Origin of the sequence: Pseudomonas duriflava, assembly GCF_007830155.1 — a bacterium.
In the GTDB taxonomy this organism is placed as follows: domain Bacteria; phylum Pseudomonadota; class Gammaproteobacteria; order Pseudomonadales; family Pseudomonadaceae; genus Chryseomonas; species Chryseomonas duriflava.
On sequence record NZ_VLKY01000001.1, the window covers coordinates 115344 to 173014 of the forward strand.

Below are 57671 nucleotides of genomic sequence, written 5' to 3' on the forward strand. Positions count from 1 at the left end.
TATGTGCGCAGTGATCGGCAGCAATCCTCTGAATTAAATACATTGCTGTCACCCCTTAAGCAGATTGCCGATACATTGGCCGTTTTGGGTTTTGGGCAACCACGGCGCGTTATTCTTGATCAGATTGATGAAGTCTCTGCACTAGCGGTTGGAGCACGACCGAGTACTGATGCTGCGCTCATGGATATTGCGGGCGCACTTTTATATGTCGAAGCCACATTGGCGGGTATGACTGGCATCGTTGAGTCGAGCGAGGAAGAGGAAGATCACCTTCCGACTACCGACGTGGCTCAGGTGCACCAGCTAGTCATCAGGGAAGCGCGCAGTGGGCTCGAGCAGACCAAAGACGCCATTATCGAATTCATCGCATCTCAATGGAATCATGAGCATTTGCAATCTGTGCCGCAATTACTGACACAGGTGCGTGGCGGTCTGGGCATGATTCCTCTTGCAAGGGCAGCTGGGCTGGTGGAGGCCTGTAATCGCTATGTACAGCAGGAGCTGCTTGATCGTCAGGCTGTACCGGACTGGCAGAGCCTGGATACATTGGCTGATGCAATTACCAGCGTTGAGTACTACCTAGAGCGTCTTACGGATGATTCTAGTACGCAGCAAGACATGATTCTGGATGTGGCCGAAGAAAGCATGGTATCGCTTGGCTACCCCTTGATATCGGTAGGCGGTGTAGACGTCGTCGAGCCAGTCAAGATGCCTGTGACTGCACCTGAGTACTCGAAAGAGGTCCGGCATACCCTAGAGTCGGAGCGGGATCTACGCATTGGAGAAGCGCCGCTTGCTACTGTAGATGAATTCGAAAAGCCGGAACTGCTGGAGCCGATGGCCAAGGCAGACGTTACAGATAATGTCGAAGAGGCATTGCCGGCAGAAACGGCTTTCGAAAGTCAGAATATTGTTACTGACGAGACTTCTGAAGATTCAGGCGAGTTTTCGGTAGAAGAATTAGTAGATACAGCTGAGCAGCAGGCGATCAAACCTGATGAGCTGTCGATATCTAACGATATAGAGTCTATTTTTCTCAAAGATAACTCCGAAGCGGCAAAAACTGACCAACCTGAAGAATATGTAAGTGAAGTAGAGTCTCAAGGCGAGCCTGAAGAGTCGGAGAGCCTTGTAGCGCCTGCGCCTTTAACATTGCCTACGAGTGAAGAGGCAATGGGGCTGGCTCAGGTGATGGCTTCTCCCGTAGCGCCAATCAATCCGCCTGCTAAGAACGCGCCGCCTAGCCTGTTACCGCCTCCTGCAGATGAAGAGCCCGTCGAAGAAGATCTTCGAGAAGTTTTTATCGAGGAGGCTGAAGAAGTTCTCGATGCACTGACAACCTATATTCCCCGGTGGGAAGAAAATACAGCTGATAAGGAAGCGCTAAGTGAGAGTCGCAGGGCATTCCATACGCTGAAAGGCAGCGGCCGTATGGTGCGCGCCTTGGTCATTGGCGAGCTGTCATGGGCTATTGAAAACCTTCTTAATCGCATCATTGATCGTACGGTAGAGTCCTCTCCAGACGCAATTTATGTTGTAAGTGAAGTAGTAAAGCTTCTACCGCAATTGATTGATGAATATGCAAACCATCAACAGCGTCAGCGCAATGATGTTGATTATCTAGCCGCAGCTGCACATGCATTAGCATTAGGATTGCCAATTGCTGAGCAGGAAGAAGTAGAAGTTGAAGCTGGAAGTGACGCGGCTTCTCATGAAGAGCTTGTGCTCCAGACTGAGGAAATGGCGAAGCCTCAGGTTGAGCAACCTGACGTGGATGCTATTGGTACCGGGGAGTCGCTTGAAGAGCCATCCCTTGAGCTCAAGCCGGATAGCCTAGAGCTGCACCAGGACACTATCGATCCTTTATTACTGGATATCTTCTGTAACGAAGCGGAAACCCATCTTGCTACAGTTTCGGAGTATTTAAATCAGTCCGAACTATCGTCGCTACCGGTTACAGATAATCTCCTACGAGCCCTGCATACCCTTAAGGGTAGTGCACATATGGCCGGAATTGCACCGATTGCAGACATGGCGGCTCTGCTTGAACGTGTAGTCAAAGAATATAAATCCAGCCATACGCCCTTTGAGACCTCTGAGCGAGATGTGCTGGCCGATGCTGCCAATTCGATCAGGGGTGGGCTAAATCAGTTGGCTAGTGGGCGAGTTGATATCGACCTGGTCGATAATGACGAGTTGTTAGCTCGCCTGGATGCTCTCCTTGACGATCGTGTCGTTCCCTTGGCGTCTGATGCGACTCCTCAATCAGGTAGCCGTTATGACCGGCAGCGTTTGCTCGACTTCCTTATGGAAGGCATGGATATCCTTTTGCATGGAGATGAATTGCTAGAGTCCTGGCAACAGGACGAGGGCGATGACGCTACACATGCTGCCTCGCTGGCTTCAGACTTTACTCTTTTTACCGATAGAGCGGCGGATGTAGGGCTGGTAGATGTTGAAGCATTAGGATCGGCTCTTTGCGAGGTTTACCAAGCCATTATTAGCGGAGCGTTACCCAATCGGGAACAGTTCTTCGATGAGGTCCTGGCTTCGCAGGAGGCCTTGGTCAGTATGCTCAATCAGTTGGCTGTGGGTTTGCGAGCCACAGCTCAGCCTGAGCGTATCGCTGCCTTACAAAATGTGCTCTTTGATATAGAAGCTATTGATGTTCAAGACGAACACTTAGAAGCAGAAGCAGAAGCAGAAGCAGAAGCAGAAGCAGAAGCAGAAGCAGAAGAGATTGAGCTAACCACTGTCGATATCACTCTAGAACCTAGGGAGCACATTGACGCGCCAGAGACTCTGCCAGAGCCAGGAGTTGAAGAAGGCGTAGACAAAGCTCTCGAAAATCCAGAGTGGGCGCTCATTGAAGAACCAGAGAACACTGTTAGTGTGCCCTCGTTGGAATCTACTGATACCACGGCAGCTGCTGGCTTTTCTTGGGAAGAAGACGATTTCGATAATGAAATGGTCGCTATTTTTCTAGAAGAAGCCGTTGATCTTCTGGATAGTGCAGGCTTGGCACTAGAGCGGTGGTATGATGATCCTTCCAACCCTAACTATCTTTGGACGTTGCAGCGCGACCTGCATACCCTGAAAGGGGGCGCCAGGATGGCTGATATAGAGCCAATCAGCAACCTGGCTCATGAGCTCGAGACGCTTTATGAAGGATTGGTCGATGGTCGTTACTCAGCCACTCCTGAGCTCAGACCTTTGCTTCAGCGCTGCCACGATCGTATCGCTCAGCAACTCGATCAGCTCCGACGTCACGAAATGCTGGCGTCTCCTGATGACCTGATCGCAGAGATACAGTCCTATCGACAAGTCCCTTCCTCTAGAAGCGAAGGTAGTCTTGTCGAAGCTCCCTCCCTTAATGTCAGTGCAGCGGAAGATGAGGCTTATGGAGCCGATGCGGAGCTGATCCACATCTTCCTTGAGGAAGGGGATGATATTCTTGAGAGTACTTCAGCTTCGCTCGTGCGTTGGCAGGCTGATACTCAGAACAGTTTTGAACTAGAGGCTTTGCAGCGTGACTTGCATACCCTGAAAGGGGGGGCTCGCATGGCTGAAATAGAGCCTGTGAGCAGTCTGGCGCATGAACTTGAGTTTCTTTATGAAAGCTTGAGCGCTGGCCATTTAAGGGCTAGTGATGAGCTTTTCGCCTTACTGCATCGAAGCCATGATTGCCTGGCTGAAATGTTAGCTGCTGTTAGAGAGCAGCGGCCAGCGCCTAATGGTATCGAGCATATAGATGCTATCCGACGTTTCCGCTCCGATGCCCAGGGACAGCTGGAGCGCCCGGCCAGCGTAAGTTTGATACCGGCGCAAACGCTAGTTGATAGCGATGAAGAAGATGAAATCCTCGATATTTTCATTGAGGAGGCAGAGGACCTGCTGGACAGCATGGAGCAGGCGCTACAACAGTGGATGCAGTCAGAGAATGCTGAGGAAGCCGTTGATGAGTTACTGCGCTGCTTGCATACCTTGAAAGGGGGGGCGCGCTTAGCAGGTCAGCTTTCGCTAGGGAACGATGCTCACTTGCTGGAGCAAGAGCTAGGTGAGGCCAATCCGCTTAATGGTGTAGTAACAGCAGAGCGTGCAGCTGAACTTAAAGCTCGTGCCCAGTCGGGTGTGGCTGATCTTGCTACTGAAGTAACGGCTTTGCGGGCACGTCGTCAGCAGCTTGCTTCAGATTCGCTTGCTGTTATGGCGGTCGATGAGCTCGAGCCCGAAGAAATGTTGGCACCGGTCATGGCCGCCACGGCTCAGCAGGATGTCGAAGAAGTTCGCATACTGCCGTTCGTACAGCGTGCCCAAGAAGCTGCACGTCGTGAAGGTAATCGACGCGCACCTCAGGAGTTGGTGCGGGTTCCTGCCGATCTGCTCGAGGGCCTAGTCAATCTGGCGGGTGAGACTTCCATTTTCCGCGGGCGTGTTGAGCAGCAGGTCAGTGACATCAGTACAACACTGGGCGAAATGGAGGCAACGATCGAGCGGGTGCGAGATCAGCTGCGCCGACTTGATATGGAAACCCAGGCCGAGATTCTGAGCCGCCATCAGGGAGAAAGCGAGCGGGCAGGCTACGAAGAATTCGATCCGTTGGAAATGGACCGCTACTCACAATTACAACAGCTGTCCCGCTCGTTGTTTGAGTCTGCTTCTGACTTGTTAGATCTTAAAAACACGCTGGCTTTACGTAATCGCGATGCAGAGACGCTTTTGCTGCAGCAGGCGCGCGTGAATACTGAATTGCAGGAAGGCTTGATGCAAACACGCATGGTGCCATTCGATCGAATGGTGCCGCGTCTGCGTCGTGTGGTTCGACAAGTTGCCAGCGAACTGGGTAAGCAGGTCGACTTCGAGATCGATAACCCAGAGGGGGAGCTGGACCGTAACGTTCTTGAGCGCATCGTGGCTCCGCTTGAGCATATGCTTCGCAACGCTGTCGATCATGGTATTGAGACTGGAGAGGCACGTAAGGCTGTCGGAAAGCCAGAGGTAGGGCAGATCAAATTAACGTTGGGGCGCGAAGGCGGCGATATTCTGTTGACTTTGGCTGACGACGGTCGAGGCATTGATCTGCCTGCTGTCAGACGCAAGGCGATTGAGCGTGGACTACTGGATCCCCAAAGCGAGATGTCCGATCAGGACGTTATGCAGTTTATTTTGGAATCGGGTTTCTCTACGGCATCACAGGTGACTCAGATCTCAGGGCGTGGCGTAGGCATGGACGTTGTCCATTCTGAGGTCAAGCAGTTGGGCGGTAGCATGAGTATTCAGTCGGTGCCGGGTGAGGGAACACGGTTTTCGATCCGTCTGCCTTTTACCGTATCGGTCAACCGGGCTTTGATGGTGTATTCGGGTGAAGATCTGTATGCCGTACCGCTCAATACTATTGAAGGTATTGTTCGGGTATCTGCGACCGAGCTGGAAGCCTATTACCAGTCAGGTGCAGGTGCTTTTCAGTACGCCGGACAGACCTATGAGCTGAAATACTTGGGGGAATTGCTAGACAATGGACAGCGCCCCAAATTGAGCAATCAGCCGTTGCCGCTGCCGGTTATTCTGGTGCGCTCGAATGAGCATGCCGTAGCCATACAGATTGACACCTTGGCCGGCTCTCGAGAAATCGTGGTGAAAAGCCTTGGGCCTCAGTTTACAGGGGTATCTGGTATTTCCGGGGCGACTATTCTAGGGGATGGCCGGGTCGTCGTGATTCTCGACTTGCTGGCCCTGATTCGTAGTCATTACACGCGGCAGACCACTAGTACTTCGCCGTCTACTATCGCTCTTGAGCGTGCCGTCGAGCATGAAGCCGTACGACCTACATATGTCATGGTGGTGGACGACTCGGTTACGGTACGTAAAGTGACGAGCCGTCTGCTCGAGCGACATGGGATGGACGTGGTTACCGCCAAGGATGGGGTTGACGCCATTGCCCTGTTGCAAGAGCGTCGCCCTGATATCCTCCTGCTCGATATCGAAATGCCACGTATGGATGGCTTCGAAGTGGCCTCGCTGGTCCGTCACGATGAGCACCTCAAGGAGTTGCCTATCATTATGATTACGTCGCGTACCGGTGAAAAACACCGTGACCGCGCACGTGCTATTGGCGTGAACCATTATCTAGGTAAGCCGTATCAGGAAAACGAGCTTCTTACCCGCATCCATGAGTTGGTGAAGGATCATGACTGAGAAATCAGCAGTGCGGGTTGCAATTCTGGCCGACACTTCGCTGCAACGTTACGTGTTACAGCAGGTGCTAGCAGGAAACGGCTACCAGGTCGTGTTCAACAGTGATCCTGCTCGGCTTAGTACAGAGATGCTGCGAGCCTGTAATACTGACTTATGGCTGGTCGATCTAGCGGAGTCGGAGGATTCCGACTTACTGGATGATCTGCTGGAGAATACATCGACCCCTGTTCTATTTGGAGAAGGGCAGGCGCCAGAGTTCAACTCGGAGCTTTTTCCCCGCTGGGAGCGGCGATTAGTGACGAAGCTGAAACACTTGGTCGGTGATACTACTGAAGCCGTAGGCCCTAGTTTACAAGCTTTGCTGGCAGATACTAGCCGCCCGGAACGGCTCAGTGTGCCTGAAGGCTTGGCAAAAGCCTCCCTTCAAGGTGAGCCGGCTAAAGAGGTTTGGCTATTGGCTGCCTCCATGGGTGGACCTGATGCAGTGAAGGCATTTCTCGATGTTTTGCCGGGAAGTTTGCCGATTGGTTTTCTGTACGCTCAACACATCGACGCTAACTTCGAAGCCACTTTGCCAATGGCAGTAGGGCGTCACAGTCAATGGCAAGTACAAGTCGCTCAGCCAGGCGATCATCTACGTTGCGGTGAGGTCATTGTCGTACCTACTCAGCATGAGCTGGGCTTCGAGCAAGATGCTCGAATTCGCATCACTGACCGACGCTGGCCTGAGCCTTATACGCCCTCAATTGATCAAATGATGCTCAACCTGGCGCAGCACTTTGGTTCTCGTTGCGGCGTGATCGTCTTCAGCGGAATGGGGAGCGATGGAAGCGCCTCGGCTGCCTATATGCGCCGCCGCGGCGGATCCATCTGGACGCAAAACGCAGCCAGTTGCAGTTGCGCCAGCATGCCAGAAAGCATCCGTGAAGCGGGACTTTCAACCTTTACGGCCGATCCGCGAGGCTTGGCCGAGGCCTTGGTCGCTCGTCTGGCCAAGCAATACGCTCACTGAAGGAAGCAATTATGAGCCAAGTGCCTGCCGCGCCCTCTACCGAAGCCCTTACCGGCCTTCTGCTTTCGCTGACTGATCGAACTTTGTTGCTGCCTAATGTGGCGGTAGCTGAGTTGGTGCCCTATCGCCCAGTACCCAAGCTCTCAGGCATGCCGGACTGGTGCCTGGGGCAGGTAGGGTGGCGTGACCTGCGTCTGCCGCTGCTCAGTTTTGAAGCTGCATCTGGGGCGACGCTGCAATTCGATCGCAGCAGTACGACAGCTCGTGTCGCGATCATCAATGCGCTGGGCGGCCGCGAGCATGTTCGCTTTCTCGCCTTGCTCGTTCAAGGAATACCACGATCCATGCGGGTTACGCCTGAATTACAGGCTGCCGATGTACCGTTGGCTCCCTTAGAGTTGGCCGCTGTTCAGCATGAGGAGAGCATTGTGAAAATTCCAGATCTGGTTGCGCTGGAAGAGATGCTTGGGACACTGGGTATTCTTTAAGGCCTATCGCTTAGTCGAGCGTTAAAAGTCACCCCACATCTGCTGGGCTACAGATAGCGCCACAACAGGGGCCGTCTCGGTACGCAACACGCGGGGGCCGAGGCGAGCTGCCTGGAAGCCTTTTGACAAGGCATGGCTAACCTCAGTCTCGCTTAACCCACCCTCTGGTCCGATCAAGAAAGCCAAAGAGTCAGGTGCTGGATGGCGTGTCAGCGGCTCGGCTACAGGGTGTAGGACGAGTTTCAGCGAGGCATCACTCTTGTCTAGCCAGTCTGCCAGCAAGACGGGTGGATGAATAAGAGGGATTACCGAGCGACCACACTGCTCACAGGCGCTAATGGCAACCTGGCGCCAGTGGGCCAAGCGCTTATCGGCACGTTCGTCCTTCAGGCGCACCTCACACCGTTCGGTCAAAAGCGGTGTGATTTCACTAACGCCGAGTTCTGTAGCCTTTTGAATGGCCCAGTCCATACGCTCGCCCCGTGACAAGCCCTGACCCAGATGGACGCGCAGGCGGGACTCTTCAAGACCATTGATCTGCTTTTCCAGCTCGACCCGCACTGTCTTCTTTCCTATCTCTGCAACTACACCGATAAACTCCTGACCGGAGCCGTTGAACAGTTGAACGGCATCGCCAGAACTCAGACGTAATACTCGTCCTAGATAATGGGCTTGAGCCTCAGGCAATAGATGTTGGCCAAGCGAGAGCGGAAGATCGACGAAAAAACGTGATAGGCGCATGGATATGATTCAGATCGGGATTGAAAAATGCAGGAAGCAGGCCGTCGCGATGAGTTTTCCTTGCCGATTGAAACCCGGCAAGGAGGAGCTTTAGCGAAGGGCAACCAGGGGTAAGGTCTCGAAGCGGACACCGGCTAAGCCATGACTAATCAGCGAGCGGATGTTGGCATGATCCGTTCCTTCCGGCGTGGCAATAACACTGCGATAGTGTTCGCCAAAGGCTAGCAGAGCTTCTTGGGTATTAAAGTTTTCCAGCAACGCCAGACCTAGGGTTTTGCAAGAGCCTTCGTTCTGGCCTTCCGCATTTTCTACCGAGCCATTCACAAAGGCTCTGGGCGTGTACTGATAGTGCTCGGCAATAAAGGCCAGCGTATCGGCAAACATATGCTCACCGCTATTGAGCTGCCGACGAAAACTTTCCAACGTATTCATGGTTTTGCATTCTCCTTGAAAGCGGCTGCCTGTTCAGGTGTCGCTTCCTTTTGATAACGGCTTTTCCATTCTGCGTAAGGCATTCCATAGATCGCCTCTCGTGCATCGTCCAAGCTTATATCGACACCTTTTTCGTCTGCCGCAGCCTTGTACCATTTGGACAGACAGTTGCGGCAAAAGCCTGACAAGTTCATCAAGTCGATGTTTTGTACGTCGGTCCGCTTGCGCAGATGCTCGACGAGAGTGCGGAAGGCGGCAGCCTCAAGCTCGATACGCTCTTGTTCAGTCATGGAAAGTCCTTCTGGAATAAGAGATTATGCCAGGAATCTACTTAAGCATTCCTGGCGTGACGAAGGTGGCGACCACCATTGACGGTAACGGTACTACCTGTGGTGTAGCTAGAGGCTAACAGATAAAGCACTGCCTCAATGATTGGTTCGGCGCCCGGTTCGTAAGGCAGCAGGGCCTTTTTCAGCGTAGCCTGCTGGTACGTTACTGTGCTGTCTTCCTTGAACAGGAGAAGACCCGGTGCGATGGTGTTGACCCGCACACTCGGCGCAAGCTTTTCAGCAAAAGACAGCGTCAAGTTACTTAATCCCGCCTTGGTTGCGGTATAGGCGATATGGTTACGGCTTCCGCGCAAGGCGCTGTCATCGCTTATATGAATAATATCGGCGCGCGGCGCTTTAAGTAGAAGAGGCGTTAAGGCCTGATTCAAATGGTAGGGTGCCTCGAGATGCACTTGATACATAAGCCTCAGGTGTTCAAGGGAGTCATCCAGCCAGCGTGAAGCGTTATGGATGATGCCTCGGATAGATAAAGCATGAGTAAGCAGGTAATCAATCAAGCGTTCCCGATCTTCAGGGCAGCTCAGGTCTGCCTGAAACGTCTGGACTTGTTCAAGTTCGGCCAGTTCTCCTGGCTGTTCCCGGTAGACGGCCAATACCTCATAACCCTGGCGACTCAGGGCTTTGGTCAAGGCTAGGCCAACACGCTTGTTGGCACCGGTCACGATCAGCGGTACTGACAGCGAATCAGTCATGGCATGAAACTCCGACAACCAGGTGGGCGGCCTACCCAGTCGATAGGGTAGACAACATACGATTATCGCAGACCCATGCCACGGAACAACCTCAAGATTGCCGACTGATTACAGCCCGAAGGGGGCGGCGTGCCGCCGAAGGGTTCGGGGCTTGGTTAAGCCAGCCCGATAACAGGCGAGTAACCAAAGGAATAAACAGGCAAACCATGATGGGCGTCAGGATTAAGGTACTTACCAGAACCCGTGGTAAGAGCGTTAAGCTACTCAACGATGCGCCAAACAAGGCATTGAACAACAGGGATATGGGAAAGAAGGCTAGCCAAACGGCTATGCTTTGTTTCCAGCGAGGAGGTGTGCCTCGCGAGGTGGCGAACCAGGTATCGAGTCCTTGGGCACGGTGCTCATGAGGTTGCTCGAATAAGCCTTGTCCGCGTTCGAGCCAGCGTTGCCGTGTACTGGAGTGCTCCCACTCATCCAGAGTATGCTCATCGGTAAAGCGGAAAATGATCTGGACTTCATTATCGCCCGGAGGCGGGGAGAGCACGCCAGATCCTAGATAGCCAGGATAGTGTGTTGCCAGACGTTCGCCTTCATGCAGCCAAGTGAGAAAGTCATCATAACGGCCTTCGGCAACGCGACGGGCCACCATCAATGTGACGGGATGAGTCATAGATTCGCTCCAACCTTCAACGGCCCGGATAGGGCAGTCAATCCAAGCAATGCGGGATAAGCACTGCGCTCGAAAACGGAGCCCTTGATGAGGATTCCAATGGCCTAGCTATAAGGCCAGGTAAGGATACGCAAGGTTCACACCAAACGCTCATGTTGATGATGAGAGACTTATAAGCGTTTGTGTTTCACTGAGCGGATCATGAGTCTGTTTAAGGCATAATCGAGCGGTTTGAAGAGCAGAGGTGTTTATGAGAGTCGCAATACTATGTGGCACGGTCTATGGTACGGCGGAGGAGGTCGCTCACCATGTCCAGGATCGTTTGAGGGCCGAGGGGCATGTGGTCTGGCTTGATCCACGCGGAACCTTGGACGCGCTTATGTCGTTTGACCCTGAGATTCTTCTTGCAGTGTCGTCGACCACTGGTATGGGCGAGCTGCCTGATAATATACAGCCTCTCTATTATGCTCTTCGTGACCGTTTGCCTGATTGGCGAGGGCGGTTGGGCGCAGTGCTTGGTTTGGGTGACTCAAGCTACGGAGATACCTACTGCGGTGGAGGGATGCACTTTCAGGAGTTGTTTACCGAGCTAGGCCTGCAGATACTGCTGCCTATGCTGCGACTGGATGCCAGTGAGACCGTAACCCCTGATACCGACGCCGATCCGTGGCTAGATGACTTGATAGCAGCACTCACGAATCGATAGGTCATGTACTTCCGATTTCAACGGCTACCCTGCTTCTGCTGCTGACAGACCAGATTAGCCGTTGGCAGTAGGTAGAGGCCGATGAAGTTTGGTCTTTTAGGCGGGCGCGCCGGGTTCCGTTTGTTGCCAGACTGCTCGGGTATATAACAGGTGTGGCCAGAACTAACACTGATTTTTGGGCTGCTCTAGAAGGCCGAATCATAATTGATGGATTCGTTCTTGAAGATACTTCCCGACCCGCCCAATTTTTATCGTCCATACGACTGCTAAAGCTAAAGCAAAATTTTCAGCTGCCTACAATTCGCTTTTGAGATAGTAGGGGCGGGCGTATCCTTGTGTTAGCTAGTTTTTTCGAGTGGTTTATGATTCCCCGTTATATACGCTTGCTAATCGAATTGGCCGTCTTGCTGGGTATCTGGTGGTTAGGCGGCTGGTTGGCTCGCTATTTTGAGTTGCCTATTCCGGCAGGTGTGCTTGGGCTGGGTATTCTGCTGCTGCTTTTGATCTGTCGGGTCGTTCGTCCTGAATGGCTGGCCAGCGGTGCGCGTCTTATAATTGGCGAGATACTGTTGTTCTTTATTCCTGCATTGATGAGCTTGCTTGACTATGGCCCGCTGGTTCGCGAGGAAGGTATTCGTATCTTGCTCGCCGTCTGTTTCAGCACGCTACTGGTTATGATCAGCACAGCGCTCACTGTGGAATGGATGTTTCGTAGGCGGAGCCGGCACGATGTTTGATGGGGCTGCTCTCTTTTGGCTAGTAGTCACTTTGGGCGGTTATGTGCTGAGTCGCATGATCTACAGGCGCATCAAATGGTATGCCCTGGCCCCCATTGTTTTCGTTCCCACTATTTTGTATCTGATTGCCATTCCAACGGGTACGAGCTATGGCGAATATTCTCGCTACACCGGCTGGTTGATCACGTTACTAGGGCCAGCTACGGTTGCCTTTGCTATTCCGATCTGGCAACAGCGTCGTTTGTTGGTGCGTTATTGGCGGGCTTTATTGGCTGGCATGATTGTTGGCAGTCTAGTGTCCGTTGGCAGCTCATGGCTGCTGGCCTATCTGCTGTCCCTAGACGCGACCATTACTTTGTCTTTGCTGCCTCGCTCGATCACGACGCCATTTGCCATGCCTATGTCGGGGGATATAGGCGGCGTACCGGAGCTGACTGCGGCTTTTGTCCTGATTACGGGTGTTTTTGGCTCAATCGCAGGCAGTCTTCTCATCAGGATTTTGCCGCTGCGCTCCGCTTTGGCGCGAGGCGCGATGTTTGGTGTCGGGGCGCATGGCGCCGGGACGAGCCGTGCCTATGAAGTGGGTATCGAAGAAGGGACTGTTGCCGGTCTCACGATGGTTTTGACCGGTCTTCTCAACTTGCTTGGCACGCATGTATTGTTATGGCTGATTTAGAAGGGTGCTTCCCTGCACCTTGGTCATTCGTACCGACGCTATACCTTGAAGTGCGATACTAGAGTGTTCAATTCGACAGCCAGGCGAGATAGTTCTTGGCTGGCTACTGTTGTTTCACGGGCGCCGTCTGAGCTCTGCGTTGAGAGGTCACGGATATTGACCAGGTTCCGGTCGACTTCACGGGCAACCTGCGCCTGCTCCTCAGCCGCGCTGGCAATAACGAGGTTGCGCTCGTTGATCTCGGCAATGGCCTGAGTAATCTGGCTGAGTGCTTCGCCAGCGCGTTGAGCGATATCCAGGGTCGTGCTGGCACGGGTACAGCTGGCATCCATGGAGCCAACAGCCTGCTCCGTACCACTCTGGATGCCCATGATCATCTGCTCGATTTCGCGTGTGGACTCTTGGGTACGATGTGCTAGTGCCCGAACTTCATCGGCCACGACGGCAAATCCTCGACCTGCTTCACCGGCACGCGCTGCTTCGATGGCCGCATTCAGGGCGAGCAGGTTGGTTTGGTCGGCGAGGCCGCGAATCACATCCAGTACTTTTCCAATATCGCGAGACTGACTGGCTAGATCGCCTACCAGATGGGCTGTCGTTTGCACTTCATGGCTCATTTGCTCAATGGACGATACTGTTTCCAGTACACGTTCCTGACCCTCACGAGCTGACGTCGCGGAGCTTTTTGAGGCTTCCGACGTAGTAATCGCATTATGCGCTACTTGCTCGACTGCCGAACTCATCTGATTAACCGCCGTAGCTGCCATTTGGATTTCATCGTTCTGGCGATGCAAGCCTTGGGCGCTGTCATTTGTAATGCTGCTCAACTCTTCCGAGGCCGCTGCAAGCTGGTTAGACGAGTTAGCAATACGTTCGAGTGTCTGACGCAGTTTTTCCTGCATGGTCCGCATGGCTAAAAGCAAGCGTGCGGGTTCGTCACGGCCTGCAACGTGAATCTGTTGCGTTAGATCGCCTTGGGCAATCTCTTCCGCTGCCGCTAGTGCCTGGTCGATAGGACGAACGATACTACGAGTCAATACCCAGGCCAGTAGGACGGTAAGAAGGACTGCCAGTATGATCATCACAATGGTAGTTATAATGGTAGCGGAGTAGCGTTGTGCAGCGTCCTGGTTGGCCTGGGTGGTTACAGCGGTATTCAACTCGACGAGTTGAAGGAGGACCTTGTTAATGGCATCTGAATTTTGCAATAGATCATCATTCAGAATAGTCCGAAGGCTTTCCAGCTGCTCGTCTGTAGACAACTGCACCATCTTTGTTTTGAGCTGAAGGAACTGAGCCCACAATGTTGAGTAGCCGTTATAAAGGCTGCGCTCCTGCTCACTGGAGATCAGCTTTTCATAACGTGCCCGGGCAGCTTCTACTTGAGCGCTACGCTTTTCAAAAAGCGCTATCGTTTTTGACAGGTTTTCCGGCTCACGATTGAGCAGCAGGCGGTAGGACAGAACTCGCAGACGAACCGTCAGCGTGGTGATTTCATCAAGACTCGTAACGCTGGGAAGAATGTTCTCCTCAAAGTGCACACTGCGTTGACGGATTTCTTTCATTTGAACAATGGAAAAGATCCCAAAGAGTGTTGTAAGTAAGGCAATCGTAAGAAAGCCAAGAAATGCGCGAGGCGCAATGTTCATGTTTCGTAACGTCATGGAGGGCTCCTGATACTGCAATCGAACATCAAGTGCAGTTATATCGGCCCGTAGAGACATTAATTGAACATAAGAAGTAAGAGAGGGATAAGCGGCCCTACTTAATACCTAAGTCTTAGTGAAGCAACCGTGTTAGCCCTCCCAGTTCGGCCAGACGTTGTGTCAGCTCCAGTTGTTCGTTGGGGTCATTGCTTAACAGAAGGGCGCGCTCAATGTCATAACGCTGGGCTTGCGGACAATCCAGTTGGCCATAAAGATCAGCCCGTGCAAGATGATCCGATACCATAGGGGGCCCTAGTTCTAAAACGCGTTGGGCATCCTTCAAAGCTGCCAAGAGTTGGCCATCATGATGATGCAGCTGGCGCAAGTTGCGGGAAAGCCGTTGTAGCAACTCATAAGGCAACGCCACACGAAAATGTGAGGCATTCAACTCGACTTGAGGGCCAAATTGGTGGGCAAGAAGCATCTTGCAATCCGGAGAATATAGGCGCCTTCCGCTCGTAGGATCCAGAAGATGATCAGCCCCGGGGACACGTAAAAGAAAGTGTCCTGGAAAATTGATACCTGAAAGGGGAATGTCCAGCCGGAAAGCTAGCTCCAATGCAATAAGTGCTAACGATAGTGGCTGGCCTCGACGGCGAACCAAGACCTGGTGCAACAGTGCTGCGTGTGGCTTGAGAGGCCATTCATCGGCATGAAAGCCTAACTCGACTAACTGCCTGAGAAGCTGCTGGGCCTGTTCAACAGGCGAGCTTCGCTCATTCACGGCAGCTCGGATCGACGGAATTAAGTCAGCTAATAAGCGCTGTGCCGTTTCCGGTTGAAAGGTGAGGTCATGTTCAGCAGCTATCCAGAGTGCTGCTTCGAATACAGCCGGCGGTTCGCGTCGTAAGCAATCCAGACAGGCTTGGCGTGGTAGTTCCATCGCTTTCTCCCAGACCTATGCCGGCTCGGCATTCGATAAGCGTAATCATAGTTATTCTTGGCGAAAGGGCTCAAGGCAAGCCCAACGTTCAATTGTCATTTATACCAGTTGGACTGCTGTCAGGCTGATCTGTCACCACGCATGAAAAACTGCTGAGCCCTCCGGTAGTAATGCAAATACCAGTCGGGAGGGCAGTGTAAGACATTGGCCTGACGACATCTGAATAATTGATGCCGGTTAGCCTTTAGGGTAATGGGTGTGCTGACTGGAAACTTTACTTGCCCAAGGGGGCAAAGAGCGCTTCGATATCAGCCTCTGTCATTCGCCAGTCGCCGCCGTGCTCGTCAAGAATACCTGCTGCCAGACGCGCTTTTTCGTTCTGCAACTGCTGGATTTTCTCTTCCAGAGTACCTCGCGCAATGAGCTTATAGACAAAGACAGGCTTATCTTGACCGATCCGGTAGGCCCGGTCGGTAGCTTGATTTTCGGCGGCCGGATTCCACCATGGATCAAAGTGAATAACGGTATCAGCCGCGGTAAGGTTGAGGCCTGTCCCTCCTGCTTTCAGACTCAACAGAAAGACTGGAACTTCGCCGCTCTGAAAGCGTTCGACCGGGGCACGGCGATCCTGTGTTTCGCCAGTCAGGGTCACATACGGCACGCTACGGGTGTCCAACTCCTGCTGGATCAGGGCCAGCATTGATGTGAATTGCGAAAACAGCAGTACGCGACTGCCGTTGGCCAAAAGCCCATCAAGCAAGTCCATAAGCCCAGCCAGCTTGCCAGAGGGTTTGGGTGTCTGTATGTCAGCTTGTACTAAGCGGATATCGCAGCAGATCTGACGCAGCCGGAGCAGGGCATCAAGTACGATTAACTGGCTACGGGCCAATCCCTTGTGGGCGATCTCCGTGCGGACTTTTTCATCTAGCGCTAACCGAACCGTTTCATAAAGATCGCGTTGCGAGGGAGTCAGGTCTACAAGTTGGATAATTTCTGTCTTGGGTGGCAGTTCACGCGCTACCCGCTGTTTGGTCCGCCGGAGAATGAACGGCTTAATGCGTGCCTTCAAGTGGCTGAGCCGCTGTTGATCGCCCTGCTTTTCAATAGGGGTCTGGTAGTCATGTTTGAAGCGCTTCGCATCACCTAGCCAGCCAGGCATTAGGAAGTGAAACTGAGACCAGAGTTCACCTAAGTGGTTTTCCAATGGGGTTCCTGTCAGACACAGGCGATGTCGCGTCTGAATGTTTCGGGCTGCTTGCGCCGCCTTGGTGGCTGCGTTTTTAATGGACTGCGCTTCATCTAGGACGAGCAGGTGAAAGGCAAACGCGGCGAGTTGCTCTGCATCCCGTGGAAGCAGCGCATAGGTCGTCAGCACAATATCGTGTTCAGTAATCTGCTCGAAGAGCGCACGACGTTGTGTACCTTGCAAGGCCAGGACTTTAAGCGTGGGCGTAAAGCGAGCGGCTTCATCCTGCCAGTTGGGAATGAGACTGGTAGGCATCACGATCAAGGCCGGAGCGGACAGACGACCGGCCTGTTTCTCAATCAAAATGTGAGCCAGCGTTTGTAATGTCTTGCCTAGCCCCATATCGTCAGCCAGGATGCCGCCTACTTCCAGCTCACGTAGCGCCTGCATCCAGGCCAGACCGTCGCGCTGATAGGGTCTCAATTCCGCATGCAGTTCTGCCGGTACCGTAACAGGCGTCGCCGCGTAATGACGCAGGCGTTGTGCGAAGTGGCGAAGTTGCTCGCCGCCTTGCCACGTTAGCGGGAGTGCATCATCCAGTTCGGCCAAGCGAGAGGCATCAAGCGGTGACAGACGCAGCTGCTTGGTATCGCTCGGCAGCGCTTGGCCGTAGAGCTCAACAAGTGTGTTGAGGATTGGCTTCAGCCTACCTAGAGGTAGAGCTACACGTGTAGCTCGGCCCTGTTTGCGAACCTTAGGATTCTCCAGGCGCAGCAGCAGGCGTTCTTCATCGGATCGGCGTGCTAGTGCATCGGGCTCGAATAAGTGGGGATCGCGACGGATCAATTCAATCAGGATAGGCAGCAGGCTGATTCGACGACCTTCAACCAATATGCCTACTTCAAGATCGAACCATTGATGATCAATGGCTTCTTCGATCTCTCCGTACCATCCCTCCACCTCACTGAGTTCGAAAATAAATTCAGGACGTATATCGATCTGCCAGCCCTGATGACGCAAGCGGGGCACTACGTCCTGAACAAAGTGCAACCAGCTGGAGTCATCAGGCATTTCCAACATTTCGCCGGCTTCTTCGGCCAGTGCTGCGCTACGGCGTGTGGCGACGCGTAAACCAGCTTCTTGCAAGGTCCGGCGAAAATGTTGTTCAGCCTCGCCATGGCGAATCAAAGGTTGGGCAGGCTTCTGACCGAATGATGTGCGGCCAGGTAAAGGTTTACCGAATACTCGCTGGCTACCATACACAAAGGCCAAGGCGGCCCGATGGCGTGTAATCGGCCGCATACGGGCTGTCTGACGGTCATAGTCGACCTGGACATGACTTCCCAGGGTCAACACCGGAACGGGCGGTTTGATCTGCTGAACGGTACCTTCTGATGCTTCTCGCCGGGGAGGCGGGTCGCCTGCACGTTGACGCCGCTCCAGCTCGAAGAGAACGGCCGCGCTATGCTTACAGTTGCGACCAGCGCCACAGGTACAGCGGCTGTCGACTTGCCAGCTCTTTTGGCCCGCTTTCAAGGTCAATGACTGGCGGTAGACCAATCCCGAAGGACTACTGCATTGAGCGTAGATCAATCCATCCGCTGCTGAGCGGACCGTGGCAAGTCCCTCGAGGGCATACCGACGCCCCCGCTCGAGGTTACGCTCGGTGAAAGAGCCTTTCCAATCTTGCCAATGGAGATGGTCAAACCGTAAGCGCATAAGAAGCCTGTAACGCAGAGTGCAAAACAGGAGATTGTGCCACAGCTAGCCGGGTTCCCTGCATTCATTTGGAGCAGGCTTTCGGCTAGAGGCTATTTTGTAGGCGGGCAAGCGCTATCCGTTTATAAAAAGCGCCTATATTGTATGAAGAGATATCTTCCGCTTGTACAAATAAACGTGGGGGGCTGGTTATCTTACAGTATTAATCGGCCCATGCCTGTGGGTTAACCAGATCACGGGGACGGGTTCCGTTAAGGACCGCTGTCAGGTTGGCTACCGCTCTTTCTGCCATCGCATAACGTGTTTCGTGAGTAGCCGAGCCGATATGCGGTAGGGTCACTATATTTTTAAGTGAGAAGAGGGGGGAGGCTTCCAGGGGTTCCCGTTCGAACACATCTAGACCCGCTCCACGGATACGCTCGTTGCATAGGGCATCGTATAGAGCCGCCTCGTCTATCAAGGGACCACGGCCGATATTGATCAGAATGCCACTGGGCTGCATGAGCTGCAGTTCGTATGCACCAATCATGTGATAAGTCGATTCGTTCAATGGGGCAACCAAGCAAACAAAGTCAGAACTCTGTAATAGCGTTTTGAGATCGCAAAACGCTGCGTCCAATTCTTTTTCAAGATCTGGCTTGGGGCTGTTGGCCGTATAAAGAATATTCATATCGAACCCAAAACGGCCGCGTTTGGCAAGGGCAGCGCCAATCCGGCCCATACCTATAATGCCTAGAGTCTTGCCATACACATCGGTACCAAACTGTGCCTCGCCAATGCTCTGGTGCCACTGCCCCGCTTTAACATAGGCATCCAATTCTGGAAGGCGACGAGCCGCGCTCATAAGCAAGGCGAAGCCTAGATCTGCTGTCGTTTGGGTCAAGACATCAGGCGTATTGGTCAACATGATGCCGCGCTCGGTCAGATAGTCGACTTCGTAACTGTCGTAGCCGACCGAAACACTAGAGATCACTTCAAGGTTTTGTGCCTCTGCCAACTGCTCTCGTCCTAACCTCTTACTAGCCCCGATCAAACCGTGCGCTTCAGGGAGGGCACGTTTGAGCTGACTATCGAAGTCGCCTTGAGGATCGATTACCGTAACGTTGTAGGTCTCGCTTAGCTGCTGTACGAGTGCAGCAGGCAAGCGATTAAAGACGACAATATTCTTTCTCACGGATGATCCTCATAGTCATGGCTCTTACTTTCAGACTAGCCCAGCCGCTGCGAAACTGGGGCGGATTGGGTAATCCTGTAGGAACGTTGCAAGTGACTCAGGTGTAGGCTGCTCATTAAAGGCCAGACCCAGAGCTTCCTGATGTATTCCAGTAGACGTTAGCCAGAGGCAATCAATATCGGCTGATACAGCTCCCGGTACGTCAGTTACCAGCGAGTCGCCAATGAATAGAATTTTCTGAGCACTTCGCTGAGCAAGTTCGTGCCGTGCGCAATGGAATGCGTAAGGCTCTGGCTTGCCATACCAACGTACAGCTCCTCCTTGAGCGGCAAAGTAATCAGCTAGTTTTCCCGCGGCGTAGTAGGTAAGTCCGCCCGATACAACAGTCCTGTCTGGGTTGGCACATAGAAAGGGCAGGTGAGTGTAGGCCGCAAGCGGGGCCTGACGTGCCGCCAGTTCATCCTGAGGAAAGCTGCCTACGCCTAGAATAAGGGAAGCTTCGGCGATATCGTTCGTAAAGCGTTTGCGGATGCCTTCAGGCCAACCGACTTGGCCCTCGCCGGGTCCAGTAAGGTAGATACCGCCTTCTGTTAGACCAAGCTCTTGGGTCAACGCATCGATGGCAAGTTGGCCAGACGTAGTAATGCCAGCAAAGTGCTCGGCAGATATGCCTAGCTCAACAAGATGGTGTGTCATGGACAACGCGTCTCGGGATGCGTTACTCAGAAACCAAACGGGTTTCTTTTCAGCCGCGCGCCGAGACAACCAGTCATTAGCGCCTGGGAAAGCATCATAACCGTCGATCAGAACGCCCCAGAGATCAAGGATAAACCCATCATAAGCGCTACAAAGATCGTCCAGCTCTGCAGGAGTGATAAGGCGTGGTAGGGAGGAAGAAGCATTCATGGGAAATCCTGGTCTATTGACTGAGCGCTCCAGAGTGTTCCATGAGTTGAATACTTTAGCGAGCCCTCGGTTGGTTAGTGCCATAAAGCAAGACACCGGCCTAAGCCGGTGTCTTTTGAATATCGAAAGTCCTGAGAGGTCTTGTTTTTATTAGCTCTCCTGACTTCTTCGTATTAGCGCGCTATGGCTTTGGTTGTCTTTACTTCAGGAGCATCAACGCGGCCATAGACGTCTTCGTAACGGACAATATCATCTTCGCCAAGATAGCCACCCGACTGAACCTCAATGATCTCCAGAGGTACCTTGCCGGGGTTAGCCAGGCGATGAACAGAAGTCATCGGCAGGTAGGTTGACTGATTTTCAGTCAACAGGAACGTCTTGTCATCACAGGTAACCTGTGCTGTACCTGAAACAACGATCCAGTGTTCGGCCCTGTGGTGATGCATTTGCAGCGACAACTGCGCACCGGGCTTTACGGTGATGCGTTTGACCTGGAAGCGATGACCCATATCAACGGAGTCATAAGAGCCCCAGGGACGGAACACTTCTAGATGGCTCTTGACTTCCTGGCGGCCTTGCTCTTCGAGCTTGTTGACCACTTTCTTGACGTCTTGAACCTTATCCTTATGAACAATCATCACCGCATCTTTGGTCTCAACGACAACGATGTTTTCCACGCCAATCAAAGAGACCAGCTTGCCGTTGCTATGAACCAGACAGTTTTGGCTGTCGTGAAGAACTACGTCACCCTTGACCACGTTGCCGTTGGTGTCCTTGTTATGAACATCCCAGATAGCGGACCAGGAGCCTACATCGTTCCAGCCAGCCGACATTGGTACGACACAGGCACGAGTTGTCTTTTCCATCACGGCGTAGTCGATGGAGTTATCGGGGCAGACAGCGAAGGAGTTACGATCAATGATGATATGGTCACCATCAGCCTGGCTGCGTTCAAGCGTCAGCAGGCAGGTATCGTAGATATCCGGATCATGCAGTTTTAGCTCTTCCAGATAACGGCTAGCACGGAACAGAAAAATACCGCTGTTCCAATAGTAGTCGCCGGATTCTACATATTGTGTTGCACGAATAGCATCGGGCTTCTCAACGAAGCGCTCTACACGATTGACCCCTTCAGGCAATTTGTCCGAATGGTTAGCCTTGATGTAACCGTAGCCGGTTTCAGGGCGAACGGCTGGAATGCCAAATAGCACCATTTCGCCTTTTTCAGCGGCTTCGTTAGCAGCATGTAGGGAAGCTTTGAATGCTTCTATATTTTCGATGACATGATCGGCTGGCAGCACTAGCATCAGTTCGTCTTTGCCGTCGGCGACGAGCTTCATCGCTGCAATGGCTACTGCAGGTGCAGTATTGCGACCAAACGGTTCCATGATCAGCGAGTCGGGCTGACAAGTAACGGTTTTCAACTGCTCTTCAACAATGTAGCGATGCTCGACGTTGCAAACGATCAGCGGCTTTTCCATGCGTTCGTCGCATGCCAGGCGCGAGATAGTTTCCTGGAATAGAGTCTTTTCGCTTGTCAGGGCAAGGAACTGCTTTGGATACATCTTGCGGGACAGGGGCCAGAGTCGTGAACCGCTTCCCCCGGAAAGAATCACTGGAATCATGGCATTCTCCTTCAGCATTGGCTGAGTGTTAAGGTCGCAGTCCCTTCGGTTCGGGACGAAGCGTCCGTGCTTCTGTTACCTGCGTCTGCAGGATAAATAAATGACGAAAACGGATCGTCTTAACTAATTACGTTAAGTTTTAAAGTTTCAATTTGATTAGAACTTATAGGGAACGGATCAAAGGCGGAGTTATTGAATTTTTAATTCATAATGTTCCGCTCAAAATAACTATCCATACCACTTAATTAGAATGATGTTGCTAACAAGGACAGTGGCCAGAACAGTTTCCTTTTGCCACCATGGTCGTCATTGACTGTCTTTACTCAAATAAGTTCACTAAATCGCTTGAAAATTCTAGTAACTTTCATTCGCGTTTCAGTGATACTAACGCTAGTCCCTATGACGAGAATTTTCTGTGAATTGTTCAATAGAAAAGCGAAGATCTTTTTAGAGTGTGATCCGTTTCAATTTTGCAGAGCGGATCAGCAAGGCTTGTTGCTGTGCTTTTAATAAGACTAAGTGAGTTTTATCTGAACGCTTCAGATAAAGCGTTCAGATAAGGAAAAGCGCCTAAGCCGGAGCGCTTAGAGAGGTAAAAGGATTTGAACTGGCTGGCCGTTGAGCTCGATAGGAAGAGGGCTGTCGGCTTGAAGCAATGCTACAACCACATACGTAGTGCCACAGCTTTCAACCTTGGTATCGACGATGCGTGCTGAGTATAGAGTTTGCTCGGTGATCAGTTTGAACTCAACACGTTGACCTGGTTGTACATGAGCATACTGATGAATCTCGAACCGCCCTTCGATTATTGCTCCTGATGCATCAATTGACTTGACTAAGCCTGCATTGAAGCGGGTATTTCCTGACGCGAGGCTAACAGAGCTGATCATGTCACCCATAGTGACCATATCGCCGGCCCGATAGGCTTCTATTAAATAGCGCAGGGCGGATAATTCTCGTGTTGCTAAGTTATGAAATGCACAGCCGACCCGACCCGTGTCACGGTCAATCGACTTGATTTCGAAGTTAACATCGATAGCAAAGCTGAGCCTATCGATGGCAAACAGTAGTTTGCCTTTTAGAAAGTCATTTGTATGAACCGTAACGCCTCTGGAGGTAAAGCTGAATCCGCCTGCCGAAAGATCCGTCAGTTGATGTTCCATGCCTTCCCGATGCGCACCCTGATAGCGAATACGCGCCGGAACCCTTACCCGGGGATGTTGGCGTTGTGTCTCAATGTCTGGCGTACAGGGCGCAGATGTGCCATTCCTGTCCATAATTTATCCCCAGCTAAAACATGGTTGTGATGTAAAACGCATTACATGAGGGCGCTGTGTTCAGCGAGCTGCGTTATAGATCCGGCTCATGAAGTAGAGCCGAAAGTTATCTATGCCAAGGGGCTCAGAATGTTTTTCATTCAATAGATGGCTCGCGAAGAAAGACGACTTTGTTTGCCGTAGAAAATTCTTCACTGAAATAATAGCCATCACTGGTAAAGGCTTTGATCTGTTCAGGTGAACGGATCCGGTTTTTGATAACGTAACGTGCCATCAGTCCTCGCGCCTTTTTGGCATAAAAACTGACAATCTTATATTGATCGCCCTTCCGGTCACGAAACTCTATATCAATAATTCGACCCTGCACCATCTTTCGCTGGATTGCGCTGAAATACTCGTTAGACGCCAGGTTCAGCACGATATCATCGCCTTGTAGCGCAGTGGCTTCATTCAACCAGCTACTAATACGTGTTCCCCAAAAAGCATACAGATCTTTGCCTTTCGGATTCGCCAGTTTGGTACCCATTTCCAAGCGGTAAGGCTGCATTAAGTCCAGGGGGCGCAAAATGCCATATAGGCCCGACAGTATGCGTAGATGCTGTTGGGCAAAGTCGAAATCGGCATCAGAGAAGTCTGTAGCTGCAAGACCTGTATACACATCACCTTTGAATGCCAAGAGCGCTTGTTTAGCGTTCTGGGGTGTGAAGTCAAGGCTCCAGCTGGCGAATCGAGCTGCATTAAGACCAGCGATCTTGTCCGATACCTCCATAAGCGAGGCGATATCTGCAGGCGATAATGTATTCAGCTGTGTAATGAGCTGTTGTGCGTCGTCGATATGTTCAGGTTGGGTAAAGCGTGAGGTCGCTGGGGGTGTTTCATAATCGAGGGTTTTGGCAGGTGAAATCACCATCAGCATGGTCGAAGCTCCTTATAGCGAAGCGGCCATTTTAGGCTTGGCAGGAAGGAGGCTCCAGTTGGAAAAAGCTATACGGGCAAAAAGCTATTTTTTGCAACGCAGTCAAAAACTGTAGTCGCGATGACGACAAGTTGCCAGGGATGTCCGTCGGTTCGAAAAAAATGATGGGTCTTTGTACAAAAGGGTTTTTCCCGGTGTCAGTTTTAAGGTATTACCAGAGTGTCCGCTGCATGAATGGGTTTTCCCTTAGGTAGCAGGTCTGATCCTGACTATCGTCAATGCGGCGGTACCTTTCGCTGCGGAGAGCCGTACGGCCTCCGTCGACTGGCCAATAGAATCCTCTGGATTCTCGATGAGGTGACCGAGTATGGATGACTATGGACGCTCCCGCCCCACCCAGCCCACCCTCTATGTGCTCGACACCAACGTACTGATCCACGACCCCAATGCTTTGTTGAATTTCGAGGAACATCACGTCGCGATTCCCATGACCGTGTTGGAGGAGCTCGATAAGCTTAAAGCGGGTAAGCACAGCGTGGCAGCAGAATGCCGTCAGGCGATTCGATTGATCGACAGTGTCTTGGCCGATGCCTCGCCACAAGATGTTGAGCGGGGAGTTCCAATTCCGCGCGGTAAAGGTGGCACGAGCGGTTACCTGTCCATTCTAATGAACAAGCGGGCCGCCCCGGTGACGTGGCTGCCTGATAATCACAATGACAATCGCATTATTAATCAACTGGTGGAGCTGTGTACGCATCATCCAGGCGAGCGCGTGGTGCTCGTTACCAAAGACATCAACATGCGTTTGAAGGCGCGTGGTTGCGGCATTGATGCTGAGGATTACCATACGGATCAGCTTGTAGACGATGTGGCCTTGCTGTCGCGGGGCTATCATACGCTAGAAGGCTCTTTCTGGGATCGGGTCAGTAAGGTCGAGTCTCGTCAGGATGTAGGACGCGTATGGCATCGGGTTCAGCTGTCGGACAATCTACCGGCCATGCACTTAAACGACTTCATTATCGATGAGCAGGGATTTGTTGGTTGGGTTAAGGCTATTCGCGATAGCGAACTGATCATTCTCGATATGCATCAGGAACCGCTGCTGCATCAAGAGGCTTGGGGTCTTAAGCCGCGGGACATTTATCAGGCGCTGGCTTTGTTTGCCTTGCTGGATCCAGATATTCACTTGGTCAATCTTACCGGGGCCGCTGGTTCAGGTAAGACTATCCTGGCCTTGGCGGCTGCCATAGAACAGACCATGGTGACTAAGCGCTACCGTCGAATCATTGCAACACGCAGTGTGCAAGGGCTTGATGAGGACATTGGTTTTCTGCCAGGGACTGAGGCTGAAAAAATGGAGCCTTGGCTGGGCGCTATCACCGACAACCTGGAGGCCTTGCACATGGATGACGAAAGTCCTCATGGGAGTGTGGATTATATTCTGAGCAAGGTGCCCCTACAGTTTAAATCGCTTAACTACATTCGTGGACGAAGCTTTCAGCAGAGCCTTATCCTCATCGATGAATGCCAGAATCTGACTCCTCATCAGATGAAGACCATCATCACTCGGGCAGGCGCTGGTTCGAAGGTAATCTGCCTAGGTAACTTGGCGCAGATCGATACGCCCTACCTTTCAGCGACCAGCTCGGGGCTCACCTATCTTAGTGAGCGCTTCAAAGGTTTCCCGCATGGTGTGCACATTACCTTGCAGGGAGTTCCACGTTCAGAGTTAGCGGAATACGCCGAAGCTCATCTCTAACCCTCCTATCAGGAGGCCGAACCTTGGATGCGGTCGGCTTCCTGTATCAGGTTTCCCCTATAGTAGAATCGAGGTCTGATTTTTGAGGACTAGCGAACATGCTGACCCATCTCGATTCCCAAGGCCGAGCCATGATGGTGGATGTCACCGACAAGCAGGTGACTTTTCGCGAGGCTGTGGCTGAAGCGCGGGTGCGCATGCAGCCCGAAACCTTGCATTTGATTCAGAGTGGTGGGCATCCCAAGGGGGATGTTTTTGCCGTGGCCCGTATAGCAGGAATCCAAGCAGCTAAAAAAACCCATGAGCTGATTCCGCTTTGTCATCCACTCATGTTGACTGGCGTCAAAGTTGAGCTCGTCACCTGTGAACCGGACAGCGTCTATATTACGGCAACCTGCAAACTATCCGGGCAGACTGGCGTAGAAATGGAAGCTTTGACAGCAGCCAGTGTCGCAGCACTAACCATCTATGACATGTGCAAAGCAGTAGACCGAGGCATGAGTATTGAAGCTGTGCGCCTTTTGGAAAAAAAGGGCGGCAAGAGCGGTCATTTCAAAGTGGAGCATGATGCATGATTCAGGTGCAATACTTCGCCCGCTACCGGGAGGCGTTGCAATGTGACAGCGAGTCACTTGATTGGCAAGTGGGGTTCACCTGTGTGAATGACCTACGAACTCATCTTATGGCTCGTGGAGGTATATGGGCCCAGGTGTTGGGTGAGCGTAACCTGATGTGTGCACGCAACCAAGAGCTCTGTGGGCTGGAGGAGCCGCTTATGGACAGCGATGAAGTTGCCTTCTTTCCTACGGTGACGGGGGGCTGACATGAGCATACAGGTAAGTGCCGAAGTTTTTGACCCGGGTAAAGCACTTAATGCGTTGCAAGACAAGCATACTGGTGTAGGCGCTGTAGTCGGTTTTGTAGGCTATGTTCGTGATTTCAATGATGGACGTGAGGTCGGCGGCATGTTCCTCGAGCACTTTCCCGGCATGACCGAAAAAGCCTTAGCAAAGATTGCACAGCAAGCCCATGAGCGTTGGCCGCTACTTAACGTCAACATTATTCATCGGATAGGGCGACTCGAACCCGGCGAGCCAATTGTTTTTGTAGGTACAGCAAGCGCTCATCGACAAGCAGCCTTCGATGCGTGCGCATTCATCATGGACTATCTCAAGACACAAGCGCCTTTCTGGAAGAAGGAAGACACTTCCGATGGGCCGAGATGGGTTGAGGGAAGAGACAGTGACAGAGACGCTGCCGAACGCTGGTAGCGGATGAGGCATCAAAGCGAAGCGCTAGGCTTCGCTTTTTGGTCAGGGCCGTAGCTTATTTTTTACTCGGAACAGGCTTGAGCAATTCTGCAGGGGGCATTTCACATGCGATCTTGCGACCTAGAAGCGTCTCGATTGCGGGTAGGGCAAAGGAGTCATCCTCTCCGGCAAAACTTATAGAGGTGCCGCTCGTACCGGCTCGCCCCGTTCGGCCGATACGATGCACGTAGTCGTCCGGATCTTCAGGAAGGGTGAAGTTGATGACATGACTAATGCCATCGATATGAATACCTCGCCCTGCCACATCGGTAGCCACCAAGACACGAATCTTACCTTCGCGGAACCCTTCTAAAGTTCTTATACGCTTGTGCTGAGGAACATCCCCAGACATCTGGGCAGCACTGACACCGTCACGTGTCAGGCGCTCTTCGATTTTTCGCACTTCATCCTTGCGGTTGGCGAATACCATGACGCGGATCCAATTATTTTGCGTAATCAGGTTGTACAACAGCCGATATTTATCTGAAGACGAAACAGCATAAATACGTTGATCGACCGTTTCGCTGGCTACATTTTCCGGTTCGATTTCAACGATGGCTGGCTCTACGGTCCACTGTTTGGCCAGGTTCATAACGTCTTCGGTAAACGTGGCGGAGAAGAGTAATGTCTGGCGTTCGTTTTTGTGTGGTGTCTGGCGGATGATCTGACGGACCTGAGGAATGAAGCCCATATCAAGCATACGGTCGGCTTCGTCCAGGACTAGTACTTCGACCATGTCCAAATACACTTCGCCACGCTGATTGAAGTCCAGCAGACGTCCTGGTGTAGCTACAAGAATATCGCAGTAGCGTGCTTCAAGTTGCTTGAGCTGCTTATCGAAGTCCATGCCACCGACAAAGGTCATGACATTAAGACCGGTGTACTTGGTCAGCAATTCGGCATCTTTTGCGATTTGGACAACCAGTTCGCGTGTAGGGGCGATGATTAGAGCTCTCGGCTCGCCCATATAGCGTTCTTGAGGCGGTGGTGTTGTCAACAATTGAGTAATGGTCGAAATCAGGAAGGCCGCCGTTTTGCCGGTACCCGTTTGGGCGCGTCCAATAGCATCCTGACCCTTAAGGGTGAAACCCAGCACCTGTGCCTGGATAGGCGTGCAGTAGGGAAAGCCCAGGTCGTGAATGGCATGCATCAGGCGCGGATCTAGCCCAAAATCATGAAACCGGACTTTACCTTCCTGCGGCTCGACAATGAAATTATCGAGTGTCCATGTATCCGGCGCGGTCTTGCGTTCACGTCTTGGCTTGCTGGAAGGTGCAGACGTGTTGTTTTTGCCATGGGTGTTTTTGTTGCTGGCTCTGGGTTTGCGTTCCGCTGCGGCCGGTGTTGGTTGAGGTGCCAGGGGAGCCGAGCGGGTTTCTGCCTGCGCAGCGGGCGTAGGAGTAGAAGTAATTTGAGGTGTAGGTGCCTCATTTTTGCCGAACAGTTTTTTTAGTGCTTTGAGCACGGGTTCTCTCATAGTTTGAACAGGAATAAACGAGGAGTGTAAAGCAAGTTGCGGGCCTGGCAAATGCAGCTTGTCAAGCAGGAAGGTAAGAAGGCGCTTGGAACTATCCGAAAAGACAGTTCCGGCCGTTGCGTTTGGCTTGATAAAGTGCTTTGTCGGCACGCTCGATATGCATCTCTAGTGTATCCTGAGCATGCATCTCGGCGAGACCAATGGAGATTGTGACGCCTGGTAGACGACCAGCGGGCGAATAGAAGTCTTGAACACTGGCGAGGCTTTCTCGCAGTCGTTCGCCAATCATTCGGGCGGCGGTACGATCCAGCTCAGGTAAAAGAATGACAAATTCCTCACCTCCATACCGAGCCATGCTGTCCTTGGGTCGAAGTTGCGAGCGCAGGGTATTAGCTACCAGGCACAATGCATAATCACCTGCAAGGTGGCCATAGGTGTCGTTATAGTGCTTGAAATGATCGACATCCAGCATGAGTAGGCACAGGGGCTGCTGATTGAAAGCGCACCGGGTGCTTTCCCGTTCATATAACTGTTCAAGACGTCGACGATTGAATAGGCCGGTCAGCGTATCGACGTTAGCGTTACGCTCGGTATCCAAAATAATGCGATTACCCTGGCGCACGCGCTCACACAGCATTTCCAGAAGGTTCTGACTGGTTTGCGGCGAATGCTCCATTAATGCGAATAGCTCATGACGATGCAGAATCACCACCTCGGAGGGCTCGTCAGCAACAACATAAGCGGTAGGTTTTTCGCTATCGAGAAAACTCACCTCGCCCGTGCATTCACCTTCGCCTAGTGTAGATACTGGTTGGTTCTCCAGGGAGCCCAGATGTACACGGAAACGGCCGCGTAAGATCATGAATAAGCAATCGTTAGGCTGTTGGGGGCAAAGCAACACCTCACCTTCGCTCAAGACTCTCCGTCCGAGCGCACGCGCCAGTTTCTCCAAATGATGGACGTCGACGTCCCGAAACAGCCGCAGGTGGCGGATGTGTCGGAGATTTTCTTGCCATTGAGGGGTATCCATCATCAGCATAGTGAGCAATGGCAAAGGGATGAAGTGCCTGTAGGCATAGTCGCTCCAAAAAACTGCAGAAAGCGGACGTAAAGAGATCACTTCTTGACTAAAGGAAGTAAAGAAAGTTCTTTGTCTAATTGTGACAGTGTGAGCGACATCCTGTTTCGCTGGCGAACCTGTTCTAACAAACCAGCCGCTGCAAGGCAACGGCTGAAATTTGTTCAGGCCAAACGCTGTTTCAACCACTGAGCTATATGGGCAATTTCTTCCTGTGTAACCTCATGCCCCATAGAATAGTCCTGCCATTCGACCGGCACGTTTTCCTTGGCGAGAAAGTCATATGCCGCACGCCCCAGCCCCAGGGGTACAACATCGTCTAGCGTGCCGTGAATGCAAAGAACAGGAATATTCCGGTTAGCATGTGCATCCAATGTTTCTTCAAAGCCCGGCGCGTAGGTGGAAAGAGCCAAGACCCCGCCCAATGCCCGGTAGGGTGATGTGAATGCTGTATGGAAGACTACCGCCCCTCCCTGAGAGAAACCGGCCAGAATAATTCGGTGTGAATCGATACCCTCCTGAAGCTGTTGATCAATCAACTCACCTACATAGTGGGCTGACTCATCTAGTTGTGCGTGATTAATAGCACGTGCTGGTGTCATGGCCAGGATGTCGTACCAGGAAGGCATTGCCCATCCACCATTGATGCTGACAGGACGAGAGGGGGCTTGTGGCAAGATGAAGCGAGTCGTGTTCAGGACGCGCTGCAAAATTTCAGCAACAGGTTGAAAGTCGTAGCGATCCGCGCCAAGACCATGCAGCCATATCACGCATGAATCAACGGTTTGAGTGGGCTCGATGATTAAAGGAGTGCTATCGGGCATGGGAGCTCCATAAAAGTGCGTGCTGAGACGAAACGGTAACAAATAGTGCTGGAGTAAAATGTCGCATTTCTATAATTAAATTCAATAGAGGCCAAAACTCCCAAGCGGTGCTCATTTAATGATGTCGCTTTGCCTGGTCCAGCTTTTGCTACACATCAAATGTGAGCATTCGGATGCGCCAACAGGTAACACATTCTCATCTGTAGGTAATCACCCCTGATTCGCTCGGCCAAGCCTGTAAAAACAGCTAACCCAGACAATGGTCGAGAGTAGGGCGCTTGAGTTGGCCTCGTTTCCCTGTGCAACTCTTGCGTTGTATACGTTGCTCGTGAGGCTATGTACAAGCCCCTTTGAGAATGAGCGGGACCGGAAGCCACCTTATTAAACAACTGGAGGTTATCAATGAAGATGGTTAAAACCACCCTGGCGATTGTAACCACTGCGGCAGTATTGGGAGTCAGTGGCTTCGCTCAAGCGGGTGCAACCCTTGACGCCGTCAAAAAGAAAGGATTTGTGCAGTGCGGCGTTAGTGATGGCCTACCAGGATTTTCTTTTACCGATGCCAAAGGCGCTTACAAGGGTATTGATGTTGACGTCTGCCATGCGGTTGCAGCTGCGGTCTTTGGGGATGCCAGCAAGGTCAAGTTCAGCCCGCTGACAGCCAAGGAGCGCTTTACGGCTCTGCAGTCGGGTGAGATAGATGTGCTGTCGCGCAATACAACCTGGACCAGTTCGCGTGATGCAGGCATGGGATTAGTTTTTGCCGGTGTTACCTATTATGACGGCCAGGGCTTTTTAGTGAATAAGAAGCTGGGTGTGAACAGTGCCAAAGAGCTTGATGGCGCTACGGTGTGTATTCAGGCAGGTACCACTACAGAGTTGAATCTGTCCGATTACTTCCGTACCAATGGCATGAAATACACTCCTATTACTTATGATACCTCCGATGAAAGTGCCAAGTCGCTGGAGGCAGGGCGCTGTGATGTATTAACGTCTGACCAGTCCCAGCTATATGCACAGCGCATTAAGCTGGCCCAGCCGGACGAGTATGTTGTTCTGCCGGAAGTGATTTCCAAGGAGCCTCTTGGCCCGGCTGTACGCCGTGGCGATGAGGAATGGTTCTCCATCGTGAAGTGGTCCCTCTTTGCAATGCTGAATGCCGAGGAACTCGGCGTGACCTCCAAGAATGTTGATGAAATGGCCAAAACCCCCAAAAGCCCTGATATAGGTCGACTGTTGGGCATTGATGGTGAGTACGGTAAGGATCTTAAGCTGCCAAAGGATTGGGCTGTACAGATCATTAAGCAGGTAGGCAACTATGGCGAAGTCTTCGAGCGTAACGTAGGTGCTGAAAGCAACCTGAAAATCAAGCGTGGCCTCAATGCGCTCTGGAATCAGGGAGGCATCCAATACGCTCCGCCTGTGCGCTGATTCTTGACGTGGCTGCTCATCCGGGTGGCCTGAGACGTATCGCCGAGACAAATCCAAGCTGGCATCGCTTTCAACCTTGCCGGCCTGGATTTGATGAGGGTGTTTGATGCAAAACACTGGTAATGCTTCGCCTGCCTCCGGATCGTTTTTCACTGATCCTCGCAAGCGTGCCTGGCTATTTCAAATCGTGGCTGTCGTTATCGTAGTAGCGATTGGCTGGTTCCTGTTCAACAATACTCAAACGAACCTGCAGCATCGAGGAATTACATCGGGCTTCGGCTTTCTGCAAAACAGTGCAGGGTTTGGTATTTCGCAACATCTGATCGATTACACCGAAAGTGACACGTACAGCCGCGTCTTTCTGGTCGGATTGCTCAATACCTTATTGGTTTCTGCTCTTGGTATCGTGCTGGCCACTATCATCGGGTTTACCCTGGGCGTGGCACGGCTTTCACCTAACTGGCTGATCCGCAGGCTGGCCGGTGTCTATATCGAAACCATCCGTAATATTCCACCTCTGCTCCAGATATTCTTCTGGTATTTCGCAGTGCTTTCACCTTTGCCAGGGCCTCGGCAGAGCTTGGAGCTGGGTGAGGTGTTCTTTGTCAACAATCGCGGACTGTATATGCCGGCTCCTGTTGCTGCGCCAGGCATGTGGCCGTTTTGGATTGCTTTGCTGGTTGCCGTTGTCGGTTCAGTACTACTGCGCCGATGGGCACGTGCACGTCAGCATCTGACGGGGCTACCGTTTCCCGTGCTGTGGTGCAGCCTGGGATTACTGATCCTATTACCGGGACTGACCGTAGTCATTAGTGGCGTGCCTTTCGACTGGGATATGCCGGTACTGCAAGGATTTAACTTTCGGGGCGGTTGGGTTGTCATCCCGGAATTAATTTCTATTGTGATGGCCTTGTCGCTGTATACCGCCGCATTCATTGGTGAAACGGTACGCAGCGGCATTCAGTCTGTTAGCCATGGCCAGACCGAAGCGGCCAGCTCGCTGGGTTTACGTCCAGGTCTGACACTGCGGCTGGTCATTATTCCGCAGGCGCTGCGCGTCATCATTCCGCCGCTAACCAGCCAATACTTGAACCTAGTAAAAAACTCATCTCTGGCAGCGGCTATCGGCTATCCGGAAATGGTTTCGCTCTTTGCTGGGACGGTACTTAACCAGACTGGCCAGGCTATCGAAACCATGATGATCACCATGAGCGTGTATCTGGCTATCAGTATCAGCATTTCGGTATTGATGAACGTTTACAACAAGCGCATCGCGCTGATCGAACGTTAAGGAGCGGGCATGAGCAATACGACCCATACCTTCAAGCCCAGCCTGCCACCGCCAACTCTAAATGTAGGCGTTATAGGGTGGCTGCGTACCAATCTGTTTTCCAGTGTAGGGAATACACTCCTGACCTTGGTGGCGCTTTACCTGATCTGGTTGGTCGTTCCGCCAATATTCAACTGGGCATTTTTGCAAGCTGATTGGGCCGGTGCGACGCGAGCGGACTGCACGGCTGAAGGCGCTTGCTGGGTGTTCGTGAAGGAGCGCTTCGGCCAGTTCATGTATGGCTTCTATCCCGCCGAATTGCGTTGGCGGGTCGACTTGACTGCCGTTCTGGCTGTCGTCGGTGCGGCGCCCCTGTTCTTCGATCGCTTTAAGCACAAGGCACGCTACGGCATCGCCTTGCTGGTGGCCTATCCGGTGATCGCGTTCTGGCTGCTGTATGGCGGGTTTGGCCTGCAGGTCGTGCCTAGCAGTGCTTGGGGCGGTTTGATGCTGACGATCGTGATCGCTGCCGTAGGGATTGCAGGCGCATTACCGCTGGGCATTCTGCTGGCACTGGGACGTCGATCATCGCTGCCGGCAATCAAGGTGATCTGCGTTACCACGATCGAGTTCTGGCGCGGTGTGCCACTGATTACGGTGTTGTTTCTATCCTCGGTCATGCTGCCCTTGTTCCTGCCCGAAGGGCTTAGCCTGGATAAATTGCTGCGTGCGGTTGTGATGGTGGTGATCTTCGAGGCGGCCTACATCGCTGAGGTAGTACGCGGTGGGATGCAGGCAATTCCGAAGGGGCAGTACGAGGCGGCTGCCGCGATGGGCTTGGGCTACTGGCGGACCATGGGGCTGGTCATCCTGCCCCAGGCGTTGAAGCTGGTCATTCCAGGCATCGTGAATACTTTTATCGCCCTGTTCAAGGATACCAGCCTGGTCATCATTATCGGCCTGTTCGATTTCCTCAACAGCATCAAGCGCGCCACGGCAGATCCCGCCTGGTTGGGAATGTCCACTGAGGGCTATGTTTTCGCTGCACTGGTGTATTGGGTTTTCTGTTTCGCCATGTCCAGCTATTCGGCGCATCTTGAGCGCAAGCTGAATACAGGCCACACGCGTTAGGAGTTATTCGATGAGCGAAGCGATTAAGCAGGCCGTGGTCAGCGATAAAATGATGATTCATATGCAGGGCGTGAATAAGTGGTATGGCCAGTTTCATGTTCTCAAGGATATCAATCTGGCTGTAACGCAAGGCGAACGTATCGTGCTATGCGGGCCGTCAGGATCAGGTAAATCCACGACGATCCGTTGTATCAACCGTCTGGAAGAACATCAGCAGGGGCAAATCATTGTTGATGGTACTGAGCTGACCAATGATCTTAAACAGATCGAACGCATTCGTAGCGAAGTCGGCATGGTGTTCCAGCATTTCAATCTGTTTCCGCACCTAACCGTCTTGCAGAACTGTACGCTGGCTCCGCTGTGGGTTCGCAAGATGCCTAGGAAGGAAGCCGAGGAAATTGCCATGCATTATCTCCAGCGTGTGCGTATTCCCGAGCAGGCTCATAAGTATCCAGGACAGCTTTCAGGTGGGCAGCAACAGCGTGTAGCCATTGCCCGAGCCTTGTGCATGAAGCCCAAGATCATGTTGTTTGATGAACCTACCTCGGCACTGGATCCGGAAATGGTCAAGGAAGTGCTCGATACCATGATCGGGCTAGCTCAGGATGGCATGACGATGCTATGCGTAACCCATGAAATGGGGTTCGCCCGTACGGTGGCCAATCGGGTTATCTTTATGGACAAGGGGGAAATCGTAGAGCAGGCGCCACCAGATCAGTTCTTCGACCATCCTCAGAATGAACGTACCAAGCTATTCCTGGGGCAGATTCTGCACTAAGCATGCTGCTGAAAGACGCTTTAGGCGCCTTTCAGCATGTCTAGGAGAACGTGGCGCTTGTTCAAGCCATGGCAGGATGACGACAATAGCGCGTCTTTATTTTGTTGGATGATTCGCTCTGTCCGTTCTCTCTGCTTTAGTTTCAATGACGCATCCTGTAAGACCCTGGTTCGTTTACCTGGTCCGCGCGGCCAATGGCGCTTTGTACTGCGGTATCAGTGATGATCCGGTACGGCGGTTCGACACGCATAAGCGAGGCAAGGGTGCGCGCTTCTTTTATTCCAGCCCTGCACAGGCTTTGGTTTATGTAGAGCCCTGTGGAGACAAATCGGCTGCGTTGCGGCGTGAGCGGGCAATCAAACAGTTGAAGAAAACTGCCAAGGAGCGATTAGTCTCATCATGGAGCGGCCCGATCGTCGAATAGGCATAAGCGTACAGTCAGGCTACCTTTAGGCTTTACTATAAAACGAGGCCCTGCCATGACCGACCTGATTTTGCATCATTACTGGACGTCACCCTTTGCGGAAAAGGTCCATCTTTTGATGGGATTCAAACAGCTTGCTTGGCGCTCGGTCATCATTCCACGCATCATGCCTAAACCCGATCTTACGGCCTTGACCGGTGGTTATCGGAAAACACCTGTGTTGCAGGTTGGTGCGGATATCTACTGTGATACGGCTCTGATTGCACGACGACTGGAGCAGGCCAAGGCGACGCCTACGCTCTATCCAGAAGGGCAGGAGTTTACCTGCACTACATTTGCAGCCTGGGCAGACAGCGTAGTATTCCAGCATGCCGTGGCGTTGATTTTTCAGCCAGAGGTCATGGCGGAGCGCATGGCGAATATTCCCCCAGAGCAGGCGCAGGCATTTCTGGCGGATCGTAAAGCTCTGTTCGAGAGGGGGAGCGCACCTCGCATCAGCGCCGAGCAGGCTCGCCAGCATTGGCCAACCTTGATGGCTCGGTTGGAGCAGCAGTTGGCGCGTAGCGAGGGTGAGTACCTGTTCCAGGCGCCTTCTATCGCTGATTTTTCTTTGGTTCATTGCCTTTGGTTCCTCAAGTCAGCGCGGCAAACGGCGTCGCTAGTTGAGGAGTATCCCGAAACGATGGCCTGGTATGAGCGTGTGATGGGGTTCGGCCACGGCACCCATACGGATCTGAGTGGTGAGGAAGCCATCCAGATTGCACGCGCAGCGCAGCCTGCTGCGTTGCCTGAGGAAGCCTCTATTTATCCCGCTGGTTTGCAATCAGGCAGTCAGGTTTCGGTATCGGCCGTGGACTATGGTATTGAAGCTGTCAAAGGTGAACTCTTATTTAGTGGAAGCGAAGAGTTCATCGTGCGACGCGAAGATGAGCAGGCTGGTGTGGTGCATGTGCACTTCCCGTGCATGGGCTTCAAGATCGAGGTGTTGTAGGAGCGGAAGGTGGAGCGCTGCAGACGCGCTCCGCCAAATGATCAATCCTTGCGGCGTTTGATCTGGTCTTTCAGCTGAGTTGGCACTTGACGAATGATCAGAAGATCCTGCGATTCGTCATATTCCACTTTAGAGCCTAGTAGGTGAGCCTCAAAGCTGATGGACAGTCCTTCGGCACGTCCAGTGAAGCGGCGAAACTGGTTAAGCGTACGCTTGTCCGCTGGAATTTCAGGAGCAAGGCCATAATCCTTATTGCGAATGTAGTCATAAAACGCCTTTGGCTGCTCTTCGCTCATCAACTCCGAAAGTTCATCCAGTGCAATGGGCTCGCCAATACGGGCCTGGGTATTCGCATACTCTACCAGCGTGTCGGTCTTCTCCTTGGCTTGCTCCTCTGGAAGGTCTTCGCTTTCTACGTAATCGCTAAAGGCCTTGAGCAAGGTTCGCGTCTCGCTGGGAGCATCGATGCCTTCCTGGCAGCCAATAAAGTCACGAAAATAATCAGAGACCTTCTTGCCGCCCTTGCCTTTGATAAATGAGATGTATTGCTTGGACTGCTTGTTGTTGCGCCATTCCGAAATATTGATACGCGCCGCTAAATGCAGCTGGCCTAGATCCAGATGTTTGGCGGGTGCGACATCCAGAGTGTCGGTCACGGTTACGCCTTCGCTGTGGTGGAGCAGGGCGATAGCCAAGTAGTCCGTCATGCCTTGTTGGTAATGCGCGAACAAAACATGACCGCCAGTAGACAGGTTCGAGCCTTCCATTAATTGCTTTAAGTGATCGACGGCTTGGCGTGTAAACGCCACGAAGTCCTGCCCGCCGTCGAGATATTCGGTCAACCAACCACTGAAAGGGTAGGCGCCCGATTCTTCATGAAAGAGGCCCCATGCCTTATTAGGTTTGGCGTTGTAACTTTCGTTGAGGTCCGCCAGCAGGTTTTCAATGGCTTGCGACTCACTCAACTCTGCATCGCGGGCGTGCAGCGTGGCGGGCTGTCCGTCGGGTTTTTTATCGATCAGATGAACGATGGCGTGGCGAATGGGCATGGGACTCTCTTTTCAATAAAGCGCAGGCGACATTGCCGCGAAGAACTGATGTAGTTGTTAGTGTAGCGCACCCTTATGGCTGCCTTAACGGGCATTCAGCTGCCAGCGCGTCTGACGCCAGTGCTGACGAGACCCGGTATCCAGGAAGGTCCATGCCACTAAGCGGCTACGCTTTTGCCCTTGTGACATATCAATCGTACGGATGTCCTGTGCCTGGGCACGCTTTAGTGCAACCTCGAGCCCTTCTACATTGGTAGCTTTTGAAACCAGGGTGCTGAACCAGAAAACCTGCTGGCCATAGCGGGCGCTTTCTTCGGCCAGCAGGCGGATAAAGCGTGCTTCGCCACCTTTACACCATAGTTCAGCCCCTTGTCCGCCGAAATTCAGTACAGGCAGCTTGCGTTTGGGGTCAAGCTTGCCGAGGTTCTTCCATTTACGGCGGCTGCCACTCAGGGCCTCGTCAAGAGAAGTGTGAAAGGGTGGGTTGCAGAGGGTAATGTCAAAACGATCCTCCAGCGTGATGATATTTTGAAATACATGGTCTGGTTCAGGCTGTTGGCGGAGCGCGATATGCGAGGTCAGGCGGTTACTCTGCAGAATAGCGCCAGCTGAAGCGAGGGCCGCGGCATCAATGTCTGCTGCGGTGAAGCGCCAGCCGTACTCGTGATAGCCAATCAGTGGGTAAATGCAATTGGCTCCAACGCCAATGTCCAGCGCCTCAATAGCGGCACCGCGGGGAATCACGCCATCATTACTATCTGCCAGTAGGTCGGCCAGGGAATGGATGTAATCGGCCCGGCCTGGAATTGGCGGGCATAAGTAGCCCTCGGGAATGTCCCAATAGGCAAGACCGTAGTACTGCCGAAGCAGAGCTCGATTGAAGACCTTGACCGCCGCCGGATCAGCAAAATCAATGCTCTGCTTCCCATACGGGTTGATGATTACAAAGGGAGCCAGCTCAGGGCAGGCTTTGATCATCTTGGAAAAGTCATAACGTCCCTGGTGGCGATTACGGGGATGCAGTATGCCCTTATGGGGTGTAGGGGAGGGAGCGGGGCGCTTTGGCGGCTGTGGCATAGGAGGCTCGAGCAATCAGGGATAACCTAATAAGGTCTTTATTGTGGAAAGATTGGACTTGATCCAATGTTTATCGATGGCGCCCCAATCGCGAATAACGTACTGGCCGCTATGATTACGGGCGCCTTCTGCTTGCTCGAACACACAGTCGATGTCCAAGTCGCTCAAGGCGGCCAACGTATCCTGGGCTGTACGCCGAGGCATGCCAGTCGTTTCCATCAGCGCGGGTACACTGGTAGCGGTACCGGAGTCGACTAACCAGGCCACGTACAGGCGACGATAGAAACTTGTTTTGGTCTTGCTTACGTCCATGGGAGCTCCCTCGGTTGACCGTCCATCATAGAAAATCAAAAGGCCCGCCTAAGCGGGCCTTTTGATTCGACTCGAGCTTTTACAGGGTAGCGATACGCTCACGCTGCTCGGCCAGTTTGGCCAGGGCCTGCTCCGCCTCAGCGAGTTTGGCTCTCTCTTTGGCGATGACTTCAACTGGCGCCTTGTCTACAAAGCCAGCATTGCTCAGCTTGCCGCCTACGCGCTTTACTTCCCCCTCCAGACGCTGAATTTCTTTGTCCAGACGACCCAGTTCGGCAGCCTTATCGATTAAACCGGCCATTGGCACCAACACTTCCATCTCGCCAACCAAGGCGGTCGCGGAAAGCGGGGCTTCCTCGTCAGAAGCCAGGACACGGATGGACTCGAGCTTGGCCAGTTTCTTCAACATCGGCTCGTTCTCTGCCAGGCGGCGCTGGTCTTCCACATTGCCATTCTTCAAAAGAATGTCGATGCGCTTGGCCATGGAAATATTCATTTCGCCACGAATCTGACGTACACCCAGCATCAGCGCTTTGACCCACTCGATGTCGCCTTCGGCAGCGCTATCGATACGCGCCTCGTTGGCAACTGGCCAGGCCTGCAACATGATCGTATCGCCCTGCTGACCTGCCAGCGGCGCGATGCGATGCCAGATTTCTTCCGTGATGAACGGCATGAACGGATGCGCCAGACGCAATGCCACTTCTAGCACGCGTACTAGAGTACGGCGCGTACCGCGTTGACGCTCAACAGAGGCATTCTCGTCCCATAGAACCGGCTTCACCAGTTCCAAGTACCAAGCACAATATTCGTCCCAAATGAACTCATAGAGCGCCTGGGTGGCTAAGTCGAAGCGGAACTGCTCCAGTTGGCGAGTTACCTCGGCTTCAGTGCGCTGCAGTTGTGAAATGATCCAGCGGTCCACGGAGGACAGTTCCACTGGTTCATCATTAACGCCGCAGTCTTTGCCTTCGGTGTTTTCCAGAACGAAGTTGGCAGCATTCCAGATCTTGTTGCAGAAGTTACGGAAGCCTTCGACGCGGCCCATGTCGAACTTGATGTCGCGGCCGGTAGAGGCGAGCGAGCAGAACGTAAAGCGCAGGGCATCAGTGCCGTAGCTGGCAATGCCTTCCGGAAACTCCATGCGGGTTTGCTTGGTAATTTTCTCGGCCAGCTTGGGCTGCATCATGCCGCTGGTGCGTTTCTGGATCAGGCTTTCCAGGTCGATACCGTCAACGATGTCCAGGGGATCCAGTACGTTGCCCTTGGATTTGGACATCTTCTGGCCCTGACCGTCGCGCACTAAACCGTGAACATAAACGGTTTTGAACGGAATCTGCCCGGTCAGGTGGGTGGACAGCATGATCATCCGGGCTACCCAGAAGAAAATGATGTCGAAGCCGGTCACTAGTACGTCAGTGGGGTGGAATGTCTTTAGAAAATCAGTCTGCTCCGGCCAGCCCAGAGTAGAGAATGTCCACAGGCCCGAGCTAAACCAAGTGTCCAGCACGTCGTCGTCCTGGCGCAGCACAATATCACCCAGGTTGTGCTTGCTACGAACTTCTGCCTCGTCGCGACCGACATAGACGTTGCCCATATCGTCGTACCAGGCGGGAATCCGGTGCCCCCACCAGAGCTGACGGCTAATGCACCAATCCTGAATGTCACGCATCCAGGAAAAATACATGTTCTCGTACTGCTTCGGAACGAACTGAATAGAGCCGTTTTCCACTACCTCTATGGCCTTTTCCGCCAATGGCTTGGTGGAAACGTACCATTGATCCGTCAGCCAAGGCTCGATGACCGTACCGGAGCGGTCACCTTTGGGGACCTTGAGGGCATGGTCTTCAATTTTTTCCAATAAGCCGGCAGATTCAAACGCAGCCACAATGCGCTTGCGCGCTTCGAAGCGATTAAGGCCCGCATAATCGGTAGGAATGGCCGTGTCGACGTTACTGTTGATACTACCGTCCAGGTTAAATACCTGAGCCGTAGCCAGCACGGCTGCGTTCTTGTCGAAAATATTAATCAACGGCAAATTGTGGCGTTTACCGACTTCATAGTCGTTAAAGTCGTGAGCCGGAGTGATCTTCACACAGCCGGTGCCAAATTCGGGGTCGCAGTACTCATCAGCCACGATCGGAATGCGACGGCCTACGAGGGGAAGCTCGATAAATTTGCCGATCAGTGCCTTATAACGCTCGTCTTCCGGGTGCACAGCCACAGCGGCATCGCCTAGCATGGTTTCCGGACGGGTCGTGGCGACGATCAGATAATCCAGGCCTTCAGCGGTCTTGGCCCCATCAGCTAGCGGGTAACGCAAGTTCCACAGTGAACCTTTTTCGTCGTGGTTCTCTACTTCCAGATCGGAAATAGCGGTATGAAGCTTGGTATCCCAATTGACCAGGCGCTTGCCACGGTAAATCAAGCCGTCTTCGTGTAGGCGGACAAAGGCTTCCTTGACCGCCTCCGAGAGACCGTCGTCCATTGTGAAGCGCTCACGTGACCAGTCGACCGAAGAGCCCAGGCGACGGATCTGGCGGGTAATATTGCCGCCCGATTCGTTCTTCCATTCCCAGACTTTTTCCAGAAATTTCTCTCGACCGAGATCATGACGACTGACGCCTTGGGCGCTCAGCTGACGCTCCACCACCATCTGTGTAGCGATACCGGCGTGGTCTGTGCCTGGCTGCCACAGAGTATTGCGGCCTTGCATGCGGCGGAAGCGGATCAGGGCATCCATGATGGCATTGTTGAAGCCATGACCCATATGCAGGCTACCGGTAACGTTCGGCGGCGGGATCATGATGGTATAGGGCTCGCCCGAGCCTTGCGGGGCAAAGTATCCCTTGGCTTCCCAAGTCTGGTACCAAGTGGTTTCAATGGCGTGCGGCTGGTAAGTCTTGTCCATGTGGATTGGCAAAGGCGTCTGAAGAAGGAAAGCCTTTGAGTATAACGGGGATAACGGCCAGGCGCGATTGATCGCAACCTTAGCCGTCTCGATTAACGGGTTTGTCGATGCTTTAGAAGTACGTCCAGGCGTGCATCGAGACGCTTGTGCAGCTCGGCCTCGATCTGAGGTACAAAATCGTCGATAACTTCCTGCAGCAGAAGCTGTGCCTCTTTGCGAAGTTCATCTTTTGAAAGGGACCTTGCTGCGGGAAGAGACGGCTCGATCTGGTCTAGCAGCGGCGGAATGGCGCTTAGGCTGTCTTCGGTAGGAACAACGACGTCGGACAATACAGGAATGCCTTCGGAGTCAAGCCGGTCGGTCAGGGTAGGTAAGTTTTCTTTATCTAGTATTTCACGAATCGACTCGAGATCGTTCACAAGGTGTGTGGGGCGAGGCGGTAACGCTTTGTCCATAAGAATCAGACTCGCGGTAGACGATGATCTTGTAAAGCATAGCCACGCTCACGATAGAAGCGGAAACTCTCCCTCGCTGCCTGACGTATGGACGGCTCATCGATAACCAATTCCGCAATCCGGGCAAATTGAGTGAAAAAGGACGGAATGCGTGTGTCTAGGTTGATCAATAGCTCGCCGCGTACAGCGTCCGGCGCCTCTATACCCAGTACTACAGGGCTGTCAGGTTTGTCTTCTACCAAGTCATGAGGAAGAAAACTGTCGTGTCGAAATGACCAGAGACGCTCGTCCAGGCGCACCCGCTGAGCCTCATCGGCGCAGTGTATGTAGGTTTGCATGTCTTGCTTCCAGGCTTTTTCAGCCAGGCGGCATGCAAATATCAGACGGGCATCCGGATCGGCACTGGGAAGGACGTAAAAGTCCACGCGAGTCATGTCGGGTCTCTCATCGCAGGTAAGGGAACCCTGCCGCGACAAGGCACATGACCTCATCGCGGCAAAGGGCTTAGGACTGGCTACGATCCAGCAAGTACTGCATCAGCAGGGGAACCGGCCGTCCGGTTGCAGATTTCTCTTTTCCGCCGCTAATCCAGGCTGTACCAGCCACGTCCAGGTGGGCCCACCGGTAATTCTTTGCATACCGGGACAGGAAGCAGCCTGCTGTAATAGTGCCCGCCTTGGGCCCCCCGATATTGGCCATATCGGCGAAGGGGCTGTCGAGCTGCTCTTGATACTCGTCATGCAACGGCAATTGCCAGACGCGATCATCGGCGGCATCACCAGCTGCCTTGATCTGCTGGATCAGGTCGTCATCATTTCCCATCAGGCCCGACACCAGGGTACCCAATGCTGTGATGCACGCGCCGGTCAGGGTCGCGATATCGATAACCGACTGAGGCTTGAAGCGCTCGGCATAAGTGAGTGTGTCACACAGTACCAGGCGACCTTCAGCATCTGTATTCAAGATTTCGACCGTTTGACCGCTCATGGTCGTCACGATATCCCCTGGACGGGTTGCTGTGCCGCTGGGCATGTTTTCAGCACATGCCAATAGGCCTACCAGATTGATCGGCAGCTTTAGTTCGAGGGCAGCGCGGAATGTGCCTAAGACGCTGGCCGCACCGCACATGTCATATTTCATCTCATCCATGCCCTGGCTGGGCTTGATGCTAATACCACCGGTATCAAACGTGATGCCCTTACCAACCAGCACGTGCGGTTGCGTATTCTTTCCTGCGCCCTTGTAATTCAATACGACCAGACGGGGCGGCTGAGCGCTGCCCTGGGCTACGGCCAGGAATGATCCCATGCCGAGCTCTTGCATCTTCTTCTCGTCCAGAACGTCGACCTTTAGGCCTGCATCTTTGTACTGTTTGCCTAGCGCCTTGGCTTCTTCGCCAATAAAGACAGGGTGACAGATATTCGGCGGTAGATTGCCAAAGTCTTTGGCGTAGGCCACCCCCGCGGCAATGGCTTGCCCGTGAGTAACCGCGCGTTCGATTTCAGCCTGAGCTGTCTTGCTGGTGACCAGCGAGATCTTTTTCAAAGCACTAGGCTCGGCTTTCTGGCTTTTGAAACGATCGAACACATACAACCCATCGGATAGGGTTTCGATCAAGAGGCGCGTCTTGGTATAGGTATCGCGTTGTTTAACGTTGATATCAGCCAAACATAGGGCAGCGTCAGCGCCGCCGAGACCTTTCAGCACGCCTAGTACAGAGGCAATGAGTTTGCGGTAAGCGCGGTCGGCAATGCCTTCTTCTGCCTTGCCGCAGCCGACCAGCAGGACTCGTTCGGCCTTAAGGCCTGCTAGACCTGTCAGAAGAAGCGTTTGACCTGGCTTGCCGGCCATGTCTCCACGCCGGATAGCAGCACTTAAGGCACCGCTACTGGCCGTATCTATCGCGGCGGCAGAGTTATCCAAGTAGCCGTTCTCGCCAATGGCAACGACCAAGGTGGCGGTTTTCAATGTTTCCGGACGTACACTTTTAACCAAAAATTCCATTACGAGAAGCTCCCCAAGACAAACGAGTGGGTTTGCAGGATAATGCCGGCTATTTTCGCCGGGGCCGCCCTGCGGGCCGCCTTGCGCGGGTCGGTTTAGCAACGGCGGCTAGTTTGAGCGTACGCGCCTGAGCCTGACAACCCTGGAGAACACTGTTTGATCGTCTTCCGTTATCTTTCCCGTGAGGTCGTCACTACGATGGCCGCGGTCAGCGCCGTGCTGCTGGTGATTATCATGAGCGGCCGTTTCATTAAATACCTGGCCCAGGCTGCTCAGGGAATGCTTGATCCTAGCGCTTTGCTCATGATCATGGGATACCGAATCCCTGGCTTCCTTGAGCTTATTCTACCGCTGGGCCTTTTCTTAGGTATTTTGCTGGCCTATGGCCGGCTCTATCTCGAGAGCGAAATGACCGTTCTGTCGGCAACTGGAATGAGCCATCGTCGCCTATTGGCCTATTCCATGGCACCGGCAGCGCTGGTAGCTATCGTTGTGGCCTGGCTAAGCCTTTCGTTATCACCCTTGGGGGTTCAGCGTGTCTCGTCCATTCTTAATCAACAAGATGCGCTGACTGAATTCGACACGCTGGCAGCCGGACGTTTTCAGGCACTACGTGATGGTACGCGGGTCACCTATACCGAGGCGCTTAGCGAAGATCGCTCTGAGCTGTCCGGTGTCTTCATCTCGGAGAAAAACCTTTCGAAGAGTGGTGCAGATAAAGGTATCGGTGTTTTAGTCGCGGATAAGGGGCGTCAGGAGGTTCATGCCGATGGCAACCGTTATCTCATTTTGGAAAATGGTTTCCGCTATGACGGTACTCCTGGGCAAGCAGATTACCGAGTTGTGCAATACGACACATACGGCGTACTACTGCCTAAGCCGGAGGTAAGCTCCGATGTCGGTGAGCGAGAGGCCATCCCGACCCGTGAGTTGTGGGCAAGTAACGATCATCGGCATCAGGCTGAGCTGCAATGGCGGTTGTCCATTCCTCTGCTGGTCTTCATCGTGACCTTAATTGCTGTACCGCTTTCTCGCGTCAACCCTAGGCAGGGACGCTTTTTAAAGTTGCTCCCAGCCATCCTGTTGTATATGGCCTATCTGTCGCTATTGATCGCGACAAGAGGTGCGATAGACAAAGGGCGCCTCTCGCCAAGTATTGGCCTATGGCCGGTGCATCTACTATTTCTTGCGTTAGGTTTGCTGCTGGCCTTCTGGGAGCCGTTGCGCCTGTCCATGCGCCGTCGGGCTGCGGAGAAAGGTCATGAATAAAATCGACAGTTATATCGGGCGCTCTGTCTTTGTCAGCATCCTGGCAGTATTAGGTGTAATTCTCGGCCTAGCATTGCTGTTCGCCTACATCGATCAACTGGGTGATTTCGACGATAACTACGGTGCCTGGGAGGCGTTGCGCTTCGTTCTTCTGACTACTCCTCGGCGAGCCTATGAAATGTTGCCCATGGCTGCATTGATCGGCTGTCTGATCGGTTTGGGAGCGTTAGCCAGCAGTAGCGAGCTGATTGTCATGCGAGCTGCCGGTGTATCGTTAGGGCGAATCGTATGGGCGGTCATGAAGCCTATGCTGGTTCTAATGCTGGCAGGCGTACTTATAGGCGAGTATATGGCGCCCTGGAGTGAAAATCTTGCCCAGAGCGGACGTGCATTGGCCCAAGGTAGTGGCGATGCACAGAGTTCACGGCATGGCTTATGGCACCGGCAAGGGCGTGAGTACGTTCATGTAAATGCTGTGCAACCCAATGGCGTTTTGTTTGGTGTCACTCGCTACGAGTTTGACGAGGAGCGCCACCTCTTATCATCCAGCTTTGCCCGGCGTGCCGAGTTCAAAGGTGATCATTGGGAGTTGCAAAACATCGCGACTACCCGTTTTCATGAGCGTAGTACTGAGGTCATCAAGGCTCCAACCGAGCGTTGGGATATTGCGCTGACGCCTCAAATATTGGATACCGTCGTCATGCAGCCTGACGCTTTATCCATTTCGGGGCTATGGTGGTACATCCATTATTTGGCCGATCAGGGCTTGAATAACCGTTCTTACTGGCTTGCTTTCTGGGGCAAGGTTCTACAGCCATTAGTTACCGCAGCCTTAGTGTTGATGGCTATTTCCTTTATCTTCGGGCCATTGCGCTCGGTTACGCTGGGCCAGCGAATCTTTACCGGCGTGATAGTGGGCTTCGTTTTCCGTATCGCCCAGGATCTGTTGGGACCATCAAGCCTAGTGTTTGGCTTTTCGCCCTTATTGGCCGTCCTGGTTCCTGCTGGTATTTGCGCCTTGGCTGGGATCTGGTTGTTGCGTAAAGCTGGTTGAAATAGCGAAAAGGCCGGAACTCTCTTCTTTCGGCCTTTCAATCACAGTAAGGTTTTCTGTCGAATTTCTGCTGAGCGATAAGCAGGCGAGTCGATTAATTCGGCATGCCTGGTATCTTTCCTGAGAAAGTTTTATCCCAATCGATATGGCAATGAAAAATGACCTTAAAGATTGGTTCAGCAGCGGAGTCACTAGGAGCGAGTTCCAGCCTATTCGAGTCCCTAGGGAAGTTAAAAATCACCTAGCACATGAGAAATAGTCATGTTGATTCTTATGTCGAAGAGACTTAATGAATCATTTCTTATGTTCCAAGCACATCTCCCTGTAAGCGTGCTGTACGTTCCTCGATTTCACTCTTGATATCATCAGCTACGGCTTTTAGTAGCACTGCATGATGCAGTTGGCTGGCGTGAAGGTCTCGCTCGACGATAATGCCCTGAGGGGTCGTCACGATGACGCGCGCGAAGTGCTCATTCTGTTCCAGGCATTCTACTTTTCCTTCAGTGGTCAGCTGACCTATCAACGCTGCCAGTAGTCTTTTCATAACCCGAATCTCCTGAGGGCCTATCAAAATGACATGACTGGCAAAAGGGAGTTCTAGCCGCTGGGCGGATAGTTCTCGTGGAGGCAGGTAAGTGAATTAGGCGAAAAAGAAGGGAAGGCAAGCCGGCTGGGGCTGGCATTGATGTCCAGGCACTACAGGGCTAGCCCTGCCTGGTCATTTGGCGGCCGAGACTTTATTACGCCGGGCGGCTCAGATTTCTTAAGGTAACAGGGCTGGCAGGTGGTGCGGAGGGCGTTAGCGCACCATGCATTCTGTATGTCACGGTAGCATCCTCCGCCAAAGACAAATGAATATCGGCCCCTAAGGGTAGTATCACAGTCATTTGTGTGCCGGTAGCGGTTACCACTTCGACTTCTACAGTGTCTGAAAGTGTATTGGTAATCGTGTGAATCTTTTCCACTTCAGCTTCAAGAAACTGCTCGAGAATTACAGGACCCTTATCCAGTTGGGGCGGATAGTCCTCTTGCTTCTCAAAGGAATCGAGCACAGATGGGTGGGCTTCAAGAAATTGTTCTAAAATCGAGGGTTCTGTATTTAGAAAATGGCTTAGAAGCGAAGGCTTTTCAGGTGTAGTTGGTGCAAGAGTCGACGTGTCTTCCAAGAGTTTTGTCAGAGCCGACGAGTTGTCTTCCAATAACTGCCCGAGAACGATGGAGTCTTGCTCTACGTGCTGCTCGATTTTTACCGGATCTTTCATATCAACCTCTCCTTGTCAAACTGTACGCATGCTCTAGTGCCTTGCTGTAGCAAGTGGGCCACTAGGGAACTGTGAGTCCTGCCTGAGGGTATGTCTTTGCGACAAGACTTGCTCACTATAGAAGAACATTTCTAACCGCGACTTAACTTTCTAAGTGGTTCCGCTCTTTCTGACAGGCGGCCCTTTCGCTTTTCTTACCAGAGTTAGGGCTGCTAAGGGCAGTTTAACTTCCAAACAAAGATTTTATTAAAGCGCTAAAGTTCCAGGTATGTAACTCATAAAGTGGCATCAGGGCCATCTAGAGCTATGTTTTTACAGTCGTAAGTTAATAATTTTCTTCTTTAGATAGTTACAGATCAACGATTGTTAGTGAGCTTTGTTTTTACAAAAACCTGCTGCTTTTCGTAATTTCCTGCAAAAATTTCAAAAAATTGGCAAAAAGGAGTGCGTTAGTTTTTGTAAAATCTGGTTTGCTTGTGTAGCAGCTTAAAGTGATAAGCAAGAGTAAAGATAAAGCCGTTTTAACGTGCGGTAGGGGTAGGGCGTCTCATACGATTTAGATATATAAAAACCTCATATGTGACTGTTTTAATAAAACGTTAAGGCATAAGGCTAGAAGGCCTTGCGTATCGTTTTATGACAGGTAATTGGTTTTCAAAGGTATGAGCCAAGAGCATTGTTCACTGTGTTCTGTCTATTGAACAGAAGACAAGTTGTGCTGATAAAGGTCGCTTGGCTTTTTATACAGGTAAGTGGAAGGGCAAATGACAGGCACAAAAAAAGCCAGATAACTGGCTTCTTTGTTTTCCCTCTATAGCATGGCGCTATTTGGGAGATCTTTGGTGCCTCGGGAGAGACTCGAACTCTCACTCTGTCGCCAGAAACGGATTTTGAATCCGCCGCGTCTACCGATTCCGCCACCGAGGCAATGGCGGCGCAGTATAGAGATGAGTTTTAACCGCGTCAACGCTTTTCATGGTCATATTTCATCTCTTCCGGTAAGCTGTGCGGCCTTTCGAGATGAACCGGCATGCAAGTTTCCGATTTTTATTTTGAGCTACCTGAGACGCTGATTGCCCGACACCCTCTTCCCGAGCGGCGGGCAAGCCGTCTATTGGTGTTAGATGGGCCTTCTGGAGCCATCCAGCATCAACACTTTTCCGACCTTCTGGACTACTTACGTCCAGAAGATGTGATGATTTTCAACGATACGCGTGTGATTCCTGCTCGTCTGTTTGGGCAAAAGGAAAGCGGCGGCAAGCTGGAAATCTTGGTCGAGCGGGTGTTGGATGAACACCGCGTATTAGCACATGTACGCTCCAGCAAGTCGCCCAAGCCAGGCTCGTATATCGTGGTCGAGGGAGGCGGGCGTGCCGAGATGCTGGCACGTCATGATGCTCTTTTTGAGCTGCGCTTTGACGAAGCCGTATTGCCTTTGTTGGATAGGGCTGGGCATATGCCGCTGCCACCATACATTGATCGCCCGGATGAAGAAGCTGATCGCGAGCGCTATCAGACTGTTTACGCACGAAAGGCAGGTGCTGTGGCCGCTCCTACAGCGGGCCTGCATTTTGACGAGGCCATGCTGGCAGCAATTCGGGAAAAGGGTATCGAAACCGAGTTTGTGACGCTTCATGTTGGCGCTGGTACTTTCCAGCCGGTCCGCGTTGCGCGCATCGAAGATCACCATATGCATCGTGAGTGGCTACAGGTTAGCCAGTCCGTGGTTGATGCTGTTACGCGTTGCCAAGCGCGAGGCGGTCGGGTCATCGCTGTAGGGACAACCAGTGTCCGGGCGTTAGAAAGTGCTGCGCGCGACGGACAGCTGAAGCCATTTAGTGGCGATACGGATATTTTTCTTTATCCTGGGCGGCCTTTTCACGTCGTCGAAGGGCTTATCACTAATTTCCATTTGCCGGAATCGACGCTGCTCATGCTGGTATCGGCTTTTGCAGGCTATACGCAAACGATGGCGGCTTATGCCGCGGCGGTAGAGAATCAATACCGTTTCTTCAGTTATGGTGACGCTATGTTTGTCACCCGCAATCCAGGGGCCAAGGGGCCAGAGTCCTGACATGAGTTTCATGAAATTTGAATTGCTGGCAACTGAGGGGCGGGCCCGCCGTGGCCGACTAAGCTTTCCTCGCGGCGTAGTCGAAACCCCTGCCTTCATGCCGGTTGGTACATACGGCACCGTCAAGGGCATGTTGCCACGAGATATCGAGGCGATTGGGGCTCATATCATCCTGGGGAATACCTTTCACCTCTGGCTGAGACCTGGTATCGAGGTCATCCAGAAGCATGGCGACCTGCATGATTTCATGCAATGGAAGGGGCCTATTCTTACGGACTCGGGTGGCTTTCAGGTGTTTAGTCTGGGAGCGCTGCGCAAGATCAAGGAAGAGGGGGTCTACTTTGCGTCGCCTGTCGATGGTGCCAAAGTATTCATGGGGCCTGAGGAGTCCATGGCGGTACAGCGAGCGTTAGGCTCAGATATCGTTATGATCTTTGATGAGTGCACGCCTTACCCGGCCGACTTCGAGACGGCTAAGCGCTCCATGGAGCTATCGTTGCGTTGGGCGAAACGTTCACGTATCGCTCATGGCGATAATCCTTCGGCCCTGTTCGGTATTGTGCAGGGGGGAATGCATGAGGAATTACGCCTGCGCTCCCTGGAAGGGCTCGATAGTATAGGCTTTGATGGTTATGCTATCGGTGGGCTTTCTGTTGGCGAGCCGAAGGAAGAAATGATCCGGGTTTTGGATTTTCTTCCACCGCACCTGCCTGCCGACAAGCCGCGTTACTTAATGGGTGTTGGAAAGCCGGAGGATCTGGTCGAAGGTGTGCGGCGTGGCGTCGACATGTTCGATTGTGTAATGCCTACACGTAATGCACGTAACGGCCATCTCTTCATCGATACCGGTGTTATCAAAATTCGCAATGCTGTTCACCGGCATGATGATTCACCATTGGACTCAACGTGCGACTGCTATACCTGCCGCAACTTCTCTCGCGCTTACCTGCATCACTTGGATAAGTGTGGCGAAATGTTAGGGAGTATGCTGAATACAATCCATAATCTGCGTCATTATCAACAGGTGATGTCTGGTTTGCGGGACGCTATTCAACAAGGTAAATTGGCCGACTTCGTCGATTCCTTCTACGCACGCCGCGGCTTGCCTACCCCGCCGTTGGCTGATTGATTTTCAGACTTTGCAACAGGAGTTATTGCAATGAGCTTTCTGATCCCTGCTGCCTATGCCCAGGATGCTGCTCCGGCAGCTGCTGCGCCCGGTGGTGAATACATCCAGTTCGTGTTTCTGATTGGCTTCGTGGTTATCTTTTACTTTTTGATCTGGCGGCCACAGGCCAAGCGTGCCAAGGAGCATAAGAATCTGTTGGGTAACCTGCAGAAAGGCGATGAGGTTGTTACTTCGGGCGGTATCGCTGGTCGTGTTGTAAAAGTTACGGACGAATTCGTTGTGATCGAAGTATCTGATACGGTCGAACTCAAGTTTCAGAAAGGCGCTATCGCCGCAACGCTGCCTAAAGGCACGTTGAAAGCGATCTGATCCAACCCTCCAAGGTATGCACGGGGCGCGCAAGGCGCCCCGCTTCTTAATCCGGGCGGTGTCATGCTCAATAAATATCCCTTATGGAAGTACCTGCTGATCCTGGCAGTATTGGTAGTCGGCTTCATTTACTCTGCACCTAATCTTTATCCTGACGACCCTGCTGTTCAGATCAGTGGTACAAGCACGGAGCTGACCATTACTCAGGGTGATCTGGATAAGGTTAGCAAAACGCTCTCAGGCGCTGGCATCACTGTGAAGGCGGCTGAGCTGAGCGCTGATGGTAAGCGTGGTCTGATTCGCCTGAGCAAGGCGGAAGAGCAACTGCCGGCGCAGGATTTGGTTCGTAAGACGTTGGGTGACAATTATGTCGTAGCCCTCAATCTTGCCTCCACCACGCCTCAATGGCTGCGTAATCTGGGCGCGTCGCCCATGAAACTAGGCCTTGATCTATCTGGTGGGGTCCATTTTCTGCTAGCTGTGGACATGGACAAAGCTGTCGATGCTCGAATGAAAGTCTACGACAGCGAAGTGAAAACTCTACTGCGGCGTGAGCGCATACGCTACCGCAGCCTGCCTCAGCAGGGAAACGTCATTCAGCTAGGTTTTGCTGATAGCCAGGCGTTAGAGCAAGCAGCCAGCCTTGTTCGAAAGAATTACACTGATTTCGTCGTAACAGACGAAGCGCGCGACGACATGCAGGTACTTCGTCTAGAGCTTTCCCAGGCTAGGCTGACTGAAATCCGTGAATATGCCATTACGCAAAACCTTACGACGGTCCGCAATCGGGTTAACGAGCTGGGTGTTGCCGAGCCATTGGTACAGCGTCAGGGTGCTAGTCGGATTGTGGTAGAGCTGCCGGGCGTTCAGGATACTGCTGAAGCCAAGCGTATCCTGGGTAAGACGGCTAACCTTGAGTTCCGTCTTGCGGCGACAGCCGACACACCTCGCGGATCGACAGAAAGTTTTGAGTTTCGTGAGCCGGGCCGGCCTTCGGTTCCGCTAGAGCGTAGCATTATCATTACTGGTGATCAGGTCACTGATGCTTCGGCCAGCTTTGATGAAAACGGCCGTCCGCAGGTCAATATCAAGCTGGATGGCCATGGCGGCGATTTAATGAGCCGTGCTACGCGCAGTAATGTGGGACGCAGCATGGCGGTCGTATTCATCGAGCAGAAGCCTGTGACGCGCTATACCCGGCAGGTTGTCGACGGGGTCGAAAAAGACGTGGCGGTCCAAAGCTTCCAAGAGGACCGTCGGATTATCAGTCTGGCGACCATTCAATCGCCGCTGGGTAACAGTTTCCGTATTACCGGTCTGGACGGTGCGGGTGAGGCGTCCGAGCTGGCTCTGCTTCTGCGTGCGGGTGGTCTTGCGGCCCCTATGTACTTTGCTGAAGAGCGTACGCTAGGCCCGAGCCTGGGAGCCGATAACATCGCTAAGGGTGTTAATGCCTCCATCTGGGGCATGGTTTTCGTTTCGCTGTTTATTATCGCGATTTACCGCTTCTTTGGTGTTATCGCTACGGTAGCATTGGCCTTCAACATGGTTCTGCTGCTCGGGCTCATGTCCGTTCTACATGCGACACTCACGCTTCCGGGTATAGCCGGTATCGTTTTGACGATGGGCATGGCTGTTGATGCGAATGTCCTGATCTTTTCGCGTATTCGTGAAGAGTTGGCCAACGGGATGCCTGTACAGCGAGCTATCCATGAAGGCTTTAGTCGTGCGTTCAGTGCCATCATTGATGCCAATCTGACGACTCTTCTAGTGGGTGCAATTCTCTTTGCCATGGGAACGGGGCCGGTTAAGGGCTTTGCCGTCACTATGTCGCTGGGCATTTTTACATCCATGTTTACAGCCATCATGGTTACCCGCGCTATGGTCAATTTGATTTTCGGGGGCCGCAACGTCAAGAAGTTGTGGATTTAAGGAGGTAGCCATGAAAAGAACTATTAATTTCATGGGGGTGCGCAAGTTCGCATTTGCCATGACGCTCATCCTTACCGTGCTCGCCATTGGTAGTATGTTGACCAAGGGGCTGAATCTGGGGCTGGATTTTACGGGCGGGACGCTTATTGAGCTGCGTTATCAAGAGTCTGCCGACTTGGGAGCTATACGCGAACAACTGGAAGCGTCGGGATTAAAGGATGCCGTTGTGCAGAGTTTTGGCGCGACGACTGACGTACTGGTTCGTATGCCTGGTGATGACCCTCAGCTGGGCCAGAAAGTAGCGGACGCACTTCAGCAAGGCAATGAAGAAAACCCTGCTTCAGTGACTCGTGTCGAGTTCGTAGGTCCGCAGGTGGGTGAGGAGCTGCGTGACCAGGGTGGTCTGGGAATGCTACTAGCGCTGGGAGGAGTTCTGCTCTATGTAGGTTTTCGTTTCCAGTGGAAATTTGCTGTAGGTGCCATTATTTCCCTTGTTCATGATGTGATCGTGACCTTGGGTATTTTGTCCTTTTTCCAAGTTACATTTGATCTAACCGTCTTGGCTGCAGTTTTGGCCATCATAGGTTATTCGCTTAATGACACTATCGTTGTTTTTGACCGAGTACGTGAAAACTTTCGGGTTTTGCGCAAGGCCAGTCTCATAGAGAACATTAATATTTCGACGACCCAAACCTTACTGCGAACCATGGCAACTTCGATTTCAACCTTGCTGGCCATCGCAGCACTGTTGTTCTTTGGGGGAGATCACCTGTTCGGCTTTTCGATTGCTTTGTTCATTGGTGTGTTGGCGGGTACTTATTCCTCGATTTATATCGCCAATGTGATCCTGATTTGGTTGAACTTGAGTAGTGAGGATCTGATTCCGCCTCCTGCTAAGGAAGTCGACGATCGTCCTTGAGTACATGGGCTGCTTTTAGCAGCCCATGTTTTTATAGGTGTAGAAAATTCCTGTGAGTAAATCGATGGTTGTGGGAGCGCTCTTTAGCATTGGTGTGGCGACTGCTAGCGGAGTCGTTGCCTATGCGCTTTCAGCGCGAGAACCCCAATTTGCTGAAGTCTTGACCGTCCAGCCTATCAAGGAAGTTATTAAGACGCCTCGTAATGTATGTAAAGACGTTGCCGTGACATATCCGCACTTGGTGAAGGATCAGGATCGAATTGCTGAAGCGGCCGTAAATACTGAAGTAGGCGGTGTGGAGAGATCTGCTAGTAGAAAAAACCAAGAGCGTCCGCCGCTGAAAGATTTCTTTACAGTAACAGAAACGCGCTGCAGCACGATTATAGATATAAGTGAAAAGGTCGTTGCTTACGAAATAAAGTATCTAATCAATGGCACTGTTAAGCAGATGCGTATGAACCGTGATCCAGGTAATCAGATTCCTGTAATGGGTAATCAGTTAGTGTTAGCTGGCGATTCAATTACGGTTCAATAATAAGCGTTATGCAATATAAAAAACCCGCTTACTAGCGGGGTTTTTATATTGAGAGAGCATTAATCAATGTATTCGAACAGTTTGACGATTTTTTGCACGCCAGACACGCTCTGAGCAACATTGGTCGCTAAATTAGCTTCTTGATGCGTTACTAAGCCTAACAAGTAAACAATGCCATTCTCGGTGACCACTTTGATGCGTGATGAGGGCACGTTGTTATCAGCAATCATTTTTGACTTGATACGGGTTGTAATCCACGTGTCATTGTTCCGTGCTAGCAAAGAAGAAGGCGGTAGAATTTGTAGTTCATTGTGGACCAGCTTGACGCGTTGTACCGCACGAGCTACTTGTTCCGCCTGTGCCTTCAATTCTGGCCGAGGTGTCTGGCCTGCCAAGAGTACTACACCGTTGTAGCTGACCACGACGATATGGGATTTATCAAGGTCTGGGTGAGCCTTGGAGATGTTTACCGCCGCCTTGGTTTCGATAAGTGAATCATCGATCTTGCTACCAATCGTACGCGTCCCACGATTATCGTCGATGGGCTTGTCACGCGTCGCAGTCAGAACGCTATTGCAACCGCTGAGTGCCAAGCTAGCTACTAGGCAGGACAAGGCGATGCCTTTCTTCATTCTTCACTCCCAAACAATTGCTGATCGATTTGATCGCACAGGCAATGAATGACTACCAGGTGAACTTCCTGGATGCGTGCAGTGACCTTGGCCGGGACACGAATCTCGATGTCTTCCGGTAGCAATAAAGAGGCCATACCTCCACCGTCGCGCCCGGTCAGCGCAACGACGGTCATTTCCCGATCATGAGCCGCCTGAATAGCTTGAATGACATTAGCTGAATTGCCGCTGGTTGAAATAGCCAGCAGAACGTCACCAGGCTGGCCTAGGGCGCGAATCTGCTTCGAAAAAACTTCGTTGTAGCTGTAGTCATTCGCAATAGAGGTAAGGGTTGAGCTGTCAGTCGTCAGAGCTATGGCTGGCAGGCTAGGCCGCTCACGCTCGAAACGATTCAACAGTTCGGAGGAAAAGTGCTGAGCATCTCCAGCCGAGCCGCCATTGCCGCACGATAGGATCTTTCCTTCGTTGAGCAGCGCATTGACCATGACCTGGCTCGCATGCTCGATATAGGGAACAAGGACCTCCATCGCTTGACGCTTGGTCTCGATGCTGTCCTGGAAGAGCTTGATAATGCGGGCTTGCGTGTCCATCGGTTTTAGTCTTGACCTTGTGAAACTACTCAGGAATCGAATGCATTCTTGATCCACTCGAGGCGTAGCGGCTGGGCAGTGGCCGTGGGGCTTATCGCTACGACGTCGAAACGGCAGGGCTGTCGTGCCCAGCGTGTTTCGTTCTGAAGAAAAGACTCCGCAGCAGCGACCAGGCGTTGGCGCTTACGAGCATCGACGCTTTCTATCGCTCCACCCCAGGCGCTATGACGCCTAGAGCGAACTTCGACAAATACTACTGTATCTCCGTCAAGCATGACCAGATCAAGCTCACCTAGCCGACAGGACCAATTGCGTACAAGCAACTTCAACCGGTGACGTTGAAGATGATCTAGGGCGAGGTTTTCCGCAGCCAGCCCGCGTTCGCGTGTGGTTGTCACAGTGGAGTCGGCTGAGTAAGTGGTTGAACCTGGCCATTAATGAACTGAGCCCAGGGGAGTTTACGTGTCACGCGTTGAGTTGAGCTGAGACTTAGCTCGCCGGATAGGCCTTCTAATTCAGTATTTGGTAAGGCCTTAAGCTGTGGAAGCCGGCTGGAAAGCATGTAGGCATCGGCGCCCATGGCATAGAGTCGCCCAAAGCTACTAGCCGCTTGAGGCCACTGTGCAACCACTTTACGGCGTATTGGATTGTTTGGCTCGAGTAGCCAAGGGGTTTCGCAGAACTGAATACCGTTTAGGTCTTGATCCTGCGCAGGGTTGCTGGTGCCCGTGTAAAGATGAGACGTTGCATATACAGGGATGTTGCCAGCGTACTGATAGGCCAGCGTAGGATTGATCTGGCGAGCCTGCTGGGGAGTGGCTGCTAGGAAGATGAGGTCAATGCTCTGGCCGTTCTGTCGGTTCTGCAATAGACGGCTGATCTGTCGTGCAATCTCGACCGGCTGATCGATTCTCTCAGCACCTAGTAATGCACCGCCCTGAGCTTGCCATTCACGGCTGAACGCTGCTAGGACGCGATCACCCCAATCGCCGCGAGGAACAAGTGCCACGGCAGTATGCTTGCCATCTTTTTTGGCGCGTAAGGCAGCCTCACGGGCCTCGTCCTCTGCTGCCAGACCGAATTGGTAGAGTTGTGCAGGGCCTTCGTCTTGCGTGTCGCTGTAGTTCAATGCGAGTGTCGTAATAGGTAACTGCTCGCGATCATTGAGCTGTTTGACGAGGCTCTTTTCTAGCGGCCCGATAACTAACTGAATGCCATCTGACTTGGCTCGTTGGTAGAAGTCATCCAGGGAGCGCATCTGGGTACTATCATAAAAAATCACGGCAGGCGGCGAAGTGCCTTCCTGTTGGCTTTCGTATAGTGAAGCCATAAAACCATCTTGCAAAGCCTTCGATACATTAGCCAGCTGACCTTGCTGCGGAAGCAGAAGGGCGATTCGATTCAGCGGTTGTTGTTCGGTCGTTCTGAGTGCTGCCAGCGCTTTAGGTAACTGGAGGGCGGCGGGATGATTCGGGTTTTGCGCACGCCAGGCATCAATGGCTGCAATTTGCTGATCCAGGGAGGCATTGGTACG

The 57671-nt window shown here is 52.5% G+C and carries 53 protein-coding genes and 1 tRNA gene (2 of these 54 cut by a window edge); 24 read left to right on the plus strand and 30 right to left on the minus strand.

Annotation, left to right across the window (positions count from 1 at the left end):
- The 3 genes in view from IQ22_RS00565 to IQ22_RS00575 are tightly spaced (at most 11 nt apart) and all read left to right on the plus strand, a layout consistent with a single transcriptional unit that may run on beyond the window.
- Positions 1–6195: the 3' portion of an Hpt domain-containing protein gene (locus IQ22_RS00565; RefSeq protein ID WP_145136456.1), read on the plus strand. It extends 1011 nt beyond the left edge of the window; only the last 6195 of its 7206 coding nucleotides appear in the window; its start codon lies off the left edge, out of view; it ends in the stop codon at positions 6193–6195.
- Positions 6188–7207, plus strand: coding sequence for a chemotaxis protein CheB (locus IQ22_RS00570; RefSeq protein ID WP_145136459.1), 1020 nt, complete (start codon positions 6188–6190; stop codon positions 7205–7207). Before IQ22_RS00565 ends, IQ22_RS00570 begins: the two co-directional genes overlap by 8 nt.
- 11 nt (positions 7208–7218) lie before the next feature.
- Complete coding sequence (locus IQ22_RS00575; RefSeq protein WP_145136462.1) at positions 7219–7695, plus strand: chemotaxis protein CheW; 477 nt, start codon at positions 7219–7221, stop codon at positions 7693–7695.
- Between the two features lie 21 nt (positions 7696–7716).
- Here IQ22_RS00575 and IQ22_RS00580 read toward each other — a convergent pair whose 3' ends face one another.
- The 5 genes from IQ22_RS00580 to IQ22_RS00600 all read right to left on the minus strand — a co-directional run bounded on the left by IQ22_RS00580 (position 7717) and on the right by IQ22_RS00600 (position 10580).
- Positions 7717–8436, minus strand: coding sequence for a 16S rRNA (uracil(1498)-N(3))-methyltransferase (locus IQ22_RS00580; protein ID WP_145136465.1), 720 nt, complete (start codon positions 8434–8436; stop codon positions 7717–7719).
- Between the two features lie 90 nt (positions 8437–8526).
- Complete coding sequence (locus tag IQ22_RS00585) at positions 8527–8868, minus strand: HopJ type III effector protein (RefSeq protein ID WP_145136469.1); 342 nt, start codon at positions 8866–8868, stop codon at positions 8527–8529.
- Positions 8865–9158: a DUF1244 domain-containing protein gene (locus tag IQ22_RS00590; protein ID WP_145136472.1), complete on the minus strand. Its 294-nt coding sequence runs from the start codon at positions 9156–9158 to the stop codon at positions 8865–8867. Before IQ22_RS00590 ends, IQ22_RS00585 begins: the two co-directional genes overlap by 4 nt.
- A gap of 41 nt (positions 9159–9199) precedes the next feature.
- Entirely contained in the window at positions 9200–9910 is a 711-nt protein-coding gene (gene folM / locus IQ22_RS00595; RefSeq protein WP_145136475.1) for a dihydromonapterin reductase, read from the minus strand.
- Between the two features lie 91 nt (positions 9911–10001).
- Positions 10002–10580 carry an antibiotic biosynthesis monooxygenase gene (locus IQ22_RS00600; protein ID WP_145136478.1) on the minus strand — a complete coding sequence of 193 codons (579 nt, stop codon included), beginning with the start codon at positions 10578–10580 and terminating at the stop codon, positions 10002–10004.
- A 250-nt stretch (positions 10581–10830) separates the two neighbouring features.
- Between IQ22_RS00600 and IQ22_RS00605 the strand changes: the two genes are divergently transcribed.
- From IQ22_RS00605 to IQ22_RS00615, 3 genes are all read left to right on the plus strand, one after another.
- On the plus strand, positions 10831–11286 hold the full coding sequence (locus tag IQ22_RS00605) for a flavodoxin (protein WP_145136481.1): 456 nt from the start codon (positions 10831–10833) through the stop codon (positions 11284–11286).
- A gap of 362 nt (positions 11287–11648) precedes the next feature.
- On the plus strand, positions 11649–12023 hold the full coding sequence (locus IQ22_RS00610; protein ID WP_145136484.1) for a CidA/LrgA family protein: 375 nt from the start codon (positions 11649–11651) through the stop codon (positions 12021–12023).
- Positions 12016–12699: an LrgB family protein gene (locus IQ22_RS00615; protein WP_145136487.1), complete on the plus strand. Its 684-nt coding sequence runs from the start codon at positions 12016–12018 to the stop codon at positions 12697–12699. Before IQ22_RS00610 ends, IQ22_RS00615 begins: the two co-directional genes overlap by 8 nt.
- Before the next feature lie 38 nt (positions 12700–12737).
- On the opposite strand, the gene IQ22_RS00620 is transcribed toward IQ22_RS00615, so the two are convergent.
- The 8 genes from IQ22_RS00620 to yaaA all read right to left on the minus strand — a co-directional run bounded on the left by IQ22_RS00620 (position 12738) and on the right by yaaA (position 24091).
- Positions 12738–14363: a methyl-accepting chemotaxis protein gene (locus tag IQ22_RS00620; RefSeq protein WP_145136491.1), complete on the minus strand. Its 1626-nt coding sequence runs from the start codon at positions 14361–14363 to the stop codon at positions 12738–12740.
- A gap of 115 nt (positions 14364–14478) precedes the next feature.
- Positions 14479–15288, minus strand: a complete 810-nt coding sequence (locus IQ22_RS00625) for a SirB1 family protein (protein WP_145136494.1) — start codon at positions 15286–15288, stop codon at positions 14479–14481.
- Between the two features lie 274 nt (positions 15289–15562).
- On the minus strand, positions 15563–18193 hold the full coding sequence (locus IQ22_RS00630; protein ID WP_145136496.1) for a DEAD/DEAH box helicase: 2631 nt from the start codon (positions 18191–18193) through the stop codon (positions 15563–15565).
- A gap of 202 nt (positions 18194–18395) precedes the next feature.
- Positions 18396–19367 carry a 2-hydroxyacid dehydrogenase gene (locus IQ22_RS00635; protein WP_145136499.1) on the minus strand — a complete coding sequence of 324 codons (972 nt, stop codon included), beginning with the start codon at positions 19365–19367 and terminating at the stop codon, positions 18396–18398.
- Positions 19368–19397: 30 nt separating this feature from the next.
- A complete protein-coding gene (locus IQ22_RS00640; protein ID WP_145136502.1) occupies positions 19398–20273 on the minus strand; it encodes a TIGR01459 family HAD-type hydrolase in 876 nt (291 codons plus the stop codon).
- A gap of 173 nt (positions 20274–20446) precedes the next feature.
- Positions 20447–21898 carry a mannose-1-phosphate guanylyltransferase/mannose-6-phosphate isomerase gene (locus IQ22_RS00645; RefSeq protein ID WP_145136505.1) on the minus strand — a complete coding sequence of 484 codons (1452 nt, stop codon included), beginning with the start codon at positions 21896–21898 and terminating at the stop codon, positions 20447–20449.
- Positions 21899–22482: 584 nt separating this feature from the next.
- Positions 22483–23175 carry a PilZ domain-containing protein gene (locus IQ22_RS00650; RefSeq protein ID WP_145136508.1) on the minus strand — a complete coding sequence of 231 codons (693 nt, stop codon included), beginning with the start codon at positions 23173–23175 and terminating at the stop codon, positions 22483–22485.
- A gap of 136 nt (positions 23176–23311) precedes the next feature.
- Positions 23312–24091 (minus strand): peroxide stress protein YaaA, encoded by a 780-nt coding sequence (gene yaaA, locus IQ22_RS00655; RefSeq protein ID WP_145136511.1) that lies wholly within the window; start codon positions 24089–24091, stop codon positions 23312–23314.
- A 367-nt stretch (positions 24092–24458) separates the two neighbouring features.
- Here yaaA and IQ22_RS00660 point away from each other — a divergent pair, with 367 nt between their 5' ends.
- From IQ22_RS00660 to moaE, 4 genes are all read left to right on the plus strand, one after another.
- Positions 24459–25850, plus strand: a complete 1392-nt coding sequence (locus tag IQ22_RS00660; RefSeq protein ID WP_145136514.1) for a PhoH family protein — start codon at positions 24459–24461, stop codon at positions 25848–25850.
- A 98-nt stretch (positions 25851–25948) separates the two neighbouring features.
- Positions 25949–26425: a cyclic pyranopterin monophosphate synthase MoaC gene (moaC, locus tag IQ22_RS00665; RefSeq protein ID WP_145136517.1), complete on the plus strand. Its 477-nt coding sequence runs from the start codon at positions 25949–25951 to the stop codon at positions 26423–26425.
- Complete coding sequence (locus tag IQ22_RS00670; protein WP_145136520.1) at positions 26422–26673, plus strand: MoaD/ThiS family protein; 252 nt, start codon at positions 26422–26424, stop codon at positions 26671–26673. The genes moaC and IQ22_RS00670 overlap by 4 nt, the downstream gene beginning before the upstream one ends.
- Before the next feature lies 1 nt (position 26674).
- Positions 26675–27121: a molybdopterin synthase catalytic subunit MoaE gene (gene moaE / locus IQ22_RS00675; protein WP_145136523.1), complete on the plus strand. Its 447-nt coding sequence runs from the start codon at positions 26675–26677 to the stop codon at positions 27119–27121.
- A 55-nt stretch (positions 27122–27176) separates the two neighbouring features.
- On the opposite strand, the gene rhlB is transcribed toward moaE, so the two are convergent.
- The 3 genes from rhlB to IQ22_RS00690 all read right to left on the minus strand — a co-directional run bounded on the left by rhlB (position 27177) and on the right by IQ22_RS00690 (position 30539).
- Positions 27177–28625: an ATP-dependent RNA helicase RhlB gene (gene rhlB, locus IQ22_RS00680; protein ID WP_208733585.1), complete on the minus strand. Its 1449-nt coding sequence runs from the start codon at positions 28623–28625 to the stop codon at positions 27177–27179.
- 103 nt (positions 28626–28728) lie between these two features.
- A complete protein-coding gene (locus IQ22_RS00685) occupies positions 28729–29667 on the minus strand; it encodes a GGDEF domain-containing protein (RefSeq protein WP_167654146.1) in 939 nt (312 codons plus the stop codon).
- 212 nt (positions 29668–29879) lie between these two features.
- On the minus strand, positions 29880–30539 hold the full coding sequence (locus tag IQ22_RS00690) for an alpha/beta hydrolase (protein WP_145136529.1): 660 nt from the start codon (positions 30537–30539) through the stop codon (positions 29880–29882).
- Between the two features lie 402 nt (positions 30540–30941).
- Here IQ22_RS00690 and IQ22_RS00695 point away from each other — a divergent pair, with 402 nt between their 5' ends.
- From IQ22_RS00695 to IQ22_RS00720, 6 genes are all read left to right on the plus strand, one after another.
- Positions 30942–31970 (plus strand): amino acid ABC transporter substrate-binding protein, encoded by a 1029-nt coding sequence (locus IQ22_RS00695; protein WP_145136533.1) that lies wholly within the window; start codon positions 30942–30944, stop codon positions 31968–31970.
- Positions 31971–32076: 106 nt separating this feature from the next.
- Positions 32077–33261, plus strand: a complete 1185-nt coding sequence (locus IQ22_RS00700) for an amino acid ABC transporter permease (protein ID WP_145136537.1) — start codon at positions 32077–32079, stop codon at positions 33259–33261.
- Positions 33262–33270: 9 nt separating this feature from the next.
- On the plus strand, positions 33271–34371 hold the full coding sequence (locus tag IQ22_RS00705; RefSeq protein WP_145136540.1) for an amino acid ABC transporter permease: 1101 nt from the start codon (positions 33271–33273) through the stop codon (positions 34369–34371).
- A 10-nt stretch (positions 34372–34381) separates the two neighbouring features.
- Complete coding sequence (locus tag IQ22_RS00710) at positions 34382–35149, plus strand: amino acid ABC transporter ATP-binding protein (RefSeq protein WP_145136543.1); 768 nt, start codon at positions 34382–34384, stop codon at positions 35147–35149.
- 145 nt (positions 35150–35294) lie between these two features.
- Positions 35295–35573, plus strand: a complete 279-nt coding sequence (locus IQ22_RS00715) for a GIY-YIG nuclease family protein (RefSeq protein WP_145136546.1) — start codon at positions 35295–35297, stop codon at positions 35571–35573.
- Between the two features lie 55 nt (positions 35574–35628).
- Positions 35629–36564, plus strand: a complete 936-nt coding sequence (locus IQ22_RS00720) for a glutathione S-transferase family protein (protein ID WP_145136549.1) — start codon at positions 35629–35631, stop codon at positions 36562–36564.
- A 41-nt stretch (positions 36565–36605) separates the two neighbouring features.
- On the opposite strand, the gene yejK is transcribed toward IQ22_RS00720, so the two are convergent.
- The 7 genes from yejK to IQ22_RS00755 all read right to left on the minus strand — a co-directional run bounded on the left by yejK (position 36606) and on the right by IQ22_RS00755 (position 44372).
- Positions 36606–37613, minus strand: a complete 1008-nt coding sequence (gene yejK / locus IQ22_RS00725; RefSeq protein ID WP_145136552.1) for a nucleoid-associated protein YejK — start codon at positions 37611–37613, stop codon at positions 36606–36608.
- An 84-nt stretch (positions 37614–37697) separates the two neighbouring features.
- Positions 37698–38690, minus strand: coding sequence for a 23S rRNA (adenine(1618)-N(6))-methyltransferase RlmF (rlmF, locus tag IQ22_RS00730; RefSeq protein ID WP_145136555.1), 993 nt, complete (start codon positions 38688–38690; stop codon positions 37698–37700).
- A gap of 15 nt (positions 38691–38705) precedes the next feature.
- On the minus strand, positions 38706–39002 hold the full coding sequence (locus tag IQ22_RS00735; protein WP_145136558.1) for a winged helix-turn-helix domain-containing protein: 297 nt from the start codon (positions 39000–39002) through the stop codon (positions 38706–38708).
- 79 nt (positions 39003–39081) lie between these two features.
- Positions 39082–41913 (minus strand): valine--tRNA ligase, encoded by a 2832-nt coding sequence (locus tag IQ22_RS00740; RefSeq protein ID WP_145136561.1) that lies wholly within the window; start codon positions 41911–41913, stop codon positions 39082–39084.
- A 92-nt stretch (positions 41914–42005) separates the two neighbouring features.
- The gene (locus IQ22_RS00745; protein WP_145136564.1) at positions 42006–42368 is read right to left on the minus strand and encodes a DNA polymerase III subunit chi; all 363 of its coding nucleotides are present in this window, start codon (positions 42366–42368) and stop codon (positions 42006–42008) included.
- 5 nt (positions 42369–42373) lie between these two features.
- Positions 42374–42802 carry a DNA polymerase III subunit chi gene (locus tag IQ22_RS00750; RefSeq protein ID WP_145136567.1) on the minus strand — a complete coding sequence of 143 codons (429 nt, stop codon included), beginning with the start codon at positions 42800–42802 and terminating at the stop codon, positions 42374–42376.
- Between the two features lie 70 nt (positions 42803–42872).
- Positions 42873–44372, minus strand: coding sequence for a leucyl aminopeptidase (locus IQ22_RS00755; protein WP_145136570.1), 1500 nt, complete (start codon positions 44370–44372; stop codon positions 42873–42875).
- Between the two features lie 156 nt (positions 44373–44528).
- On the opposite strand from IQ22_RS00755, the gene lptF reads away from it, so the two are divergent.
- Both lptF and lptG read left to right on the plus strand, forming a co-directional pair.
- A complete protein-coding gene (gene lptF, locus IQ22_RS00760) occupies positions 44529–45641 on the plus strand; it encodes an LPS export ABC transporter permease LptF (protein WP_145136572.1) in 1113 nt (370 codons plus the stop codon).
- Complete coding sequence (gene lptG, locus IQ22_RS00765; protein WP_145136574.1) at positions 45634–46695, plus strand: LPS export ABC transporter permease LptG; 1062 nt, start codon at positions 45634–45636, stop codon at positions 46693–46695. Before lptF ends, lptG begins: the two co-directional genes overlap by 8 nt.
- A 301-nt stretch (positions 46696–46996) precedes the next feature.
- On the opposite strand, the gene IQ22_RS00770 is transcribed toward lptG, so the two are convergent.
- From IQ22_RS00770 to IQ22_RS00780, 3 genes are all read right to left on the minus strand, one after another.
- On the minus strand, positions 46997–47239 hold the full coding sequence (locus IQ22_RS00770) for a hypothetical protein (protein ID WP_145136576.1): 243 nt from the start codon (positions 47237–47239) through the stop codon (positions 46997–46999).
- Between the two features lie 196 nt (positions 47240–47435).
- Complete coding sequence (locus tag IQ22_RS00775) at positions 47436–47957, minus strand: hypothetical protein (RefSeq protein WP_145136579.1); 522 nt, start codon at positions 47955–47957, stop codon at positions 47436–47438.
- A gap of 840 nt (positions 47958–48797) precedes the next feature.
- Positions 48798–48884: transfer RNA gene (locus IQ22_RS00780), tRNA-Leu, on the minus strand.
- Between the two features lie 103 nt (positions 48885–48987).
- Here IQ22_RS00780 and queA point away from each other — a divergent pair.
- The 6 genes from queA (at position 48988) to IQ22_RS00810 (ending at position 54915) form a co-directional block, all read left to right on the plus strand.
- Complete coding sequence (gene queA, locus IQ22_RS00785; RefSeq protein WP_145136581.1) at positions 48988–50031, plus strand: tRNA preQ1(34) S-adenosylmethionine ribosyltransferase-isomerase QueA; 1044 nt, start codon at positions 48988–48990, stop codon at positions 50029–50031.
- A 10-nt stretch (positions 50032–50041) separates the two neighbouring features.
- Positions 50042–51160: a tRNA guanosine(34) transglycosylase Tgt gene (tgt, locus tag IQ22_RS00790; protein WP_145137547.1), complete on the plus strand. Its 1119-nt coding sequence runs from the start codon at positions 50042–50044 to the stop codon at positions 51158–51160.
- Between the two features lie 30 nt (positions 51161–51190).
- Entirely contained in the window at positions 51191–51529 is a 339-nt protein-coding gene (gene yajC, locus IQ22_RS00795; protein WP_145136583.1) for a preprotein translocase subunit YajC, read from the plus strand.
- Positions 51530–51592: 63 nt separating this feature from the next.
- Positions 51593–53461 (plus strand): protein translocase subunit SecD, encoded by a 1869-nt coding sequence (gene secD / locus IQ22_RS00800; protein WP_145136585.1) that lies wholly within the window; start codon positions 51593–51595, stop codon positions 53459–53461.
- A gap of 10 nt (positions 53462–53471) precedes the next feature.
- Positions 53472–54380 carry a protein translocase subunit SecF gene (secF, locus tag IQ22_RS00805; protein WP_145136587.1) on the plus strand — a complete coding sequence of 303 codons (909 nt, stop codon included), beginning with the start codon at positions 53472–53474 and terminating at the stop codon, positions 54378–54380.
- Between the two features lie 52 nt (positions 54381–54432).
- Positions 54433–54915, plus strand: a complete 483-nt coding sequence (locus tag IQ22_RS00810) for a glycine zipper 2TM domain-containing protein (RefSeq protein ID WP_145136590.1) — start codon at positions 54433–54435, stop codon at positions 54913–54915.
- Between the two features lie 59 nt (positions 54916–54974).
- On the opposite strand, the gene IQ22_RS00815 is transcribed toward IQ22_RS00810, so the two are convergent.
- The 4 genes in view from IQ22_RS00815 to IQ22_RS00830 are tightly spaced (at most 29 nt apart) and all read right to left on the minus strand, a layout consistent with a single transcriptional unit that may run on beyond the window.
- Positions 54975–55547 (minus strand): BON domain-containing protein, encoded by a 573-nt coding sequence (locus IQ22_RS00815; RefSeq protein WP_145136593.1) that lies wholly within the window; start codon positions 55545–55547, stop codon positions 54975–54977.
- Complete coding sequence (locus IQ22_RS00820) at positions 55544–56137, minus strand: phosphoheptose isomerase (RefSeq protein WP_145136596.1); 594 nt, start codon at positions 56135–56137, stop codon at positions 55544–55546. The genes IQ22_RS00815 and IQ22_RS00820 overlap by 4 nt, the downstream gene beginning before the upstream one ends.
- Before the next feature lie 29 nt (positions 56138–56166).
- Positions 56167–56535, minus strand: coding sequence for a YraN family protein (locus IQ22_RS00825; protein WP_145136599.1), 369 nt, complete (start codon positions 56533–56535; stop codon positions 56167–56169).
- Positions 56532–57671 carry the 3' portion of a penicillin-binding protein activator gene (locus IQ22_RS00830; RefSeq protein WP_145136602.1) on the minus strand. 618 nt of this gene lie beyond the right edge of the window, so only the last 1140 of its 1758 coding nucleotides appear in the window; the start codon falls outside the window, past its right edge; its stop codon occupies positions 56532–56534. The genes IQ22_RS00825 and IQ22_RS00830 overlap by 4 nt, the downstream gene beginning before the upstream one ends.

Coding starts and splice junctions, on each gene's coding strand:
- IQ22_RS00570 (WP_145136459.1), top strand. CDS start 6,188: ATGACTGAGAAATCAGCAGTGCGGGTTGCAATTCTGGCCGACACTTCG.
- IQ22_RS00575 (WP_145136462.1), top strand. CDS start 7,219: ATGAGCCAAGTGCCTGCCGCGCCCTCTACCGAAGCCCTTACCGGCCTT.
- IQ22_RS00580 (WP_145136465.1), bottom strand. CDS start 8,436: ATGCGCCTATCACGTTTTTTCGTCGATCTTCCGCTCTCGCTTGGCCAA.
- IQ22_RS00585 (WP_145136469.1), bottom strand. CDS start 8,868: ATGAATACGTTGGAAAGTTTTCGTCGGCAGCTCAATAGCGGTGAGCAT.
- IQ22_RS00590 (WP_145136472.1), bottom strand. CDS start 9,158: ATGACTGAACAAGAGCGTATCGAGCTTGAGGCTGCCGCCTTCCGCACT.
- folM (WP_145136475.1), bottom strand. CDS start 9,910: ATGACTGATTCGCTGTCAGTACCGCTGATCGTGACCGGTGCCAACAAG.
- IQ22_RS00600 (WP_145136478.1), bottom strand. CDS start 10,580: ATGACTCATCCCGTCACATTGATGGTGGCCCGTCGCGTTGCCGAAGGC.
- IQ22_RS00605 (WP_145136481.1), top strand. CDS start 10,831: ATGAGAGTCGCAATACTATGTGGCACGGTCTATGGTACGGCGGAGGAG.
- IQ22_RS00610 (WP_145136484.1), top strand. CDS start 11,649: ATGATTCCCCGTTATATACGCTTGCTAATCGAATTGGCCGTCTTGCTG.
- IQ22_RS00615 (WP_145136487.1), top strand. CDS start 12,016: ATGTTTGATGGGGCTGCTCTCTTTTGGCTAGTAGTCACTTTGGGCGGT.
- IQ22_RS00620 (WP_145136491.1), bottom strand. CDS start 14,363: ATGACGTTACGAAACATGAACATTGCGCCTCGCGCATTTCTTGGCTTT.
- IQ22_RS00625 (WP_145136494.1), bottom strand. CDS start 15,288: ATGGAACTACCACGCCAAGCCTGTCTGGATTGCTTACGACGCGAACCG.
- IQ22_RS00630 (WP_145136496.1), bottom strand. CDS start 18,193: ATGCGCTTACGGTTTGACCATCTCCATTGGCAAGATTGGAAAGGCTCT.
- IQ22_RS00640 (WP_145136502.1), bottom strand. CDS start 20,273: ATGAATGCTTCTTCCTCCCTACCACGCCTTATCACTCCTGCAGAGCTG.
- IQ22_RS00645 (WP_145136505.1), bottom strand. CDS start 21,898: ATGATTCCAGTGATTCTTTCCGGGGGAAGCGGTTCACGACTCTGGCCC.
- IQ22_RS00650 (WP_145136508.1), bottom strand. CDS start 23,175: ATGGACAGGAATGGCACATCTGCGCCCTGTACGCCAGACATTGAGACA.
- yaaA (WP_145136511.1), bottom strand. CDS start 24,091: ATGCTGATGGTGATTTCACCTGCCAAAACCCTCGATTATGAAACACCC.
- IQ22_RS00660 (WP_145136514.1), top strand. CDS start 24,459: ATGGATGACTATGGACGCTCCCGCCCCACCCAGCCCACCCTCTATGTG.
- moaC (WP_145136517.1), top strand. CDS start 25,949: ATGCTGACCCATCTCGATTCCCAAGGCCGAGCCATGATGGTGGATGTC.
- IQ22_RS00670 (WP_145136520.1), top strand. CDS start 26,422: ATGATTCAGGTGCAATACTTCGCCCGCTACCGGGAGGCGTTGCAATGT.
- moaE (WP_145136523.1), top strand. CDS start 26,675: ATGAGCATACAGGTAAGTGCCGAAGTTTTTGACCCGGGTAAAGCACTT.
- IQ22_RS00685 (WP_167654146.1), bottom strand. CDS start 29,667: ATGGATACCCCTCAATGGCAAGAAAATCTCCGACACATCCGCCACCTG.
- IQ22_RS00690 (WP_145136529.1), bottom strand. CDS start 30,539: ATGCCCGATAGCACTCCTTTAATCATCGAGCCCACTCAAACCGTTGAT.
- IQ22_RS00695 (WP_145136533.1), top strand. CDS start 30,942: ATGAAGATGGTTAAAACCACCCTGGCGATTGTAACCACTGCGGCAGTA.
- IQ22_RS00700 (WP_145136537.1), top strand. CDS start 32,077: ATGCAAAACACTGGTAATGCTTCGCCTGCCTCCGGATCGTTTTTCACT.
- IQ22_RS00705 (WP_145136540.1), top strand. CDS start 33,271: ATGAGCAATACGACCCATACCTTCAAGCCCAGCCTGCCACCGCCAACT.
- IQ22_RS00710 (WP_145136543.1), top strand. CDS start 34,382: ATGAGCGAAGCGATTAAGCAGGCCGTGGTCAGCGATAAAATGATGATT.
- IQ22_RS00715 (WP_145136546.1), top strand. CDS start 35,295: ATGACGCATCCTGTAAGACCCTGGTTCGTTTACCTGGTCCGCGCGGCC.
- IQ22_RS00720 (WP_145136549.1), top strand. CDS start 35,629: ATGACCGACCTGATTTTGCATCATTACTGGACGTCACCCTTTGCGGAA.
- yejK (WP_145136552.1), bottom strand. CDS start 37,613: ATGCCCATTCGCCACGCCATCGTTCATCTGATCGATAAAAAACCCGAC.
- rlmF (WP_145136555.1), bottom strand. CDS start 38,690: ATGCCACAGCCGCCAAAGCGCCCCGCTCCCTCCCCTACACCCCATAAG.
- IQ22_RS00735 (WP_145136558.1), bottom strand. CDS start 39,002: ATGGACGTAAGCAAGACCAAAACAAGTTTCTATCGTCGCCTGTACGTG.
- IQ22_RS00740 (WP_145136561.1), bottom strand. CDS start 41,913: ATGGACAAGACTTACCAGCCGCACGCCATTGAAACCACTTGGTACCAG.
- IQ22_RS00745 (WP_145136564.1), bottom strand. CDS start 42,368: ATGGACAAAGCGTTACCGCCTCGCCCCACACACCTTGTGAACGATCTC.
- IQ22_RS00750 (WP_145136567.1), bottom strand. CDS start 42,802: ATGACTCGCGTGGACTTTTACGTCCTTCCCAGTGCCGATCCGGATGCC.
- IQ22_RS00755 (WP_145136570.1), bottom strand. CDS start 44,372: ATGGAATTTTTGGTTAAAAGTGTACGTCCGGAAACATTGAAAACCGCC.
- lptG (WP_145136574.1), top strand. CDS start 45,634: ATGAATAAAATCGACAGTTATATCGGGCGCTCTGTCTTTGTCAGCATC.
- IQ22_RS00770 (WP_145136576.1), bottom strand. CDS start 47,239: ATGAAAAGACTACTGGCAGCGTTGATAGGTCAGCTGACCACTGAAGGA.
- IQ22_RS00775 (WP_145136579.1), bottom strand. CDS start 47,957: ATGAAAGATCCGGTAAAAATCGAGCAGCACGTAGAGCAAGACTCCATC.
- queA (WP_145136581.1), top strand. CDS start 48,988: ATGCAAGTTTCCGATTTTTATTTTGAGCTACCTGAGACGCTGATTGCC.
- tgt (WP_145137547.1), top strand. CDS start 50,042: ATGAAATTTGAATTGCTGGCAACTGAGGGGCGGGCCCGCCGTGGCCGA.
- yajC (WP_145136583.1), top strand. CDS start 51,191: ATGAGCTTTCTGATCCCTGCTGCCTATGCCCAGGATGCTGCTCCGGCA.
- secD (WP_145136585.1), top strand. CDS start 51,593: ATGCTCAATAAATATCCCTTATGGAAGTACCTGCTGATCCTGGCAGTA.
- secF (WP_145136587.1), top strand. CDS start 53,472: ATGAAAAGAACTATTAATTTCATGGGGGTGCGCAAGTTCGCATTTGCC.
- IQ22_RS00815 (WP_145136593.1), bottom strand. CDS start 55,547: ATGAAGAAAGGCATCGCCTTGTCCTGCCTAGTAGCTAGCTTGGCACTC.
- IQ22_RS00820 (WP_145136596.1), bottom strand. CDS start 56,137: ATGGACACGCAAGCCCGCATTATCAAGCTCTTCCAGGACAGCATCGAG.